This is a genomic window from Candidatus Ornithobacterium hominis (genome assembly GCF_900538215.1).
GTDB lineage: Bacteria > Bacteroidota > Bacteroidia > Flavobacteriales > Weeksellaceae > Ornithobacterium > Ornithobacterium hominis.
Genome location: NZ_UNSD01000002.1, coordinates 403,700 through 460,883 on the forward strand (window position 1 = coordinate 403,700; position 57,184 = coordinate 460,883).

Below are 57,184 nucleotides of genomic sequence, written 5' to 3' on the forward strand. Positions count from 1 at the left end.
CATGCCTAAATCTATTTTGAGCAAAGCAGCGGTAAGTCCACTGATGATGAGTAAAAAGCAAAGCCCAACATAGAAGGTGGCTAAATTTTGGATAGCGTTTGAATTCTTGTGAAAAAGGAAATAAAAAAAAGTCCCGAGGTAGTATAAAATTAGAATTCCAGCCCCGATGGATAGCAGATAGGAGCCAGTGAAGCGAAAAGCGGTTTGCGAAAGCCCTGCAGAGAAAAGCATTCCCAGAAAAATGAGAAAAACTCCAAACAAAGAAATGCTTAAGGCAACTTTGTTGATTTTTTGAGGTTTAGACATGAGCTAATTTATGAATCATATTTCGATTGGTAATTTTTAATTTTCGCCCGTGGACATCAATTAAGCCATCGTTTTTGAATTCAGAGATTAGGCGAATAGTGGATTCAGTAGCGGTTCCTATTAGGTTTGCTATTTCTTCTCGGGTCAGCATAACTTTGATGTAGCCTTCTTCATCTGTACCCAATTGATTTTCGAGTAATAAGAGAATTTCTGCCAAGCGTTCGCGAACGGTCTTCTGCGCAAGTGTAGTTATGGTATCAGCTGCATTGCCCAGTTGTCTTGATAGAATAGTCAACATTTCAAAGCTTAGTTCAGCATTATTTTTTAAAAGCTTTATAAAAAAACGTTCAGGGATGAAATCTACCTTTAAATCTTCAATGGCTGTGACTGATGAGCCAAAATTTTCACCGCTCAGGATGGAACGATACCCAATTAAATCACCTTCTTTGATGAATCGAATGATTTGCTCTTTCCCCGTAAAACCAACTTTAAAAAGTTTTGCGGTACCGCTAATGATGTAATAAACACCATTTGGCGCGTGATTTTCTTCCAAAAGCAAGTCACCTCTTCTCACATGGATTGTTTTTTTCTCTTGCTGAAAAGCTTGCAATTCCTCTTCAGATAAAATAGATGATACGGCCATATCTTTATCATCAAAATACTTCATAAGTCCAGAAAAATTTTCCATAAATTGTAGTGATTAATTTTGTTCAGCACACAAATATAAATATAAGTGATTAATTTTGTAATATGAAGGCTGAAAACTGCTATCATTGTGGCGACGAATGTGGTAAAGACCAAGTTGAGTTTGATCATAAGTCTTTTTGCTGCTTAGGGTGTAAAACGGTTTATGAAATTTTAAATCAAAATAGCCTAATGGAGTTTTATGAATTGAATAAAACACCAGGCATTAAGCCCAAAAGCGGGGGGGGGGTATCAATTTGATTTTCTCAATACCCCTCAAATTTTTGAAAAAATCATTGATTTTGATGATGACGGCACGACTTTAGTCACGTTTTTCATCCCCGTAATCCATTGCAGCTCTTGTGTTTGGGTCTTAGAAAGCTTACAAGACTTGCACCCCGCCATTCAGTTTTCTCACGTGAACTTCCCGCAAAGAAAAGTTCAGATTTCCTATCGTTCAGATGAGTTAAAATTGGCCGATTTAGCTCAGTTTTTAGCGAATTTAGGTTACAAACCATCTATTAATTTAGAAAATTTAGACAAAAAAGAACAAAAAAAAGATCGTTCTTTAGTTCTTCAGCTAGTGATTGCTGGTTTTTGCTTTGGGAACATCATGTTGCTCGCTTTCCCTGAGTACGTAAATCCGGAAGAAACTTGGTTGACAGAGAATCGATTATTTTTCCGTTGGCTAATGTTCGGGCTTTCGTTGCCAGTTGTTTTATATTCAGCATCCTCATATTTAAAGTCCGCTTATTTTGCGTTAAAAACAAGAAAAGTCAACATCGATATACCGATTGCCATTGGGATTTTAGTCCTCTTTTTTCGCTCTACTTACGAGGTTGTTGCAGACCTCAGCCCAGGCTATTTTGATAGTCTAGCAGGTCTAGTTTTTTTTATGTTGATAGGCAAGTGGTTTCAGCAGAGAACCTATCAATCTTTAGCCTTCGATCGAGATTATAAAAGCTTCTACCCCATTGCTGTCACAAAAATTGATGAGAATCAAAATCATGAAAATATTCTTTTATCTGAGCTGAAAAAAGGCGATCGAATTTTGTTGCGAGATGAAGAGATTTTGCCAGCAGACGCCATTTTGATAAAAGGCTCAGCCTATATTGACAATAGTTTCATCACAGGAGAATCTCGCTTGATTCATAAAAAAACGGGAGATAAAATCTATGCAGGAGGGAAACAGAGCGGAGCAGCCATCGAGCTAGAAATAATAGAAGAAGTCAACCAAAGTTACCTGACCTCCCTTTGGAATCACGACACTTTTCGCCAAAAAAACAGTTTTCTAGATAATTTAATCAATCAAGTTAGTCGATATTTCGTTTACATTATTCTAAGCATTGCGCTCATAAGCGGTATTTTTTGGTATTTCTATGATACCAGCCAAATGTTCCAAGTCATTACAGCAGTATTAATCATAGCTTGCCCGTGTGCACTCGCACTTGCCGCGCCGTTTACCTTAGGGAATTTAATGCGCATCATGGGGCGAAAAGCTTACTATGCCAAAGAAGCATTTACGCTAGAAAAGATGAATAAAATCGATACATTGGTTTTTGATAAAACAGGAACACTGACTCAGAACGATGCACAACAAGTTCGCTATGAGGGTGATAAGTTGAGCGGCAATGATAAAACTATGATTTACAGCATGGCAATGCAGTCCAATCACCCGCTGAGCCAGATGTTGCAAGAATTTTTTAAAGGCTTAGAAAAATTAGAAGTTAAAAACTACCAACAAATCAAAGGGAAAGGGCAAAAGGCAGAAATCAATGGCACAGAGGTGGCACTGGGTAGCCACCAATGGATAGCGCAAGAGAACGAAGTGGGACGCGAAACCGAGGTCTGGTATCGTTGCAATGGGAAGATAAAAGGGCGTTTTGTTTTTGAAAATCAATATCGGAAAAATTTGAGTGAAATTTTTAAAGGCTTAAAAAATTATGATATTCATGTGCTTTCTGGAGACAACGACCATGAGAGAGAAATTTTAGAAAAAATAATTCAGCAAAAACAGAATTTAAATTTCAACCAATCGCCGCAGGATAAATTAAATTACATCAAAAACTTGCAAGAAAAAGGGCGAAAAGTGATGATGATAGGCGATGGGCTGAATGATGCAGGAGCGTTGCAACAGAGCGATGTAGGAGTGGCCGTAGCGGAGGATATGAATAGTTTTTCGCCCTCGTGCGATGCCATTTTAGCAGGGAGCTCATTTCGTTTGCTACCTTATTTTTTAAAGCTTAGCCAAAAAGGTATTTTTTTAGTTAAAATAGCATTTGTCATTAGTTTTCTTTATAACATTATTGGTTTAAGTTTTGCTGTCACGGGGAATTTAGAGCCAGTGGTAGCCGCTATTCTTATGCCCGTGAGTTCGATTTCGGTGGTGATATTTGCTACGGTAGGTTCTTGGTTTTTGGCGTATCGTTTATTTAAAAAATGAAGAGGCTGCTTGGGAAATTTTGTTCAGTTGTTTTAGCAAAATAAATGCAAGCAGCGAAATCTAGCAGAAACCCCGCCAGCTAAGCCCTAAACGATGAAGAGCAATTGAGTGAGGCGTGATGTAATGAACGAATCAAATAAGAGAGTGATAAATAATATTTTCAAATTTTGAATGAGAAATTTTTAAAGGCTTAGAAAAATTTAAACAGAAGCTTCAAACGATACGTCAAAAAAGAAAGAACTTTATTAGATTTGTAATCACAACTCAATTTCTATGGAAATTTCTAAACGCTTACAAAGTTTAAAGCCTTCAGCCACAATTGGTATGGCGGCGAAAGCACGAGAATTGCGTGCCGCAGGGAAAGATATAATTAGTCTAAGCTTAGGTGAACCTGACTTTGAAACGCCTGATTTTATAAAGAGTGCAGCCATCGAAGCGATTCATCAAAATTATAATCATTACTCGCCCATTGGAGGTTTTGAGGATTTGAAAAAAGCGATTTCGAATAAATTCCGAAGAGATAATGGGTTAGATTATTCAACCTCGCAAATTGTGGTTTCGACAGGAGCCAAGCAAGCGATTTATAATGTCATTATGGCATTAGTGAACGAAGGTGATGAAGTGATTTTGCCAGTACCTTACTGGGTGAGTTATAGCGATATAGTAGGCTTGGCTGGCGGGAAAGTAGTTGAAATAGAAACTGGTGTGGAGCAGGATTTTAAAATAACGCCAGAGCAATTGGAAAAGTCTATTACCGAGAAAACAAAGGTTTTGATGTATAGCTCCCCATGCAATCCCAGTGGGAGTGTTTATTCTGCTGAGGAATTGGCAGCGTTGGCCGAAGTGTTGAAAAAACATCCGAAGATTACCGTAGTATCTGATGAAATTTATGAATTTATTACCTACGGAGAAAAAATGGCGAGTATGGCAAAAGTGCTAGGTATGTATGAGCAGACGGTAACCATCAACGGTTTAGCCAAAGGCTATGCAATGACTGGCTGGAGGATTGGCTACATCGGCGCTCCTGAAAAAATCGCAAAAGCTTGTGAGAAATTGCAAGGGCAAGTTACTAGCGGGACGAATTCTATCGCTCAGCGAGCAGCCATTACTGCGCTAGAAGCAGACCCTTCTCAGCTTCGATATATGGTTGATGCTTTTGAGAGAAGAAGAAGCTTGGTGATGGAAATGGCGACTGAAATTCCTGGATTTAAATTAACGAAACCCCAGGGAGCCTTCTACATTTTCCCTGATGTGAGTGCATATTTTGGGAAGGAATTAAAGGGAACTAAAATTAATTCTGCCAATGATTTGGCAATGTTCATTTTAGAAGAAGCAGAGGTAGCGTGCGTAGCAGGAGAAGCTTTTGGCTCGCCCAATTGTATCCGCATGTCTTATGCCAGCTCAGAAGAAACATTGAGAGAAGCCTTTGCAAGAATTAAAAAAGCTTTAAGTTAATATGAGATTTCCGCAGCAGCAAAGATTGGAAGATATTGCAAAAATCATTCAAGTGGAATACGTAGGTGATGCAGATTTTCCCGTTTTGGGAATGAATGAGATCCATCGCGTGAAAAGCGGTGATATTGTTTTTGTAGACCACCCTAAATATTATGATAAAGCTCTAAACAGTTCTGCTACAGTCGTTTTAATCAACAAAAAAGTAGAAGCCCCGACAGGCAAAGCTTTACTGATTTCAGAAGAACCATTCCAAGATTTTGTGAAAATAGGACAGCATTTTAACCCAGAATACCGTCAAAAAATTTTACAACATCCAGAAATTCAAATTCCAGCTTCTACCTATATTGCCCCTAACGTGTTCATTGGGAAAAATGTAAAAATAGGTGAGAATTGCGAAATTCACTCAGGCGTGTACCTAGGGAAAGATACTGTGATTGGCAACGAGGTGGTCATTCATCCTGGTACGGTTTTGGGCGGCGATGCTTTTTATTATAAAAAAACTTCTAAAGGCTTTATAAAATTAAAATCTATAGGCAACGTGGTGGTGGAAGATGGAGTGGAAATTGGAGCTAATTGTACTATTGACAGAGGCGTGACCTCAAGCACGGTGATTGGCAAAGGAAGTAAGTTAGATAATTTAATTCAAATCGGACATGACACCATCTTGGGTGAGCGTTGCCTGTTAGCATCCCAAGTTGGTATAGCAGGTTGCTGTGTGATTGGGAATGAAGTGACATTCTGGGGGCAATCGGGCACGACCAGTGGAATTTCCATAGGTGATGGCGCTGTAATTGGAGCGAAATCAGGTGTGGCTAAATCCATCGAAGGAGGGAAATTATACATGGGAATGCCCGCCGAGGAAGGAAAATCTGCATACAGAAAATATGCTCTGCTAAGTCGTTTGCCTCAAATAATCAAAAAAATAGAACAAATTAATCTAAAGTAACGTCGATGGTATTTCGCTCGGCATCGTAATTAAAATAAATATCGTACTGTGTAGACTTGACTCGTAAAGTATTTAATTGAAATGGAAGACCATATTTGCGAAACAACATCATATCGGTAGGCAAAAGATAAGGTTCTCTTTTCGGGTAAGAGATTTCTACTTTCTTTTTTTCGATAATTTCATTACTTACCCCAACTGGCATATAAGGATTAAAGCTTAAATGATAAAAAACCTTACCACCCTCATCAGCATAAAACAAATAATCTTTACCAAACGGGATATAACTTCTATTCTTGCTCTCCGTCAGTACATAGAGTTTATAAAGCTCACGTTCATTACCTTGAATTTTTTCTTTAAACGGAATGAAAATAATATTTTGATACTCACCATCCTCTAGTGGAGCAATCTCATAATTGGACTGTACGTCTTTGATGACAACATGCTTCATTGCCATCAGCCCTTTTTCAAAATCCGTCATAGCCCGAGGAGTATCATTAAACGACAAATAATCATCGGCATAGCGTAATTTAAACTGAGCAGCCACTACACCTTTCTTTTCAATGTTTTCTGCAATTACGACTAGAGAATCACCTTGCTTGTAGCGAATGATTTCCCCAGCTTTTTTTCGTAAATCCCTGTTTTTATCGATAGAATCAATCGCACGAATCATGCCCATTTCATAGAGATATAATTCATCCGCTTCAGCCATAATGGAATCAGAAATTTGCTGAAAAGTACGTGAATCTATTTTTTGCCCAAAAACTTGAAGACTTACTAAAAAAAGCAAAAATGCTAACTTCATAAAATTTTGTTTATCAATTACCCTACCACTTCTATATCACTCATTCCGTTGCCATTTTGTTTGATTTGAATCTGAGTAGAAATACGTTCTTTCAGCATTTCCACGTGCGATATAATCCCAATCATTCTCTGATTTTCTTGCTGAAGTCGCTCCAGCGTATCCATTGTTTTATCCAGTATTTCTGGGTCGAGCGTCCCAAAACCTTCGTCGATAAACAAGGTTTCAATACGAACATTATGTGCCGCTAAATCGCTTAACCCTAGAGCCAAAGCCAAACTCAGAATAAAAGTTTCACCCCCCGAAAGCGTCTTGACCGAACGCCGCTGATTTCCCATATCTTGGTCGATTGCCATTAGCCCATCATCTTCGTTGGCCTCTGGCTGAGTTAGCCAATAGCGAGATTTTAATTGGACGAGACGTTTATTGGCCAAATGCAACAGCTGGCTCAAAGTCAAATCCTGTGCAAAATCATTAAACCTTTTACCCCTTGCATCACCAATTAATTCATTGAGCATCCGCCAATAGCGAATTTTTTTATTCTCTACCGCAATTTTTTCGTTTAGCAATAAAATTTCAGTTTCATAAATCTGCTGTTGACGTTGCTGAGCAAAAAACTCTTTCAGAAGCACCTCATTAGATTCCAGATTCGCAGCAGTTTCTTTTCTTGCAAGCAGAGATTGCTCAAAGTCTAAATTTTTTAATTGAGAATCGAGAACATCAAAACTCTTTTTCAAAAGATTTTTTTCAAGCTTCAGATTTTCAAAAGATTGAATCATATTAGATTTTCTTTCATTTAAACTTTTCACTACCTCAGCGTTTAGCCGTTTGTCAAAAGCAGAAGAAATAGAATCAAAGCCCAAACGGCTAACTTGGTTTTCAAGTTTTTTTTCCAAGCCTTGAAAAATTTTCTCTTTTTCATCCCTTATTGCATTCAAATCCGCCAAATTTTGCTCAGCATTTCGCAAGTTACTTTTAGCTTCTTGCCATTTTTTTTGCAAAAATTGCGTCGTTTCATACAAATCAGCACCATGAGTTGCCTCATCAATTTTTTTCTTCAAATCCAGCCCCTCTTGTGTGATTTTATCTAAGCGCTCATAGAGAGGCAACACAGTCTCCAGCGCTTTTTTTTCCATTAAATTTTCATAGTAATTTTCCCAATTTTTTAAGGCTTTCTTTTTTTCTGAAATTAATGTTGAAAAATCTGAATTCCAATGAAATTCAGCCGATTCTTTTCGGAAAATTTGAATTAAAAGTTGTAATTCTCTTTCATTTTCTGAAACCTCTTTTTCAAGAGCAGTGATATTTTTTTCAAGGCTTGAAAAATCTGTTTCCAATTTAAATTTTTCTTCTTGTCGATTCTCCAGAAGCTTTTTTTCCTCCTTGAATTTCTTGTGCAGTTCATCCGTTTTTTCTACAGCTTTATTTGCCCAAGGATGATGAACGGAGCCACAAAGTGGGCAAGGTTTATTTTCCTCTAAATCAGCTCGGTAGTCAGCTAAAGTCTTTTGCAGCTCTCGGTTTTGAATCTCTAATTCTAATTTTTCTACATTTAATTTTTGAAGGCTTAAAAAATTCCTTAATTCTCTCAGTCGAGGAGATAAATCAAGTTTTTCTTCATTCCAGCGCCGAAGTTTATCCTTTTTTTCAGTATTATTTTGCTCAAACTGAATGATTTCCAGCGCTTTTTTTTCTACCGATTGTATTTTTTCAATCGCTTCTTGCAATCGCTCTCTTTGAGCCAAAAAATCTTTTTTAGAAATTTCTTGAATTTTTAAAGGCTTAAAAAATTGCTCAATTTCACTCCATTTTTGTTTCAAATGAGTTAATTTTGTCGACTCAAAAGGCAAATTCAAAACCCTCAATTCAGCGGAAACAGCAGCTTTCAGCTCTTTATAGAGCGAAAGTTTTTTATTACGTTCATCTTCCCACTTTTTAATTTTTTGATAGAAATCAGATAAAGCAAAATCAATTTCTTCTGATTCCAAATTTGGAATTTTCACCCAATTTTGCACCGCATATATCGTTTCATGAACTCGCTTCTCAGCAGAGATTTTCTCTTTAGTTTTTAAATCGATTTCAGATTGGTAGCCTTGCAAATCATTTTTTTTAGCATTCCAATCAAAGAGTTCATCGCCAAAGGCATTAGTTTTTTCATGCCAAATCAATTTTTCGCCCTCAGTTAGATGAAAATTTTCTAAATTTTGTTGAGCTTTTTCTTCCCGTTTAGTCAGTTCGGTAATTTGATTTTTTTGAATTTTCCATTGAGAAAAAGCCTCTAAATTCGATTCTAATTCTTTCAGCTCATTAGTTAAACTTTTTTGAATCTCCTTGAGTTCTTTTTCCTGAGTTTGAATTTTTTGAATTTCCTCTGGGGTTAAAAGTTTAGTTTTCAGGTCGGTAACTCTATGTTCCGATTCTTCCATTAGATTTTTAAGGCCTTTAAATTTTTCGTAAGCAGCTTGCCCCAATCTTCGGTAAATTGCCGTACCTGTGATTTGTTCTAGCAGTGCACTTCTTTCTTCTTTTTTAACTTTGAGAAATCGGCTGAACTCGCTCTGTGCCAGCATCACTGATTTGGTGAATTGTTCGTAATTTAAACCAATGAGTTCTTCATTTTTGGCTGGAACTTCTGATTTTTTTTGCGTAATGGGTTTTCCTTCAGCATCATACAAGAACATTTCATGGTCTTGTAAATTCCCATTATTGGCAACTCTCACGTGCCATTCCGTTGTGAAGATTCCCTTTTTGCAAGCATAAGTCACCCGAGCAAAGGCCTCTCTTTGCCCACGCGTGAGGATGGCGCCATTCTTCAGCATTAAATTTTTAGAAATAGCGGATTCCAGTCGAGGAATTTTGTTATACAAAGCTAAGGGAATCACATCAAGAATTGTGCTTTTCCCGCTACCAGTAGCACCTGTGATGGCAAATAAATGACTCTGTGCAAATGGTTTTTGAGTGAAATCAATCTTATGCTCGCCTTCTAGCGAATGGATGTTTTTGAAATGAATTTTTAAAATTTTCATGACTTATTCGCTTTGAATTTCTTCCAATAATTGATGAAAAACTTGGCGCAAATGATTTTTATCCTCTTCTTTTAATTCTTTTTGGCTTGCTATCATTTTATCTAAAATTTCTACTGGTTTTAAATCATTGAGGTGCTCGTGCTGGGCGAACAATTCATGTGCTCCCAAAACTCGATTCTCAAAAATCATTCGGCTTTTGACGATTTTAGCATGCGGGTGCTTAAAGGTATTGATAATTTGTAAAAATGTGTCCTCTGTTGCTGTATCATAATTTTTTTCTTCTAAAATAACTTCTAGCAAGCTGGGCAATGTACTGTCTACTTCAAGATTTTTCAATTTTTCTTGAATTTCATTCAAGCATCCGTTCAGCCTTATCAATTTTCTGAAGTTTGGAACTGGGATGCTTTTCGGCTCAAAACCTTTAGCCGTATCGAGCAATAAAATTCTTTTTTCATCTGTTCGTTCGCTGAAAGAAAGCGGTAAAGGCGAACCTGAATAATAAGCAGGAACTGCGGCATTGACTTTCTGTGGCTTGTGGATGTGCCCCAATGCAATATAATCGAATCCATTGCCCAGGCGTTGTGCTTCAAATTTAGCTTGATTGCCAATCTGAATTTCCCTTTCACTGTCTGAGGGTGAAACGCCTGCCGTGAATAGATGCCCCATGGCGATGTGTGGGAGATGCGGATAGTTTCTTTTTCCTAAATCGATGCTTTTTTTATAGATATTTTCAATGCCGTTTTGCATCACTTTTATTCGGTCTTCGTAGGAAATGCCATCGGTTGCTTTGCGCAAATCAACCTCACGCAGAAATGGAATTGCATGCACGACGAGTTCTATTTTATTTTGCTGATTCTGAACAGGTAAAATGGCCTCCGCTTCATCGTTGGGCATTCCGCCCAAAACGCTGATGTTGATTGTATTTAAAATCTCTTTCGGGGCGTTGAGCATTGCTGGAGAATCGTGGTTGCCTCCTGTGATAATGATTTTGCAATTCAACTGCTGCAAGCGAATCATTGTATTGTAAAACAGCTGACGGGAATGTGAAGAAGGATTAGAGAAATCAAAAACATCACCAGCAATTAAAATAAGCTCAACTTGCTCTTGCTGAATTATTTGAGTGAGCCAGTCAATGAAAAGTTGAAAGTCTTCATCGAGCTCAAAATTGTGAAGTCGTTTGCCAATATGCCAGTCGGCAGTATGAATAATTTTCATTCAAGCAAATTAAAATATTTTTTAAAGCTTTAGAAATTTTTAACCGATAAAATTTAAACAAGTGTTGTATTCAAAAAAATGCCTTCTTTTTGACGGAAGGCATTGATCTCAAAACTTATTAATAGAAAGTTTAGATGGGCTGGGTAATGTGTAAAAGCCACTCTTTTTCTTCGCCGTCTAGATGTGGAGCTAGCGCTTCCTGCACTTGCTGATGATAATTATTCAGCCACTGTTTTTCGGTGTCATTCAATAATTCAAGATTGGCTTGATGCTCTAAGAAAATGGGGAAAAGCGTTAAAGTTTCAAAGGCATAAAAAGTACCAAAAGAAGTGGTTTCCTTTTCTTTTACTGCAATCAAATTTTCAATACGAATGCCGTAGCGGTCTTCGATGTAAAGACCTGGTTCGTTGCTGAGCACCATCCCAGGCTGCAAAGCGACATCATTGAGGTCTTTTCTGATGTTTTGTGGCCCTTCATGCACATTCATGAAGCTTCCCACGCCATGCCCCGTTCCGTGCCCGTAATCTTTGCCTTGCTGCCAAAGTGGCAGCCGAGCCAAAGTATCTAAGTGCGTTCCTCTTGTTCCTTTTGGGAATTGAGCCAAAGAGAGCTGAATCATTCCCTTGAGTACCAATGTGTAATCATCCTTAAACGCTTGTGAAACCTCGCCCAAGGCAAAAGTCCGTGTAATGTCGGTAGTTCCCTCAGTATACTGTCCACCTGAATCTACTAAAATAGAGCTTTCGGCTTTTATTGTAGCGCTCTCTTCTTTTTTGGCAGAATAATGAACAATTGCGCCATTGCCACGATAGCCGATGATGCTACCAAAACTCTCCCCCTTGAAGTTTTTGCCAGTAGCACGAAACTCACGCAGTTTTTTGCCAAGGCTATACTCGGTTAAATTTTCTTCGGAAGCAGAATTTTTGAGCCAGTAGAAAAATTTAACTAAAGCAACGCCATCACGCACCATTACTTTTCGGAAGCCTTCTAACTCTTTTTCATTTTTGATGGCTTTTAGTAAATTCCCTGGGGTTGGTTTTATAATGCATTCATTGTTAGGTTGAATGGCTTCAAAAATTGCTTGATTGCTTTGCTCAGAAAGCAGGATTTTCTCGTCCTTTAAATTTTTTAAGGCTTTAAAGAAATCAGAATAATTTTCTACGCTTACGTTTGCTTCCTTTAAATGACTTTCAACTTCGGGTGTGATTTTTTCTTTGTCAATGAAGAGTTTTGTCTCTCGCTTATTTAGCAAAATATAGCCTAAAAAAACGGGATTAAAGGCGACGTCGTTGCCCCGTAAATTCAATGTCCAAGCGACATCGTCCAAAGCGGTAATGATGTGTGTTGTTGCTTCAGATTTTTGCATTTCGCTACGGATGGCAGAGAGTTTATCTCCGATGCTTTTCCCAGCGTATTCCAACGGGTGAACAAAAACGGGATCGCTATCGCCCTGAGGGCGATTGGTCCAAATTTCATCAAGTAAAGGTGCATCGACTAGAACGATATTTTTTGAACTCAGTTGATTTTTAATTTTTTCCCAATTCGCATGTGAAGTAGTGAGCGAATTGACGCCTACTTTTCCACCTTGGGGAACTTCATTTTTCAAGAATTCAATCTCATCGGGGAAACCGTCGACCCCTTGTTTATAAAGCTCTATACCCGAATCAGCTAATTCTTTAGGTGCCTGAACAAAGTAGCGAGAGTCAGTCCAAAGTCCAGCTTTGTTTGTGGTAACAATCACAAAACCAGCCGACCCTGTGAACCCAGAAAGCCAGCTGCGTTCTTGCCAATGCGAGGGTAGATATTCGCTCATATGTGGGTCTGCACTAAAGATGATAAAAGCATCAATGCCTTGCGTTTTCATTTTTTCACGGAGTGCAGTTATTTTTTCTGGTGTAGTCATAGATATAATTTTGTGAAATGCCGCAAAAACAAAGCCAGTTTGTTTTAGAGTTGGTTTAAATTTTTAGAAGGATACTTTTGAGAGACTTTTTTGTCAAAATTTTCTAAGCCTTGTAAATTTTTTGATTTTTGAATTATTAAAAAATAAATTAAACTAAAGACCAAAAGAATATGCAAATAATAGGCATTTGCCATTAAATCAACGTAATTTAAACTTTCTTGGCTGAGCGAAATCAATATTAAAATTTGAGCTCCATAAGGAATCAAACCTTGAACATAGCAAGCAAAGATGTCTAATATAGAAGCGGTGTATTCGGGTTTTATTTGGTTTTCTTGTGTGATTTTTTTAGCGATATTTCCTGAGATTAAAATAGCAATCGTATTGTTTGCTACACAAAAATTTACAATGCTGACTAGACTACCGATACCCAAAATTGCTGTCTTGGGTGAATGGATGAGGCGATTGACCTGCCGTATTATAAACTGAATGCCTCCTGCTTTTTCAGTCATATAGGCTAGTCCGCCAGTGAATAGTGAGAGTAGGAAAATTTCTTGCATTCCAGTGAAGCCCTCGTAGGTAATTTTTGCAGCGCTCAGCATTGTGAAGCTTTCATTCCAAAAGCCAATTAAAATAGTACTGAGTAGCCCGATGAAAAGAGAGATGAAAACGTGAATGCCTAGGATTGCTAAAAGTACAACTATAAAATAAGGAAGGATGACTAAAATGCTTTGATTTTGAGGGATTTCTTTGAGCGTGATTTCGCTTACTTCAGACTGAAATCCTAAGAAGCTTAATAAAATAATGCTAAAAAAAGCAGCTGGAATGGCGATATAGCTATTGGCTTTAAATTTATCTTTCATTGAGCAACCGACGCTCTGTGTAGAGGCGATTGTTGTGTCAGAAATCAAAGAAAGATTGTCGCCAAACATAGCTCCGGTGAGCAAACTTCCGCCCGTCAGCCCCAGTGGCATTGCTCCTTGTGCAGATAATCCCAAAACTAGTGGAGCTAAGGTGACAATCGCTCCGACTGAGGTGCCTGCAGAGAAAGATATAAACGATGCTACAATAAAAATACCGACAGGGAAAAAACTTGATGGAATATAAGTTAAGCTCAGCCCCACAATGGCATCAATGCTGCCCGTCGCTTTTGATGCCATGGCAAAGGCTCCTGCCAAGAGGTAAATAAAACACATCATGAGTATCTTATCGTTACCGCAGCCTTTTAGAAAATCAGCTAAATTGGATTTGAAGTCTTTTTTAAAAATCAAAAAGGCGACAACAATGCCCGCTATCGCAGCCAAAGGAGAAGGAAGCGCATAAAAGTCATTGTAGTAAATCCCGAATCCTAAAAATGTGAAAACAAAAATAAGTAACGGAATGATGGAGGTGATACTGCCACTTTCTTTCATAGAGGGGAACTTATTACTTATTATAACAAGCTTTTATCATTAAAAATAAAGTCAACGGGAGCATAGCCCACATCTTTATATATTTTCAACAATTCGCCGTTGGCATTTAATTTTACTACAATACCTTTAGAAGTTATAAAATCACTGAATCCTGCAATAAAGATTTCTCCTGTAAATGGATTTTCTTTTACTACCGTTGTGAGCTGAATCCCATAAGTATATCCGTTATCTAAAGATATGAATTGATTTTTTTCTGTATCATATTTCATTAATTCACCAGAAGAGGTTTCTTGCCAGTAGAAATTTCCTTTCACGGCTTGTATATTTCCATTTCTTTGTAATTTATAACTATCTGGCAATGTAATCGTTTCAATTTTTATAAATTGAGCATCATAATGAATGAATTGAGCATTTTCCTCATCTTTCTTTTGAGTAGCAATATAAAATCCCCCCTTTGTGTCAGGCAAAATGCCACTCACATAAGCTTTTGCAGAATAAAACAATGTGGCTTTATTATTTTTATATTGGTACACATGATTTCCGCTCACCAGCAATAGGGATTCACCTACCTGCAAAGAAGCTGATTGTATTGCAGGAACATCAGTTAAATCCTCTAATCCAGCCGATGTAATTTCATTTTGAGTGGGATTCCAGAAATAGAAACTTCTATCTTTTCTGCTTCCATTAGCCACAACCCCTTGCTCATTATAAAAATTTAAATAAGACGGATTTTTAGCAGTAGAAGTTGTAGTTAAACGCTTTACATTCAGGGTTTCTCTGTCTAAAACTGTGATGTAATTAGGGGATTTTTGAGCGACTAAATACACCTCTTTCTTTGCAGAATTAGCACTCACCCAACCCTCTGACGTCGCTTTAAAATCTTCAACCAAAGAAATTTCATCATTTTGATTGATAAAGAAAATTTCTCCGTTTGAATTATCTTTAGAGGAACTATTAATTAACAAAACACCCTCAGCAAATTTACCATAAACACGAACATGGTATACCAAACTGTCCGTTACATGATTGGTTTTTCTTACAGACGAAATCACATAATTCCCAGCTTTTTCTCCTTTGAATATATATTGAGCCGATTCAGCCACAAAAGAATCCCCGACATACCATTTTCTATTGAGTTTATCCTCAGATTCAAATGCTGTAGATGCATTAAAATCCAGGGTCAAGTGCTTTTCTGTAACATTTACTTTGGGGTGAATTTTATCATCATCTGAACACCCAACAAACAGCAAAGTAGAAAGAGCCCATAAACACCAATTTTTTTTAATCATTTTTGTTTTTTTTTAGTATTGAAAATTTAAACGTGCAAATATAAATTTTTATATTTTGAAAAAAGTAGAAAAAAGTTCCTTAAAACACATTATGAATATTGTCTATAATCATTACAAGGTAATGTATTGACCTAAAAAATAAAGTCGTCTGAAAAAAATAAAGACGACTTTTGTAATTTTTTTTAAGGCTTAAAAAAAAATCTAAACTTTTAGCTTAAAATCCATTCCCAGCAAATCCTGGTATTGGTCTAAAATCGGTTGAATCTCATTAGCCAAAAATTCTTCTGTCTGTTCAGGGGCAAAACCTATGAAATTTTTAGGGTCGAGCAAAGTCAACATTTTTTCCTTATCAATCGGGAAGTTTTCATCAGCCACAATTCTTTCTACCAAATCATTTTTCTCACCATTTAATTTCACTTGTTTCGCTGCTTCCATCGAGTGTTTACGGATGATTTCGTGCAAATCTTGTCGGTCGCCACCGTTTTTTACGCCCTCCATAATCATGTATTCCGTTGCCATAAAGGGCAATTCTTCTTCGATGTGTTTAGCAATCATTTTTTTATAAACCACCAGCCCGTCAAGAACATTCATCCAAATTCCCAAAATGGAATCCACCGCCAAAAACGCCTGCGGTATCGTCAATCTTTTATTAGCAGAATCGTCTAACGTACGCTCAAACCATTGTGTGGAAGCTACTAAATCAGAACCGCGAGCCACTGTCAATACAAATTTAGCCAAAGCGGCTATGCGTTCACAACGCATAGGGTTTCGTTTATAAGCCATTGCCGAGGAACCGATTTGATTTTTCTCAAAAGGTTCTTCAATTTCTTTCAAATTTTGAAGCAAACGAATATCATTTGAGAATTTATGAGCCGATTGTGCAATGTTAGAAAGCAAGGCCATGATTTCTGCATCAATTTTTCTATCATAAGTTTGCCCCGTTACGCCAAAAACATTGCTAAAGGCAAAACGTTCAGATAACTTTTGGTCCAAAGCCTTCACTTTGGCATAGTCGCCGTTAAAAAGCTCCTTGAAGCTAGCCGCTGTTCCCGTAGTTCCCTTCACCCCACGGAAGCGAAGCGTGCTCAATCGGAATTCTAATTCTTCAAAATCAAGCAAAACACTTTGCAGCCACAGTGTGGCACGCTTGCCCACGGTGGTGAGCTGTGCTGGCTGATAATGAGTAAAGCCCAAGCATGGTAAATCTTTGTATTCCCGGGCAAATTTGGCTAAACTGGCCATTACATTTAGTAATTTTTGCTTTACTATTTGCATCCCATCACGGAGCTGGATCAAATCTGTATTATCCCCCACAAAGGCTGAAGTAGCCCCCAAATGGATGATGGCTTTAGCCGCAGGAGCTAAATCACCAAAGGTATGAACGTGAGCCATTACATCGTGGCGAAATTTTTTTTCGTAAGTGGCAGCTTTCTCATAATCAATGTTTTCTGCATTATCTTTTAGTGCATCAATTTGCTCTTGTGAGATGTCTAAACCCAGTTCTTTTTGAATTTCAGCCAAAGCAATCCATAATTTCCTCCAGCTCCCGAATTTTTTATCGGGAGAGAAATTATAGAGCATTTCAGAAGATGCGTACCTGGTTTCTAAAGGATTTTGATATACGTTTGAATTCATTGATTTCTAAATTTGCTTTTTAAAATTAAGTGAAATAATTTGAATATAAAATTTTAAAAGGCTTAAAAAAATAGGAGGAAAATAATTTATTCTCTATTTATAAAGCCTTAAAAAAAAGTCTTTAAAAAAGTTCTTTACGAATAATATTTTGACTTCGGTCTGGGCCGACGGAAACCAAATAAACTTCGATGCCTAAATATTTCTCTATGAATTGAATATATTTTTGGGCGTTTTCTGGCAATTCGTCAAAACTATTGATTTTGGTAATATCTTCTTCCCAGCCATCTAATTCTTCATAAACGGGTTTGTACAAGGCAAGTTTGGTTGTAGAAGAAGTGAAATAGTCGATGGTTTCACCGTCTTCGGTTTTGTAGGCGGTACAAACTTTAATTTTACCCAACCCGCTGAGAACGTCTAATTTTGTGATAACTAAATGAGTGATTCCGTTAATCATACAAGCATGGCGAAGCGCAACTAAATCTAGCCAGCCACAACGTCTTGGCCGGCCAGTGGTAGCGCCAAATTCATGCCCCACTTCTCTGATTTTTCTGCCAGTTTCGTCAAATAATTCTGTAACGAATGGTCCGTTCCCCACACGTGTGCAATAGGCTTTGGCTACCCCGATGAGGTTTTGCAATTTAGTAGGAGGCACTCCTGCGCCGACACAGACTCCACCCGTCGTCGGAGATGATGAGGTAACGTAAGGATAAGTCCCAAAATCGATGTCGAGCATCAGTGCTTGGGCACCTTCAAATAATACATTTTTCCCATTATCGATGGCTTGGTTTAATTCCAATTCAGTATCAACGATGCGGTCTTTGAGTTGCTCGCCAATAGCTAAATATTCATCATAAATGCTTTGGAAATCAATGGGATTTTTGCCGTAGAGTTTCTCGAAGATAGCATTTTTTATCTCAACGTTTTTCTGAAGTTTTTGCTTTAAAACTTCAGGGTTAAGCAAGTCTATGGCACGAATGCCGGTGCGAGCAACCTTATCTTCGTAGCAAGGTCCAATGCCTCTCTTTGTCGTCCCGATAGAAAGGTTTCCGGCAGCCTCTTCACGATAAGTGTCGTACAAAATGTGGTAAGGCATAATGATGTGTGCACGGCGACTGATGAATACGTGGTTGGTAGAAAGACCTTTTTCCTCAATGGAAGAAATTTCTTGGATGAATGCTTTGGGGTCTACGACTACGCCATTGCCTATAATACACTTCCCAGGGCATTGTAAAACACCAGACGGTAGAAGATGTAAAACAAATTTATTTTCGCCCACGTACACTGTGTGCCCAGCATTGTTTCCGCCCTGAAAACGTACGACGTAATCGGATTTAGCAGATAAAACATCAGTGATTTTTCCTTTTCCTTCGTCGCCCCATTGGAGACCGACCACTACAAATGTTGCCATATTTTATATTATCTTAAATCAAGTATTGAATTGTAAAAATATGAAATGCTCAACAATTCACAGGAATAAAGACGTTAGTTTATTATCTTTGTTTAAAAAAATAATTGAGCATATTAGATTTAATTTTAAGCATTTTTTTATTTCTAGGCCTGTTCAATGGCTTTAGGAAAGGCTTAACATCTCAGCTAGCGGGCTTGATTTCTGTACTGATTTTGCTCATGTTTGGTGGGGCAATAGCGAAAATTTTAAAAAACTTTTTGCTAGAAAATCAAGTTGTAGCAGAAGCCTGGATCGGTATTGTAAGCTACGGGCTCACAGGAGTTTTAGTATTTCTATCTCTGAGTATTGTTGCCAAATTATTAAATGGAATTATAAAAAGTATTGGGCTGGGAATTTTAGAAAAAACAGGCGGAGCGGGATTGGGTTTCATCAAAGTGTTTTTCATCATGACTTTATTTTTTTATTTCTTCTTTCCAGTTAATTCTAAACTAGGGATAATCCCGCAGAATAGTTTGAATGAAAGCGTTATTTTAAATTTTGTAAAAATAAATATTGACAAAATTCATCAATTTTGGACGGATCAACTTTAATATCAAAGAGATTTGGAGACAGGAATTAATATAATTACAACAATTTTGATTTTTCCTTTTTTAAATTTAATTACAAATTTTGCCAATCAAAAAGCGCAAGGGCATAATGGGGAAAAATTGGAATCTCATAAAACAAATTTGGGCATAATGCGTGCGCTCTACTACCGTGAGTTGATTCAGAATTATGAAATCATAGGAGACCACATTTTTAAAGCAAATCAAGCTCTGAAACAATAATGAATTTAGCCATATTACAAATCAAGACAGAAAAGGAATTTTTAGCTCAGGCTTTAAAAACTTTTAATGAACAATACCAGAACAATAAAGTTTATCAAGAATTTGTAAATCGACTCAATATCAATCCGCAAAGCGTTGAAAAGATAGAAGAAATACCATTTTTACCCGTGGAATTTTTTAAAAGCTTTAAAATTTCTACCCAAAAGTCGCCGTTTGATAAAGTCTTTACCAGTTCTGGGACGACAGGTGGAACGCCGAGCAGACATTACGTGAAAAACATTCAAGATTATTACGATGAATTAGACGCTGGATTTGAATATTTTTTTGGTAATTTCACCGATTATGAGGTTTTACCATTACTTCCCGCTTATGCCGAACGAAACGGCTCTTCACTTATCGAAATGGTCAACTACTGGATGCAAAAAACGCAACAAAAAAACACAGAATTCTATTTGTACAACCATCAAGATTTAAGCAAGAGATTAGAACAATTGTCTAATTCCCCCAAAAAAATTATTCTGATAGGAGTTTCTTTTGCGTTATTAGATTTTGCTGAGAAATTTTCTAAACCTTTAAAAATTCAGCATTTAATAGAAACTGGGGGGATGAAGGGTAGAAAAAAAGAAATCACACGTGAGGAATTACATGAGAGGCTAAAGAACGCTTTTGATTTGCCGCACATCGTTTCAGAATACGGAATGACGGAGCTGCTCTCGCAGGCGTATGCTTTAAAAGACGGTGTTTTTGAAACTCCTCCTTGGATGAAGATTCTAATCCGAGACCCAGAAGACCCATTCAATTATTTGCCCAATACTGCCACTGGCGGAATCAATATAATTGATTTAGCAAACCAAGGCAGTTGCTCGTTTATCGCAGTACAAGATTTAGGCAGAAAGTCGAAAGATGGGAGAGGCTTTGAAGTTTTGGGAAGGTTTGATTTTAGTGATGTTCGTGGATGTAATTTAATGGCGTTATAAATTTTTTAAGCCTTAGAAAAATTCTTTAACTTTAAGCAGTGTTTTAGGGGGGGTATTTAAATAGAGAAATGAGACAAAAAAGATGAAAAATATACGGTTAAAATTTAAGTAGAATCTTACTTAAGACTTAATTTTTAACTTAAAAATAGGAGAAAAATGAAAGAAACAATGAAGCTCAAAGAAAAAGAAATGACAACTGAAATTGTATTTAAATCTTAAATTATATGTATAGCGAAAAGTTAAAAAACCATTTGCAGACTGAACTTAATCAACTGAAAGACCAAGGCTTGTATAAAAAAGAGAGAGTCATCTCTTCACCACAATCAGCGGAAATCACCTTAGAAAACGGGAAGAAATTACTGAATTTTTGTGCAAATAATTACTTAGGTTTATCAGACCACCCAGATGTAGTGGCGGCAAGTAAGGCCACTGCAGATTCGCATGGGTTTGGTATGTCTAGCGTTCGGTTTATTTGTGGAACGCAAGATATTCACAAGCAATTGGAGAAGAAGATAGCAGATTTTTTAGGTTTAGAAGACACCATTTTATACGCGGCAGCTTTTGATGCAAACGGAGGTGTTTTCGAGCCGCTATTAACGGCAGAAGATGCCATTATTTCAGATGAATTGAATCACGCCTCTATCATCGATGGTGTACGCCTATGCAAAGCAGCGCGGTACAGATACAAAAATAATGACATGGCAAGCCTAGAAGAGCAATTGAAAAAGGCGAGTGGAGAGAATCACCGTTTTAAAATCATTGTGACCGATGGCGTTTTTTCTATGGATGGGCTGGTAGCAAACTTGAAAGGAATCTGCGATTTGGCCGATAAATATGATGCATTGGTGATGGTAGATGATTGCCACGCAACAGGATTTATGGGTGAAAACGGCCGCGGAACGCACGAGTATAATGATGTAATGGGTCGAGTAGATATCATCACAGGAACTTTAGGGAAAGCTTTAGGCGGTGCAATGGGCGGATTTACTTGCTCTAAAAAAGAAATTATAGAGATGTTACGGCAAAAATCACGCCCGTATTTATTTTCTAACTCTTTGGCACCGAGCATTGTTGGAGCATCGCTGAAAGTCTTTGAAATGCTAGAGACTAATACTGACTTGAGAGATAAAGTGATGAACAATGCCAACTATTTCAGAAAATCGATGAAAGAAGCTGGTTTTGACATCATCGAAGGCGATGCAGCCATTGTCCCCGTGATGCTGTATGATGCTAAATTATCTCAAGAAATGGCAAATAAATTACTGAAAGAAGGTGTTTATGTGATAGGATTCTTCTACCCAGTAGTGCCAAAAGGGAAGGCAAGAATTCGAGTTCAGTTATCGGCAGCACACACCAGAGAGCAGCTTGACCATACGCTGGAAGCCTTCAAAAAAGTAGGGAAAGAATTGGGCGTTATTTAAAAAATTTTAAAGCCTTAGAAAGAAATAGAAAAATCTGTAGTATACTTCTAAATATTACAGATTTTTTTTAAAGCCTTCAAAAAATCATTTGATTCTCTTTGAGTTCTGTTTCACAAAAGCCTCCCAGCCCGAGTAAGATTTTTCTGAGGAATCTCTGCCGCTGTTGAAATGATGGCAAACCGCTGCAGCCAAACCATCAGTAGAATCTAGATTAGTTGGTAAAGTTTTAATATTAAATAGATTCTGTAACATACCAGCGACCTGTTCTTTGCTAGCATTTCCGTTGCCAGTAATCGCCATTTTTATTTTCTTGGGAGAATATTCTGTAATAGGAATTTCGCGATACAAACCAGCAGCCATAGCAACGCCTTGTGCGCGACCTAATTTAAGCATTGATTGAACGTTTTTACCATAGAATGGAGCTTCAATGGCAATTTCATCAGGGTGAAATTCATCAATTAGATTTAATGTTTTCTCAAAAATTTTTTTTAATTTCAATTCATGTCCAATTACTTTTTTGAGCAATAAATCATCTAGCATGATGAGTTTCATCTTTTGTTGACAAGTTACAATCAATCCAAACCCCATGATGTTAGTCCCAGGGTCGATCCCTAGAATAATTTTTTCTGAAGTGATTTTATTCATGAAATTTTTTAAGCCTTAAAAAAATGAATTTTAATTCCGTAGGATTTGCAGTAATTTAGCAAAAATTTTATTCATGAAAATTGCTGTACTCGTTTCCGGCGGAGGAACAAATTTACAAGAAATAATTGATGCGATAGAATCGGAACGCTTGTTTGATGTTGAAATTGCTTGTGTGATAGCGGATCGGTCTTGTTTTGCAATAGAAAGAGCTTTAAATCACGGCTTGAGCGTTTGGCAAGTGGAGAGAAATACTCAATTATCTGCAGAAATTGATGAAATTTGTATAGAGAATGAGGTGGACGTGATTGTAATGGCAGGATTTTTATCCATTATTTCAGCTGAATTATGCGAAAAATGGGAGAGAAGGATCATTAATTTGCATCCATCTTTGTTGCCTAAATATGGTGGGAAAGGGATGTTTGGGAATAAGGTTTTAGAAGCTGTTTTAGAAAATAAGGAAGAAAAAAGCGGGGCGACGGTGCATTATGTAACGGCTGGCGTTGATGAGGGAGATATAATCAGCCAAATGTCTTTTGAAATTCCAAAAAATGCAAATTTAGAATGGATGGCAAATAAATTGGGTGAAGTCGAAAAGCCACTTTTGATTGCCGCAATTGATAAACTTTCTAAAAAATTATTTGAGAAATTTTAAATATTCTCTTATTGGAATTTCTCGAGCGCCTAAACTAGCAAGGTGAGGAGTATATATTTGGCAGTCAATTACATCAAAAGAATTTTCTAAAATCCACCAGATAAAGCCAGCTTTGGATGCATTACTTTCTTTTGCAAACATGCTCTCACCACAAAAAACATTTTTGATTTGTACCCCATAGAGACCGCCGACTAATTGACTTTTTTTGTTCCAAACTTCAACGCTATGTGCAAGCCCAAGATGGTGTAAATGAGTATAATATTCAATGATTTCATTACCGATCCAAGAGCCCTTTTGATCTTTTCTTTGAATATCTCTGCAGTTTTTGATAATAGATTGAAATTCTTGATTATAACTGAAATGAAAGACTTCATCTCGCATAATCTTTCGCATAGATTTACTTATTTTCAATTCATTAGGGAATAAGACCATCCGTGGATTAGTCGCATACCAAAAGACGGGTTCCCCTGGATTGTACCATGGGAAGATACCGTTAGAATAAGCTTCAACTAGACGGGTAATACTCAAGTGTTCAGAAATGGCTAATAACCCAGATTCATCAGCTTGGTCAACAGGAGGGAAAAATTGATTTGAATTTAAAAAATACATAGATAAAAAAACTGCCCTAAAATTTAAATTAGAGCAGTTTTTAAGTTTATATGAAAAAAGTTATTTAATCACTACACTCATATCCACGCGTCTTGCGCCTTCTTCTGAAGTTGAGTGATCTTCTCCGTAAAAGGAAGCTTCTAGTCGATTTTCTGCAATTCCACTCTTGCGAAGTTCTTTCAATACACTTTCAGATCTTCTCATAGAAAGAGCCTTGTTATACTCAACATTTCCCCTTGGGCTTGCATAACCTTTTAATAAAACAGAAAGTTCTGGATTTTTTCTCAAAACGTCTGCTACATCTTTAATGTAAGCAATATCTTCGGCAGAAACAACGTCAGAGTCATTGGCAAAGAAAACCTGTCTTTTAAAGTGTCTATATTTGGCCAGCAAATCTTCTAGATAAGATCTTCGCTCTTTGCTTATTTGAGTAGGAGCTCCTGCTTCAGAACCTTCTGCTAGAGATTGATAGGGAGCTTGTCCTGCATCACTGATGATTGTACTATTATCTTTACCTTTAGCTAAATTTGAGTGATAAAAACCCATCATTAGCATGTCAATTCTTTGATTTAATCGATCAAATTCAGATTGATTAATACCACGAGAATTGCTATTGCAAGAATTTAATGTTAGGCTTGTACCATTTTTTGCTCTAAGATTTTCTAATTTCTTTTCTGCAATTAACTTTAAAAAAGATTCAAGTTCAGCTTTTGTCATTACAATTTCACTGTCGGAACGGTCTTGCCTGTTTTGGGCAAGGCCGTTAATTGACAGTAATAATGTAAGGACAAGTCCTGTTATTTTTAATTTAATCATTGTCCTTTTTTTTATTTTAATTAAAGTGAGAATTTATAACCCAAAGTTACCACGTTGATTTTAGCTAAATCAAGAGCGGTATAATCAAGGTATAAACGACCATCTAAAACATCGATAGAAGTTCCAACTAATAAGTTCGCACCGAAGTTACCATTATTACTAATGCTATTATAGCCTATACCTGCACCGATGTAAGGGTTTACAATAAATGATCTAGTGAAATCAAAGTTGTACAATAGGTTAGCATTAACCCCAAAAGCAGAGGCTCCGCCGACTCCTACAGTAAGGTTTGGTTGAAATTCAAAGTTTGAATTAGTGAAGCCATAGTGCCCACGGATACCCAAGTTGAATGAAGTTCCTTTACCGAAACCAACTCCTGTATTTAGAGACCAACCTTTATCTATGAACATAGATCTTGCAATTCCAGTTTCTCCATCTTCGTCAGTAACTGCTACAGGCTGCGTAACATTTACATTATCATTAGTATTTGCAGTAGGTTGGTTGTTACCTCCGCTTACTATAGTAGTTTTATCTTGATCTTGAGAAACAGCGTTGGTGTTCAAACGATACATCTCAATTTTATTATTCAAACGCTCTAATTCATTTAAAATTCTTTCGTTTGTTACATTTCCATTAGAAGATTTTACATTATCACTTCTTAATAAAAGACGCTCTAATCTATCAATTCTTTCTTCATCTGATAAGTTTTTTTCAACGTCGTTCAAAACCTTGTCAACTAAAGACTCTAACTCTTTTGGAGTTAATCTAACTCTTGACTCATCAAATTTATTAGAATATTTACCTCTGCCTTCTAGCTCTCGTTTTTCTCTGATGATGCGAGTTGCTTTTTCAGAATCATTGTCGTTGTAAGCTTTTTTTAATTCACGCTCCAATTCATCAATTCTATCTTCAAATTTAGAGTATCTCACTTCTCTTTCGCTTAGCTTTCTGCTAAGGACTTCGTCTTCATTAGCTGTAGCTCCTATTTTAATTCTCAACCCAGCATTATACATTGTATGTTGCATTAACTCATCAGGAGTTCTGATGTTGTTTAGATTGTTTGTATTTTTCTCAGTAGTATAAAGTAGATTAGCAGAACCAAAAGCCTCGAAGTTGCTTCCTAAAGGAACGCTAATACCCAAACCACCTTTAGCAAAATAGCTAGACTGGTTAGTTGCGGCTCTACTTCCTTTGTAGTTACCATAAACATTCAAGTAACCACCACCAAGAGTGATATACGGAGAAATTCCTCTAGCAACATTGAGTCTAGCAAGAATTTCACCACCGTACATAGACATATCATCCCAATCGGTTGAAATCTTCTCATCTTTTGTAGCTTGGTAGTAGAAACCTCTAACGCCGATATACTGATTTAAATCAAAACCAGCCGCACCACCTAACATATAAGTGTTTCGGTAGTTACTATTTTTATTGAAGTCAATATAATTTCCGCCTGGCTCCAAAACTAATTTAAATCCACTTAAACCACCAGAGAACTTACGCAAATAAGCTCGGTCAAGTTCAGTCAATTTACCAGGCTCTCGACCACCAAGATAAATTTGTAAACCAGCTAAAGCAGACCAGTTCATCATTCTTTCTTCTTTGGTATTATTAATTAGCCCACCAAAATTATTTTTGTCAGACTCTCTAAATAGAACATTTGTTCTATCAAGATTGAACATGGTGTTTTTTGCTTCAAGATTTAAAACAATTCGATCACCTAAATTAATTTTAGTTCCCAATCCTCCAGAAACAAAAACCTGCTCCATTTTAGGGATATGGTCTCCGTCAAGTTTCTGAACACCAGCACCTAAAGTTAAGTAAGGAGCAAAGCTTCCTCCCGTAGGGATATTTCCTTTGAATTCACCCCCGATTCTCTCAACGCCTACTTTTCTGCTTTGAAATTGGTTTTTAAACTGATCACTTAACCCGTCGATTCCATCTACAGTGTTTTTTAGATCTACAGATTTCTCGTAGGTTCCTCTCAATTCAAAATACTCTCCGAAGCCGAACCCAACGCGACCACCGACCATAAGACCGTCTTTTATCGCCGTATTGTTGTCAAACCAATTGTAGCTCGCCGTTGGTGAAAGTGTAACACTAATGTCTTCTACTTGAGCATTTGCCTGAATGCCTAAAAAGGCAAGTGCGGAACAAATAATTGTTCTTTTCATTTTTATGATTTTTTAAATAGTTTTATTTTCTTTGTACAATATCTATGCCTAAATATTTTTTTGTTGATGGTGAAAAATGTTAAATCTCTGAAATTAAAATGGCAAGTCGTCTTCCTCGCCACCATCTGCTGATAAGTCATTAAATTCTGAATTAAAATCAGCAGGTGGAGCTATGTTCTCGCTAGATTGGCCCAATCTTTCAATACGCCAACCAACGATGGAATTAAAATACTTCACAACTCCTTCAGGATTTGTCCATTCTCTACCACGCAAATTTACACTGATTTTCACATCATCACCCACATTAAACTTATCAAGCAAATCTGTGCGATCTTGGTGAAATTCTATCGCCAAAGTCTGCGGATATTGTTCTTGCGTCAGTAAAATTAATTCCTTTTTGGTGAACCCACTGCTAAAAGTTTGCAGATCAAAAATTTTTTTAATTTTTCCTGTTACCTCCATAAGGTTATTTTGTGCAAATGTAAAAAAAAATTTTAAGCCTTGAAAAAAATGTTTTGATTAAATCAATAATACTTTATATATTTGCAAACTCAATTCTAAATCTAATTGCGGGTGTGGTGGAATTGGTAGACACGCTAGACTTAGGATCTAGTGCCGCAAGGTGTGGGGGTTCGAGTCCCTTCACCCGCACTTTTTAACTGAAAGCCGTACCACATTAGGCTTTCAGTTATTTTTTATAAAATGCGTAAGGCTGTTGTTTTGTTAGACGTTTAATAAAAACTCTAATATAAAAATGGCAGATAAAATATTACTCCCTAATGGTTGTTCAATGTCAAAACCCTCCGTAAATCCTAAGAATTGGGAAACTGGCGGACGTGAACTTCTTAAAAAAAATTGGCAAATTCAATTTTATTTCTACGACCCTGAATTTGAAGAATCTCATCCGTGTGGCAAATTGATTGCCGTTCGTGGCATGAATGATTTTAAAACTCTTAAGGACAGGCGTACGATTACAAGAGGGTTGATTGAGCAGGAAATAAATGCTTGCCTTGATGGTTACAATCATTTTACAAAATCCTTTATTGGTGAAGATGAGTTTGATTATGAAATTGAACCAAATACAGGATTTATCAAAGCTCTATGGAAGGCCTTAACTTTACTGAACTGCTGCAAAGGCACAAAGTCTGGAGTGAAAACCACCATTAGACATATTGAAAAATCTGCCAAACAGCTGAGACTTCATGAACGACCAATTTCTGAAATTCAAAGGCGAAACGTAAAGGCTTGTTTGGATTTGGTTGAGAAAAAAAGCAAAAAAGAAAGTAACTATCGATATAACAAAAACAGGGCTCACCTGCACATGCTTTTCAAAATACTGGTAGAATATGAAACAATTGATACCAACATAATACGTGATATTTCTAAAAGAGTGGAAGAAAAGAAACAACGTGAAATCATTTCGGTTGAACAATTTAAAGAGGTGCAGGATTATCTTTTGGAAGAGAACTATAATTTCTACCGATATGCAATGATTTTTTTTCTCGCGGGTGTTCGTTCTACTGAACTTTTATCCGTGAAAAAAAAGCATGTTGATTTTGAAAATCGTGAATACAAAGTATTAATTAAGAAAGGCAAGCAATACGTATGGGAAACCAAAGCTATTATTTTACCTGCTATCAAGTTTTGGAAAGAGATTTTAAAAGAATGCGAAAGCGAAGAGTATTATTTATTTTCCGATAACTTTGAGCCTGGTATAAAAAAAGCCTACTCTAAAAAGCCGTCTCGCTGGTGGAAAGAAAACGTAAAAAACACGTTAGGTATTACGGCAGATTTCTACACGTTAAAGCATTTATTTCTTGATTTGGTTGATGAACAAAATACATCTGATTATGACCAAGCAAAAGGAATGGCAAGTCATAGAACCAGCAGTATGACTGATGTTTATAGAACAGGAAAAAAGAAAAGGGAGCTTGAAAAACTTAAGCAAATAAATATAAGTGTGTAAAAAAGCATTCAAAAATTAGAATGCTTTAATAAAGTAAGATTTAAAAAATGTTATTATTCCCTAAAATCACGATTCAGCTCAAATACTTTGAAGTACCAATAAAATGAGGCCCTTACGGATTTAGTCATTCCACGTTCGCCAGACAAGTACAAAGAAAGTTGAGATTTATCATAAGCTAAATGACTGATAATATCACTACGTTTTAATCCGAATTCATTCATTTTTTCTACTATCCAATTGGGTGTAATGTTTTCGACATCTAATGAATAGACAACAGGAATTACTTTTATCCTTAATCCCGTTGGTTCAAATATTTCTTTAGCTCGTCCTATTAGCTGCTTTTTGTTCAATACAAATCCATTAATAAGGCGACTTTGTTTTATTTTCGCGTGTATAAAATCTTGATTCATCTCAAGTATATCAACATCAATTCCCATACGTTTATAATTGGCTATTGATTTAGATACGGATTGGTTTACTATCGTTTTCTGTGCTATTTCTTTCATAATTTTAAATCTAAAAAGCAAGGGAGAGGGACTTTCGTCCCTTTTAGATTTTTATTTCTTTTAAATTAGTTAAGTCAAAGATTGCAAGTTGTTGATTTTCTTTTGCAAATTCAATGGCTTTTTTCAGTTCAGAATTTTTAAAAACTTTGACACTATCAAAGTAATAAAATCCGTTGTCATCGTTTAACCAGCCTCCGACAATTTTATCATGTTCTGAGGCGTGGTTAATTACGTTTTCAAGTCCATGCTTACCGAAACAATTTTGTGTGTCTATGTAAGCAACGCAAATTCCAAATTTAATTGGTCTAAAGGTTTCAATATTTAAAGTAAAACCGTAAGGGTTATTTATAGAGTGTTCCCAAACTCTTTCAATTAAATGCTTCATTTTTTTAACTTTTATTGTTTGTCTAAAATTTCAAAGAACTCCCTTGCTGTTTTGCTTTGCAAATATAAAATAAAAGTTTGCAATTCGCAAACTTTTTAAAGATTTATTTTTTTTTTCAAAAAAAAACTCCACCTGCACGAGGTGGAGTTTATTCAAGTACTAAAAAAAACAAACCTTGTAAGATTTGGGCTGGTTGTAGATTTTTATTCCAAATTTATTAGACTTATTTTTTTGCTAATATCTTTCAACGCAAAATTTAAGGTTTCTATTTCATCATCTGTGAATGAGGCTGTTTTTCCATTTACTTGGTTCCCATTTAGCCGCTGATAAAACCATTGCGGAGTTTTTTCAAAGTAATTTTCAGCAATGTATTTGGTGCTAATAAAATCAAGAATTGGAGTTAATTTTTCTCTCACATTTTCATTCATCTTCCAGCTCTTTTTTTAGTTCTTCTAAGCTGATGCGCTCACCGTCATCTTCCAACTGAAATTCACGTGCGGTAAGCGTATCTTTCAAATCTTCAACTTCTTCTAAACTCAAATCATTTACAATCTCATAAAATGATTGTAAAATGCTTTTTTTAACTAAAATCGTATCCATAATCTTTTATTTTTTATAAATATTTTTTCTGTGATCTATTTCTATAATTAAAATTATAAGCTCTGCATCTTTCATTTCATATACAATTCTGTATTCTGCAACTCTTAGACGATATACTTTATCTGTGCCTTTCATCGCTTTTACATTGTTATTTTCAAAAGGATTTTTAGCTAATTCATCAATTTTTGATAAAATCAAAGCTTGATAATTCTTTGCTATTTTTTTTATACTTTTTACTGCCTTTTTTGAAAATTCTACTTTGTACATCGCTTTATTTTGATGATACAAATATAATAACATTTTTGTTATTAGATAAATATTTTTAAACCTTTTAAAATAATTTAAAAGACTTTAAAAATTTATTACCTACCCATATAAGGACTAATACTAAACCTAAAAGAGAAAGAACTATAAAAAGGATTTTATTCGCCCCTTTATTGCTTGCTTCGGGAAAAGAATTGCTGGATAAATTAAGGTATGGCAAATTTGACCAAAGAGATTTATGGGCTACTTTAAATCCTTTTATCGTACTCAGGTGGTATAAAAAACAGATAGGAAAATGAAAGTAACAAAAGACTTCTACTGGAAAGAGTTTGAGAGTAGAGATGGTGCAACTATGCCTGCAACAGTAAAGAAAAACATAACTCTATTAGCTCAAAGTCTTCAAGCACTGAGAGATAAAATAGGAAAGCCTATTTTGATTAATTCAGGATACAGAAGCCCCAGCCATAACAAAAGAATCGGTGGCGTACCAAACTCTCAACATACCTTAGGAAAAGCTGCGGATATTAAAGTACACGGCTTAAGCCCAAAGCAAGTAGCCGAAGAAATAGAAAAGCTCATAAAGGCGGGCAAGATGAAAGAGGGAGCGATAGGGATTTATACAACATTCGTACACTATGATATACGGGGTCTACGTGTGAGATTTAAAGGGAAATACTAATGATTTTAGAACTATTAAAAGAGAATTACACGGGTATTTATTGGAGCTTATTAGTGGTATCCTCGAGTTGGTTGGCGGTAATGTTAGCCATCATTGTCGACTTTTTCTTTGGCGTAAAAAAGGCTAAACAGATAGGGGAGGCACGAACAAGTGAGGGTTACAGACGAACAATTAACAAGGCAACCTATTATTTTGCTTTAATGTTTTTTGCATTAATCTTTGACTTCTTTGATGTAATTAGCCCCAGTTTATTGGATTACCCACTTGCAACTATGCCCTTTATAAGTCTTTTTTGTGCTTTAGGGTTGGTTCTTACAGAAGCTAAGAGTGTAAGAGAAAATGCAGAAGATAAGCTGAGAAGAAAAACAGATGACACCTTTGTAGAAGCTATTAAAATCATAGGAGAAAGGCAGGATTTGATAAATAAAGCCATAGAGATTATAGAGAAAAATAAAGAGAATGAGCAAGATAATGTGGTCTAATTCGACCACTTTAGAAATTATAGAAAAACAAACAAACAAAATGAGGGCAATAATTTTGGCAATTAGTATTGCTTTGTTTTTCTCTTGCACTACCAGTAAAAAGGTGGTAGAAACAAAAATACATACCTCTGAGGTACAAATGCAAATAGATAGTTTGAACGTAAAGAAGTTTGATTTAACAGAAGTCAAAAGTTTAGACACCTTTAGTTCAAACTTTGAGATTGAGTGGAGTGAAACGGATTCGGGAGCAGTAGAATTTCAAACACCCACGGGGTTTATCAAGGCAAAGAAAAGCAAGGCAGGGAGGGTTAGGCTTTATGGTACTACAACAAATAAGGTAGAGCAGAAAGAAATTCAAGAGGCTCAATTTCAAAAGCAAGAGAAGATAGAGAAAAAGCAAGAAAACATCAAGACAGAGATAAAAAGTAAAGAAGTAAAAAAAAGAGGGAATACTATAAACCAAGTAAGACCTAAAAGATTAAATACCAAGGCAATAATCATTGTCGCGTAACTCCCTAACCCAACCGCACTGTGTGCTACTTTATCTATATCTTTCATCTGCTTGTGTAAATAATAATTTCCCAAAGCATTAAGGTAAGCCCAAAGACAATGAGTGCATCTAAGCCCTTATACTTCAACTTATGCTCCACAGTGCTGGTGATTACAGTAAACATAGGAGTAAGTACCCAAAAGGCTAACACAACATAAAGGGTTTGCCACAGGATATGTGCATTTGGGGCTTCTGAATATTCTCTGTAAACGAGTAAAGGAGTTAGCGTAAACGCCATGTGCCCTAAGTAAGTTAGATATTTATAAATTTTTGATTTCATTTTTTAATATTTTTTAAGGCTTAAAAAATTTCTCAAAATTCTCCTCTCGGTGTTTAATTCTTTTATTAATCCAGTGCAATACGCATCATCGTAGCTTCATCTCTTAAAATTTCCTTTGTTTTTTGTGTTAGTTCCATTCCTTTGTATTAATTTTGATACAAATCTGTGATGCAAATATATAACAAGTTATATAACTAACAAAATATTTATGTAATTATTTTAATAAAATACATAACTGATTATATGAGTAGAGAAAAATTATTAAATGAAACCTTAGATTTAATTAATGAATTTAATGTTACAGCATACGAAATAGAAAAGAATACTACCCTTTCTGCAGTTGGAGTTCAGAAGATTATAGACGGTAAAAGTAAACGTCCATTCGAAACAACACTATCAACAATAAAAAGTTATATAACTAACGCTTATGTGAATAAATCTGAACCTGAAGAAAAATCCATTTCACAGAAGTTTATAGAAGAAGAAGAAGCAAAAGCAAAGAAGCCAAACCTAATCCCGCTCTATAAAGACGTTGTAACTTACGGAAGTAATATAAATTCAGAACTTTCTGCAGTTTCACAAGCAACCGAGTACATAGATGCTGGCAGTTGGTTTGGTGATACAAAAATTACTGCAGGAATTAGGCATTATGGCGATAGTATGCAGGAATATCCTAACGGATGTATTTTGGTTATTCGTGAAATTAATGATTTAGAAAACGTTGTTTATGGTAGAAATTACGTGATAGAAACTAATGAAATAAGAGTAACAAAACGTATCCAGTCATCAGAAAACGAAAAATATTTCACAGCTTATAGCACAAATACAGAAACGTACCCAGACGGAAGACAGATCCACGAACCTTTTAAAATCAATAAATCAAAAATAAAAAGAATATTACTTGTCATTGGGCGAATTGTAAAAGAACACAGTTCAGGACCAGCGCAAATAGTTTAATTAAAAAATCTAATACATTTATAAATAGCATGAAAAATTTAATATTATTAATATTTCTGGTTATATCTGGTTTTTGCTTTAGCCAAATAAAAGTAACGGACATTACTACTAATTGTGAAAAAATCGGAAATTTTGGAAGCTTTGTTAAACTTGAAAAATGTGATGATGGAAATGCTGTATTTACTTATCAAGACACCAAATATGACAAAATCACGAATTACAAAAGTTTTTCATTTGAAGATGCCGATAATTCAGTTGATGAGCTTTACAATGTATTTTTAGAAGGATTGAATGGAAATGAAGATAAAGAAATTAAAATTGAGCTTCCAAATGATACTATTATTATAAAATTTGAAAAAGTTTTTAATAAAAAAATGATTGCCTATACATTCCATTCAGTAAACAATACAGGCGTAGTAGGTGAAGTTATTTTTTTGGATAAAAAAAGACTCAATAAGATATTCAACAAATGACCGAAATAGACAAAAGGTTGCTGAACTTCATAGAGACTTTAAAGCAAACTAAAAAAATCCGTTTTGACATGGATTTTTGCCGTGCTATTGGCATGCAAAAACAAAGGCTATACACAATAAAAAATTATAACGGACGCTTTACGATAGATGAGATAAAAACAATTTGCAAGGTTTATCATCTTGATGCAAATGCAGTGTTAGGCTTAGTTCCAAGTAGTTCACTAAAATTTCAAAACTCTAATATAAGCATTAACAAAAAGCTTGTAAGCAATCAAAACTAAAATTTTAAATAACTATAAATCAACGTTTTACAAAACAAAAAAATCAGCCAAAGCGACTTAGGATCTAGTGCCGCAAGGTGTGGGGGTTCGAGTCCCTTCACCCGCACAAAAGCAGCTTCACATAAAGTTGCTTTTATTTTTTTTACCTCTCTCCATTTTATTTTGATTGTTTGAAATTTTTTAAGGCTTTAGAAAATTCCTTTTATTTTTGCTATTTAGAAAAGCTTCATATAATGCAAATTGAAATCAATCAGTTGAGTAAATTTTACGGGAAACAGCAAGCGTTAAACAATATTAGTTTTAGTTTTTCTGAAAATGAAACGCTCGGTTTGCTCGGGCCTAATGGTGCTGGGAAATCAACGTTGATGAAGATTCTTACTGGGCTGCAGAGCCCTGATGAAGGGGGCTTTAAGGTTATAAGAAATGGTGAAGCTATTAATTTTAAAGCCTTTAAAAAAATTTTTGGTTATTTACCAGAGAATAATCCGTTGTATGAGAATATGTATGTTAAAGAATATCTACTATTCGTAGCAAATCTTAGAAAATTAAAACCCCAAAAAGTTGATGAAGTCATCGAGCGAGTCGGTTTAACACTCGAGAAGCATAAATTAATTAAATCCCTATCAAAAGGCTATCGGCAGCGTGTAGGCATTGCGCAAGCGATAATTCATGAGCCAGAATTGCTCATTTTAGATGAACCAACTAATGGTTTGGATCCGAATCAAATTATTGAAATCAGAAATGTAATCAAAGAAATTGGTAGGGCTAAGACGGTGATAATTTCTACGCATCTCATGCAAGAGGTCGAGGCTTTGTGTTCGCGAGTGGTTTTGCTTAAAAAGGGAAATTTAATGGCAGACGAGAATATTCAAAATTTTAAAGGGCAACATTCAAGTCTGGAAGAAGCTTTTCATCAAATGACGAATTTATGAAAAGAAGATATACCTTGCCAGGCAAAAGTTTTCCGCTAGGAGCAACGTTGTATGAGAATGGAGTTAATTTTTCGGTTTTTGCACCCGAAGCAGAATCAGTGGAGCTTTTACTTTTTGAAAATGATGCAGATACGAATCCTGAGAAAATTTTTTTAAAGCCTTTAGAAAATAAAACTTACTATTATTGGCACGTTTTTGTACCAGACATCAGAGAAAATCAACTTTACGGTTACCGTTTGCATGGCGAATATAATCCGACGAGAGGTTTGTATTTTGACGCTTCTAAAGTGATGCTAGATCCGTATGCAAAGATGATTTGTGGAAGCTATGACCGTGCAGCTACAGCAGAGTTTGGTGTTTCTAATTTGCATCATTGCCTTAAGTCGGCCGTCATTAATGATGACTTTGATTGGGAGAACGATATTCACCCCAGGCATGAATTTTCTAGTTCTATTGTTTATGAATTACATGTAGCAGGATTTACCAAGAATTTAAATTCAGGTTTAGAAGAAAACATTAGAGGAACGTATACGGGTTTAATTCACAAAATACCTTATTTGAAATCTCTAGGAATCACAGCCGTAGAACTTCTGCCGATTTTTGCTTTTGACCCGCAAGATGCTCCAGGTAAAAACTTGAACTACTGGGGCTATTCGCCGATTAATTTTTTTGCACTACATGCCCCATATGCTTCTGAAGAAGAGCCACAAGCCATTATTCATGAATTCAAGCGAATGACAAAAGCCTTCCATGCCAATAACATTGAAGTTTATTTGGATGTGGTTTATAATCATACGACAGAAAATGATGCTTACAATGGAGGACCTAATTTATGCTTTCGTGGATTTGCCAATAATTCCTATTATTTGATGGATGAAATGGGGAGATACAAAAATTTTTCAGGAACTGGAAATAGCATCAATGCGAACCATTCGGTGGTGAGACGGATGATTTTAGACTCCCTTAGATATTGGGTAAAAGAAATGCGAGTGGATGGATTTCGCTTTGATTTAGCTTCAGCCTTGTCTAGAGGCGAGAATGGGCAAGTGAAGGAGAATCCACCAGTGCTGTGGAGCATCGATTCAGATCCGATTCTTTCAGAAACCAAAATTATTGCTGAACCTTGGGATGCTGCTGGGTTGTACCAAGTTAATGACTTCTCTGGTGATCGCTGGGTAATTTGGAATGATGACTTTAGAGACACCGTGAAAGGCTTTGTCGCTGGGCGAGAAGGAATGGTGAAAAATTTGATGAGCAAATTCATGGGAAGTTTTGGCGATATGCGGATGCGACATCGAGTCTTTAAGCCAGAGCAGTCGCTTAACTTTGTTTCTTCGCATGATGGTTTTACGATGCGAGATTCAGTTTCGTACAACAAAAAAAATAATTGGGCGAATGGCGAAAAAAATAGAGATGGACACAACGATTTATACACATGGAACTCTGGCACAGAAGGCGAAACGGAGGATGAAAAAATTTTAGAATTAAGAGATCGTCAACAGAAGAATTTATTTAGCATTTTGCTTCTCTCACAGGGTACGCCTATGTTTTGGATGGGTGATGAAGTGGCGAGAAGTCAGTTGGGGAATAACAATGCGTATTGCCAAGACAATCCGCTGGGGTGGATGAATTGGGATTTGGTGAGAGAAAATACAAATTTTTTAAGCTTTGTAAAAAAATTAATTAATGTCAGCAAAAGCTATGAAGTTTTTTCTCATCAAAATTATTGGCAAACTGAACCAAGCGAAATATACCCATATGTGCAATTTCATGGCGTACGGTTAAATCAACCCGATACTTCCATAAAGTCTCATTCTTTAGCCTGCGAATTAATTTCACCAAAGCATGGGGAACATTTTTTCTTAATCATGAATATGTACTGGGAGTCATTGGATTTTGAATTGCCAGACGGAGAATGGAAATTGATTTTTGATACTAAATCGGGGTTTGGCAAAGTAGAAAATTTTAAAGAAACAATCAATTCACCATCGCGAAGTGTGATTTTATTATCTTTGAATAATTGATTGTCAATTGATTATTGGCGGCGCAGGGTGAGCGTAGAATGAGCGAATTATAAAATACCCGAAGAATATCAAAAAATTAGTAAACCCAACGGTAATTTTTTATATCGAAATTGATTTTTTCTCCTTTTTTTAAATAATCGGGGTGAAACGCATAAAAAAAATGATTTTTTGCTATGAATTCAATCTGATATTCTTTACCAAAAAATCTACTATGGATAACTTCACCTTGAAATTTCCCTTCTCGGTAAACTTTAATTTCATGTGGATAGGAAATAACATATTTATTTAAAAAATTCCTTGGGATACCGAATTTTGAAGCATCTTCAGCAGTTAAAATATTATAATTACCAAAAAGTGAAGCGACGTAGGCATTGGCTGGGCTTGCAAAAATTTTCTGAGGAGTTGAGTTTTGTATAGCTTTTCCTTTTCTTAGAATTAAAATTTGGTCAGAAAAACCTAAAGCATCCTCAGCTCGATGCGAAGTAAAAATACAAGCCACTCGATGCTCCTTCAGATATTCCATTAGTTGATGTCTTATTTTCAGATGTAAATTAGCATCCAACTGACTGAACGGCTCATCGAGAAGCAAGAGTTTAGGAAACTTGGCAATGGCTTTAGCGATAGCTACTCGCTGCTGTTGCCCGCCGCTTAATTCGTGCGATTGTTTCTGTAATAAATCCTGAATTTCTAAGATTTCAGCAACTTCTTTGATTCTTTTCTTTTTGTAGTCTAAATCAAGGTTACTCAAGTGCTCGCCAATGTTTTCTTCGATGCTGATAAAAGGAGATAAATTAAAATCTTGCTGCACAAATTTCACATCAGGGTGTCCAGCAATCAGTTGAAAAGCAGGACCTTTTAGTTTCTCGTCGTTAAATAATATTATCCCTTCATCGGGCTGTAAATTCCCATAAATTAATTTGAGCAAAGTAGATTTGCCACTTCCGCTTTCACCCAATAAACATAAAACCTCATCTGAATTTAATTTGATAGAAATACTTTCAACAGCATTTTGCTCTTGGTGGTAAGAATAGCTAAGGTTTTTGATGTTTAGCATAGAAATTTATTTGAACAAGATAGGGTATTTTAAATTTTTGTAGTTATGTAAATCCATCTTGAGAGAACCTACCGCAAGTTCAGCTTCGATGCGTAGAGGAATTAGATTATCATCATCACTCACCCAAATTTTCACACTTTCATTCTCTTTGAAGACACGCCCTTTCTGAACATAAGGTTTCATGCGAATAGCTTCAATTTTACCAAATTTGGTAGAAATTTTTTCTCGTCCCTCGACGACTAATTTAAACGGATAAATTTTTTCATCCATAAAGATATTAATATTGATGCTACTTCCGTTTTTGTAGTAAGAATTATCTTTCGTCCTCAAGAAATAAAAGGCAGAAAGCATATCCTGTACCTCTGTATTGAATTTGTAAGTCGTACTCTTACCTTTTTTGAAGTCTTTCACTTCTACCTGTTGAGAAGAGTGGTCAAAACTTAGCTGCTTGTTTTTAGTATAGCCTCCTTCCCTGATGTCTCGAATAAATAAACTAGGCTTTTTAGTCGCAGGGTCAATATAGGTTTCGTATCGGTCATCTACTTTGAAAAATACACGTACCGCACCCGAAGTAGAGCCTTCACCTTTTACGTGAAAATGAGAGCGACCATTCAGGCTCTCGTTGCTTACCTTTAGCGAAGCAAATCCAGCATTTAAAAATCCATAGTGTACGCGGTATTGTAAATATTCCCCAGATTGATAAGCTTGGGAATAGCTAAAATTTAAAAAAAAAAGTACTATGAAGAGGAATAAATATTTTTTCATGCTAAAATGTTTATTCATAGGGTTCAAATAATCTGCCAATTTTTTTTAAACTATTTAAGTAAGTCCATTACACGATCAAAAATTTCGTTTGCAGTGAAAGGAACTCCTTGTATTTTATTAAGTCCAATGGCATCAACCAAGAATTTCTCTCGGAGGATTTTAATTAATTGCCCATGGTTTAATTCTGGCACCAAAATATGCTTAAACTGATTTAAAATTTCACCAACACCATGCTGCAAAGGATTGATGTAATCTAAATGCAAATGAGCGATTTGAATTTGCTGAGCTTCCAACATACGGATTCCAGCCTTTACCGAACCGTAAGTACCGCCCCAGCTGACAATCAAAACTTCACTATTTAAACTTCCTGAGTTTAATTCTGCTGGCGGTAAAAAATCTGCGATTTTCTCAATCTTAGCTGCTCGTTCCTGCACCATAAACTGGTGATTCTCTGGGTTGTAGCTCACATTTCCCGTTAGGCGTTGTTTTTCTAATCCCCCTATGCGGTGCTCAAAGTCCTTCATGCCAGGGGTGGCCCATTTTCTTACACCTCTTTCATCTTTTTCATAAGGTAAAAATTGACCTTCATGATTTAGATGGATATTTTGATTTTGAATTTTAATTTTCTCCAAACTCTCTGCTCGAGGGAAAAGCCAAGGCTCTGAGCCATTCCCCAAATACCCGTCTGATAATAAAATGACAGGCGTCATATGCTCCAATGCTATTTTTGAGGCTTTGAAGGCCATCTCAAAACAATGACTAGGGGAATGAGCTGCGACAACAGCAACAGGAGCCTCTCCATTTCTACCATACAGTGCTTGTAATAAATCTGCTTGTTCAGTTTTGGTCGGTAAGCCTGTGGATGGGCCTCCACGTTGAACATTGATAATCACTGCGGGTAATTCTAGCATTAACGCCAGGCCCATTGCTTCAGCTTTTAGTGCGATTCCTGGACCTGATGAGGCAGTAACGGCAAGGTCTCCAGCAAAAGCTGCTCCGACAACGGCTGCCATTGCTGCTATTTCATCTTCTGCTTGGAAGGTTTTGATACCAAAATTTTTATACGCTGATAAAAAATGTAAAATATCTGAAGCTGGCGTAATGGGGTAGCCACCATAGAATAAATCCAAACCAGCCTTGTTGGCAGCAGCAATCAACCCTAGAGATAAAGCTTGATTACCCGTAATGTTTCGGTATTTCCCAGGGGCGACCTTAGCCGGTTTTACTACAAATCTTTCGGTAAATGTATCGGTGATTTCACCATAGTGATAACCTGCCTTTAGCACCTTTTCATTTGCTTCTAGAATTTCAGGTTTTTGAGCGAACTTGGTTTTAAGGAACTGAAGTGTGTAATCCAATGGGCGATTGTAGAGCCAGTAGACAAAACCTAGAGCAAACATATTTTTTGTTCGGTCTTTATCCTTCGTTCCTAGATCAAAATTTTTTAAGGCTTCAGAAGTTTGCCCAGAAATATCAATCGAATAAAGTTGAAATTTTTCTTTAGCTTTATCTAAAGGATTTTCGTCTAATTTTGCAAGTCTTAAATTTTTCCCATCAAAACCACTTTCGTTAACAATCAGAATGCCATTTTCTTTAAGCCTACTTATATTTTTGATGAGTGCTGCTGCGTTCATCGCAACCATCACGTCAAAGTAATCTCCAGGAGAAGTGATGTCCACACTTCCAAAATGTAGCTGAAAACCAGAAACTCCTGCCACTGTTCCCGCTGGAGCGCGAATTTCAGCAGGAAAATCAGGGAAGGTGCTAATGTCATTCCCCATATGAGCAGATGTGTTTGTGAATTGAGAGCCTGTCAGCTGCATCCCATCACCAGAATCTCCAGCAAATAAAATGACAACTTGATTTAATTCTTTATTCAAAATTTAATTCTTTATGTAATTTAAAACTTGTTTGATTTCAGGAGCGTGTTTTTTTACGGTCATTTCTACCCCAGATTTTAAAGTCATTTGATTTACGGTGCAGTCAATGCATGTCCCTAGCAATCTGATGGTTACAATTTGATTTTCAATAGAAATCAACTCTATGTCTCCGCCATCTTGGCGTAGATAAGGCCTTATTTCATCTAAGGCTCTCATGACTCTTTTCTCTAAATCTTCTTTCATAATTTATCAACTTGAGCACCCAGACATTGTTGTGATGCGAACAATTTCAGTTGGAGGCAAATTGGTATTTCTTTCAACTAAGCTTTTGACCATATTTTTTGTAATGGAACGGTAAATTTCGCTAGCTAAAGAATTAGCCTCAGCTGTGGCTGGTCGACCTTGGTCTCCGCCTTCTCGGATGCCTTGAATCAAGGGGACTTCACCTAAGAAAGGAACATTTAATTTATCCGCTAAATTTTTAGCCCCGTTTTTACCAAAGATATAGTATTTATTCTCAGGTAATTCTTCGGGAGTAAAATACGACATGTTTTCAACAATACCCAAAACAGGAACATTAATGCTTTCTAGTTGAAACATATTAACTCCTTTTCTTGCATCGGCTAAAGCCACATCTTGTGGTGTACTTACGATTACAGCTCCCGTCACTGGAACTTGCTGAACCAAAGATAACTGAATGTCTCCCGTGCCCGGAGGTAAATCAACAATCAAAAAATCTAATTTACCCCAATGTGCATCATGGATTAGCTGTTGTAGAGCCTTAGAAGCCATTGCTCCTCGCCATACGACAGCTTGATCTATTGCAGTGAAAAAACCGATGGATAAAATCTTAATGCCATAGCTCTCGATGGGTTCCATTTTGCTTTTCCCATTCACATTAACGGAGTGTGGTTTAGCTCCCTCAACATCAAACATGGTAGGAATGGATGGCCCGTGGATGTCAGCATCTAGCAAACCTACTTGAAAACCCATTTCTCTCAAACTCACAGCCAAATTAGAGGCAACGGTAGACTTGCCGACACCGCCCTTGCCCGAAGCTACAGCAATGATATTTTGAATCCCATCAATTTTTTTCCCTAAAATTTGAGGATTTTCTTTTGAAGGACTTGGCTTTGCAGTGCTTTTAACTTCTACGCGTACTTGCACATCAGCATCAGGGAAGTCTTGATGAATGCTTTCTGTCAATTTATCTTCCAGCTTCTTTTTGTCGTGCATAGCAGGTGATGGAGAAACAGCGTCAATCATCACTTTGTTGCCAAAAATTTGAATGTTTTTCACCCATTTTTCGGCATTTATTTCTTCTAGGATATTCTTTATTTTATTTTTATCTATGGACATAGTTCTATTCGTCTTCTTGCAAATATAGTAAAGAAAAATAAGTCATCTAAGAAAGCTAAAGGCTTGCTTGTTAAAATTACAGCACAAATTTGTTAAACTTTTTTTAAGCCTTAAAAAAAATAAAAGCCTTAAAAAAAAACAGTTAGTTTAATGTAGGAAAACCCTTATCATTCGCAAGAATTCTACTTAACATTATATTATCAGGTAGATGATTTTTCTACAATCCCTAAATAAAAATATTTTATGACTTGTGTCACAAATTAAAATTAATTATTTTTGTAAAAAATTTAGAATATGAAAAAATTAATACTAAGCATTGCTGTCGTTTCCTCTATTTCATTTATTTCTTGTGAGAAGAAAGAAGCCGTAGCAGTACAAGATGCACAAGAAACAGCTGTGGCTACAGAAGGGGCAGCGGCTTATACTGTTGATAACACAGTTTCCACCGTTACTTGGAGAGGGTACAAAATTTACGAAGGCGAAACCGAAGAACAAGGTCATTATGGTACGATGCCAGTGAAAAGTGGTGAAATTCATACAGAAAACGGACAAATCACAGCAGGAGATTTCATTATTGACCCAACTATGCTTGTGAGCCATGATTTAGACGGAGAACCTGAAGATAAGGCGAAGCTAGAGGGGCACTTGAAGTCAGAAGACTTCTTGGATGTAGAAAAATACCCAGAAGCAACTTTCAATATCACAAATGTAGCAGCTATTGAAGGTCCGTTCAATACAGAAATCAGTGGGAATTTCAAATTAAGAGAGGTAGAAAAAAACATCACCTTCAAAGCAAATGTAAAAGAAGATGCTGATAAAGTTACTCTAGACTCAGAAGAATTTACAATCAATCGCCAAGATTTTGGGATTACGTTCAAAGGAGGTAAAGGTTCTGTAATCAAAGATAACGTAACAATAAAAGTAAACGTTGTAGCAAATAAATAAACTTAATTTTTTTGAAATTTAAATAAAGCCACCCAAAAAAAAGGTGGCTTTATTCATTCGGTAGATGAAAATATTTTTTGATATTTGTACGCCAACGAATTTTTTATGATAGAAAAAATCCAAAAACTTCTAGAAGAAGTAGCACGTTTTAATCAGCAAGAAGAGAAACAGATTGAAGAATTTCGTTTAAAATTCTTGTCTAAAAAAGGAATTTTGAATGATTTATTTGCTGATTTTAAAAATGTACCTAACGAAGAAAAAAAGGACGTCGGGCAAGCGCTTAATCAGCTGAAACAAGCTGCTGCAGAAAAAATTGAAGCTTTAAAAAATCAAAGCAAAGAAAATGAAGTGCAACGGAATGTGCAAGATTATACCAAACCTGGCTTGCCAAGCCCAGTAGGTGCTCGCCACCCGATAAATATTGTGAAAAACAGAATCATAGAAATTTTCAAAAGAATAGGTTTTAGCCTATCAGATGGGCCCGAAATTGAAGACGATTGGCATAACTTCACAGCACTAAATCTGCCAGATTACCACCCAGCGAGAGACATGCAAGATACATTCTTTGTTCAGCAAAATCCAGATGTTTTGTTGCGTACCCATACATCTTCGGTACAAATTCGCTATATGGAAAATCATCAGCCGCCGTTCAGGATTCTCTCCCCTGGGAGGGTTTACCGTAACGAAGCAATTTCTGCGCGCTCGCATTGCATGTTCCACCAGATAGAAGGTTTATACATCGATAAAGAAGTTTCTTTTGCTGATTTGAAGCAAACTTTACAGTATTTCACCACTGAACTTTTTGGTAAATCCAAAATTCGACTTCGCCCGTCTTACTTCCCATTCACTGAGCCAAGTGCAGAAGTAGATGTATATTGGGGTTTGAACTCTGAGACAGACTATAGAATGACCAAAGGCACAGGCTGGCTAGAAATCATGGGCTGTGGTATGGTAGACCCTAATGTGTTGAAAAACGTCAGTATAAACCCAGAAGAATATAGCGGATTTGCTTTTGGGATGGGCATAGAAAGAATTGCTCTTTTGCTTTATCAAATTGATGATATTAGACTTTATTTTGAAAATGATTTACGTTTTCTCCAGCAGTTCCAAAGTGAAAGATAATGCGCATTTTATTTTTTCTTTTTCTAAGCTTGTTTTGTTGGGGATGTGCAGGGAATTCTCCCGATGAATCCCCTGGAGGAAATGCTGAGCAAAAACACATTTTGGCCTACCCAACATTTACAGAACAGCCGAAACTGGAAAATTTAAAAAATACTCAACCTAAAGATTCGATTGAGAGAACCTTGGAGGCTTTTTATCAGCAACTTTGGCTTAAAAACGGAGTGAGTGGTGGCCTGCTTGTTGCTAAAAACGGAGCTATTATTTTTGAAAAATACTTAGGCTATGAAAATTTTTTAAGCCTTAAAAAAATGAAAGAAAATTCTCCGTTACATTTAGCTTCCATTTCTAAAGTTTTGACATCTTTGGCTATTTTGAAATTAGCAGAGCATCAACTTCTGAGGTTGGATGAGCCAGTGATGGAGGTTTTGCCTGATTTTATTGATAAAAGCATCACCATCAGGAACTTGCTTTCGCATCGGAGTGGTTTACAGAATTACGCTTACTTTCAGCCTGATGAAAAGTTTTGGAGAGAAGGAGAGATGAAATCCAACCAAGATATTTTGGATTACATCAATCACGGGCTAGATGAAAGAACGGCTTCAGCCAATAAAAAATTCAATTATTGCAATACCAATTATGCGATTTTGGCACTCATTATAGAGAAAGTAACAGGAGCGTCTTATGCCGAAGCGATGCAAAATATTTTATTTAAGCCTTTAAAAATGGAAGATACTTTTGTGTTTCAGATTCAGGATTCGGCAAAAGTGAGCCAGTCTTACGGTTCGGGAGGGGAGCGCTGGGAATGGACTGATTTAGATCAAATTTATGGAGACAAAAATATCTATTCCACACCACGGGATTTGCTTCGGCTAGATATGGCAATGTATCAGAGAGATTTTCTTTCTCCAACACTTTTTGCTGAGATGAAAAAAGGCTATAGCTACGAGAACCCAGGAATTAAAAACTACGGCCTAGGCGTGCGCCTGATGGAATGGGAAGATGGGAAAACATTGTACTACCACAACGGCTGGTGGCATGGCAATTACACGGTGTATGTGAGAGATGAAAAAAATAAAACAACGCTCATCGCTTTGGGGAATAAACAAATACGCTCGGTTTATGATGTTTTCTCGTTAGCTGGTTATTTTGGTAATTACCCTGTTGGCTTTAAAAGGTTAAAATTAAATCTATGAATTCACTTTTTAAACATTGTCCGCAGTGCGGCTCAACACAACATTCTTTCGTCAATAATCACAAATTTACTTGCCAAGAATGCGAATTCGAATATTACCATAACATGGCAGCAGCTGTGATGTGCGTTATTAAAAAAGAAGATAAATATTTATTCACTATAAGAAATAACGAGCCGGCGAAGGGAATGCTGGATATGCCTGGCGGATTTGTAGACCCAGGAGAGTCGGCAAAAGAGGCTGCTATTCGAGAATTGAAAGAAGAGTTGGGCTTAGATTTAGAGGCATCAGATTTAGAAATGCTGGATACGTTTCCCAATAAATATGAGTTCAAAGGGATTCATTATCAAACACTTGATATTATTTTTAGAGTCATTTTGAATGATAATGTGGAATTAATCATTCAAGATGAAGAAATCAGTGATTTACTTTGGCTGGCAGCTGAGCAGGTGGAGGAAGAAAAAATGGGCTTTGAATCTTCTAAAAACGTGGTTAGAAAATATGTTAAATAAAAGTCAAATAAAAAGTGAATAAAATTTTTAAAGGCTTAGAAAATTTAAGCCTTTAAAAACCCCACTGATTTAATTCGCCAATAGCTTGATGATTGGTCAAGTCAAAATGCACAGGAACCACAGAAATATAACCATTTTCTAGCGCCCATTCATCGGTGTCTTCGCCTTGGTCTAGGTTCACAAATTTACCAGTCAGCCAATAGTAATCTCTTCCGCGAGGGTCTTTTCGTACTTCAAATTCCTCATCCCATTTGGCGTGTGCTTGTCGGCAAACTTTGATGCCTTTGATCTTAGATTTTTTAAGTTTTGGGATGTTTACGTTTAGCACCCAACTTTTTTGTATTTTATTTTTTAAGGCTTGCAAAATTATTTTTTCTATAAAATCCTCAGCTGCATCAAAATCAGCGTGATAGCTCAAGTCACAGAGAGAGAAACCAATGCTTGGGATTCCTTCTATCGCTGCTTCTACTGCAGCAGACATCGTACCAGAATAAATTACATTGATAGAGGAATTAGAGCCGTGGTTAATCCCAGAAATACATAAATCTGGGTGGCGGGGTAAAATTTTGTCACAAGCAATTTTCACGCAGTCAACAGGCGTGCCAGAGCAAGACCATTCAAACTCGGCACCGCCCTTCAATTTCATTTCTTCAATGTGTAGTGTGGAATTAATGGTAATGGCATGTCCCATAGCACTTTGTGGGCTATCAGGAGCCACAACATAGACTTCACCAATTTTTTTAGCAATACTAATGAGTTTTCGTATTCCTGGGGCAGTAATTCCGTCGTCGTTGGTAACTAAAATTAGTGGTTTTTCCATAAAAAAGTTATATTTGCGTATTGCAAAAATAATTAAATGATATTTTTATCATAAAATTGGCTTTAAAATTGACTGTCTTTTAACAAATAATTTAAAATGCACTACTTGAGAAAAACTTACGTTCTTCTTTCTTTCCTCTTTATGTCACTACTGGTGTTCTGTTATTGCACGCCATTTTCCTTTTCTGATGATGATGAAAAGGCGAAAGAAATCATCAAAAACGTGAGAAGAAGTTTGGGAATATTACATTATTCTGCACCTAAAATTGATGATGATTTTTCGGCGAAGGTTTATAAAACATACATGCAGAGTCTAGACCCGAATAAAACTTTTTTTAAGGCTTCTGATATGAAGTTTTTCAATCAGTTTGAAGATAAATTGGATGAGGCTTTTGAAAAAGAAGACATTACACTATATAAAGCAACGGTAGATACCCTCTACAAGAGATGGGATGAGCTGAATACACTGACTAAAGAAATTTTAAAATCAGATTTAAACTTCAATGAAAATGATTCTGTAATTTTAGATTTTGATGAAGCTACTTACCCCGCAACAGACCAAGGCTGGGCAAAAAGATGGGGAAAACGATTGAAAGTAAGTGTGTTGCAAGAAATTATTTTGCTACAAGAGTCAGCGAAAGACTCAGCGCTTTGGGCGAGAAGGGATAGTGTAGGTTTCGGTGAAGATGAGTTTGACCCCAGAAATAAGTCTTTGGCTGCACTAGAAACCGAAGCTAAAAAGCAGGTCGAGGAAATGACATCAGAGATGTTTCGCCGAAATATGGTGAAAAATAAATTCGATTATTTCTCTTTCTTCATGAATGCCTTTACAACCACATTTGACCCCCATACGAACTTTTTCTCACCAAAGCAGAATGAAGATTTTGAGTTGATGATGAGCGGACAACTGGAAGGAATTGGCGCAACATTGACGGATGAAAAAGGCTATCCTACTATTCGAAGTTTAGTCGTAGGCGGACCAGCATGGAAACAGGGAGAACTAGAAGTAGAAGATAAGATTACAAAAGTAATAGAACTAAACAAAGAACCTGTGAATGTTGTGGGTATGGCGCTAGAAGATGCAATCCGCCACATTAGAGGGCAAAAAGGAACAAAGGTTACTTTGGTCGTTAAGAAAAAAGATGGTTCCTTCAAAAACATTACGATAGAAAGAGATGTTGTAGAACTAGAAGAAACCTTTGCAAAAAGTAGTATTTTACAAACAAAAGAGGGGCGTCAGTACGGTATTATCAATCTACCTTCTTTTTACTTGAATTTTGATGGAAAAGGACACGACGCTTCTGATGATGTGAAACGTCAGATTGAAGCACTGAAAGAAAATAACGTAGAAGGAATCATTTTTGACCTGCGTGGTAATGGAGGAGGAGATTTGGAAGAGACTGTAGAAATCGTAGGTCACTTCATACCAAGTGGTCCTGTGGTGCAAGCTGTGAGAAGCGATGGCGATAAAAAAGTTTTTGCTGATAAAGATAAAAGCATTAGCTGGTCAGGTCCGTTGGTAGTTTTGGTCAATGAGTTATCCGCTTCAGCTTCAGAGATTATGGCAGCTGCACTGCAAGATTACGGTCGAGCCATCATTATAGGAAGCCCGCAAACTTATGGCAAAGGAACGGTACAAATCATGAGACCACTAAATTGGTTTAGTGGAGGCAGTGAAGACTTGGGCAGATTAAAGTTTACTTATCAAAAATTTTACCGTATCAACGGAGGCTCCACACAGCTGAGAGGAGTATCTTCTGATATTGTAATACCAGATAGATATAAATACATAGACATTACAGAATCTAGTAACGAAAGCGCTTTGCCATGGGATCAAATATCAGCACAGACCTTCACCCCGTGGAAAGAGAAGCAAAAGCTGAAAAAGCTAATCTCAAATTATAGAGTTGATAAAATAACAGGTGAAAATTTCAAATATTTGGATGAATATGCTCGTTGGATGAAGCAAATCAGTGACGACCATGTGATTTATTTAAATATCAATAAATTTAAGGCAGATTATGAGCAACGAGAAAAAATGGGGAAAAAATTTGATACCTTATCAAAGTATAAAAATGGATTTAACTTCAAACCAGTAAATTATGAAATTCCTTTAATCGAGAAAGATACCGTCTTGGCAGAACGAAGAAAAAAATGGCAAGAAGCAATGGGCAAAGATATTTATTTACAAGAAGCAGTCAGAGTTTTGAAAGACTGGAATAAATGAGATTAAAGGGAAATTCTCTTTTAAAAAAAGCCATCGTTAAATTATCAAAAGATTATTTAGCGATGGTTTCTTTGTTTATCGTTTTTTCTGCTGGTTTTATCAGTTTTTTTGCTTACGGTTTAGCGGTAGATAAAACCAAAGACGCCGCATTACAAAATTTGGTTTTGAAGTACAAGCCAATAGCTTATGAAACACAAATACTGAAGCTTCCGCTACAAAACTACTCTGAGCAGAAAGGATTTGCACCCTTTTTTTTTGGTAAAGAAATTGATTTTGAAGAGATTGCTGTAGAAGAAGTTCAACTCAAAAATGATAGTCTATACTACAAACCCTACATCGGAGAAGAATTAGAAGCAGAAGTCAAAAAAATTCCAATTTCAGTTTTTACAGAAAAGGGAATAGAAAAGGAGAATATTCTTAAAAATTTTCTAAGCCTTAAAAAATTTTTTTTAGGAACCGACAGCTTTGGTCGTGATTTTTACTCTCGGTTAGTCATAGGAACGCGCATTTCTTTTTTTGTAGGATTTGTAGCCGTAGCGATTTCAGTTACTATTGGAGTTATTGTAGGAGCTCTTGGTGGCTACTACCGCGGTAGAATTGATGCTATTGTGATGTGGGTAATCAATGTTGTGTGGTCGATTCCCACACTACTTCTAGTGATAGCAATTACACTAGCTATCGGGAAAGGCTATTGGCAAATTTTTCTTGCGGTGGGCTTAACGATGTGGGTTGAAGTCGCTAGAGTTGTGAGGGGGCAATTTCTAAGTTATCGAGAAAAAGAATTTGTAGAGGCAGCAAGGGCGCTAGGCTATTCTGATTTAAGAATCATTTTCAAAGAAATCTTACCCAATGTAGTAGCGCCAGTGATTGTAATTTCAGCAGCAAATTTTGCTGCAGCAATATTGGTGGAGAGTGGGTTGAGTTTTTTAGGGATAGGAGCGCAGCCGCCCACGCCTAGTTGGGGAAACATTATCAAAGAGCATTACTCCCACATTATTCTAGACCAGCAACACCTAGCTATTTTACCTGGGCTGTGTATTTTAGTGCTAGTTTTAGCGTTTAATATCTTCGGGAATAAATTGAGAGACGCATTGGATAATAAAAATTTTTAAAAAAAAATTTTAAAATTTGGCAGATTAAAAAAAACTTTATTATATTTGCATCCGATTTAGAGCATTCCTCTTTAGCTCAGTTGGTTAGAGCATCTGACTGTTAATCAGAGGGTCCTTGGTTCGAGCCCAAGAAGAGGAGCTTTTAAAGAAAAACCACCTGCAGGAATGTAAGTGGTTTTTTTGTTTCTAGAAATTTTAATTTAAAATTCGAAGTTTTGCGAATTTCAGCAAAAGATTTTTTTCGCCACTCGTTTCAAATAAAATGGTAGCCTTTTCATTGCTAGGCTCACCGCTAAGTGCTTTAACTTCTCCGCGGCCAAATCGGTCGTGAATCACTTTTTGCCCGACTTTTAACTCTTGGTGAGCAGAAACCCCTTGCTGAATTTTGGCTTTTTCTAAAGGCTTTAAATCCTTTTTTGAGGAAAGATTGAGTTTCTTTTTCTGAAAATCTTTTGGTCTTTTTCGTTCAAAATGAGAAATCGGTTGACCTCCAAAAATAGATTCGTCTAAACCACTATTATTAAAAGTAGAAATGGGTGCAGGATTGACCCAATCAAGGAATTTATCATCGATTTCCTCTAGAAATCGGCTAGGTTCGGCATCGATGATTTTCCCCCAGCGAGCTCTAGAAACCGAATAAGTCAAGAAAGCTTGCTGCTCAGCACGGGTAAGCGCAACATAAAACAGGCGACGCTCTTCTTCCAGCTCTTGGCGTGTATTGAGATTCATTTGTGAAGGGAAAAGATTCTCCTCCAAACCTGCTACAAAAACCACAGGAAACTCTAGACCTTTAGCTAAATGCACCGTCATCAGAGCTACTTTGTTGCTATCTTCATTCTCGTTATCAGCATCAGTTGCTAGCGCAATATTTTCTAAGAAACCTTGCAAACTAGGGTCGCCGTCTTCTAGCTGTTCTTGCTCTTCTGCATAGCCTTGCATACTGTTAAGCAACTCCTGCAAGTTCTCCATTCGGGTGATTCCTTCAGGCGTTTCGTCTTCTCTCAGCGTATTGAGCAAACCACTTTGTTTGGCTATCTGCAAACCTAGATCATAAATATTATTGTTCTTCAATAAAACACCAAAACTTTGAATCATGGTAGTAAAATCATGAAGTTTTTTGATGACTCCTGATGAAACACCTAAACGTGGGCCATGCTGATTGAGATTTTCCATCACTTCAAATAAACTCAAGTGATGCTCATCGGCATACACCAGCAATTTTTGTATTGTAGAGTCTCCAATACCACGCTTAGGGTAATTGATGATACGCAAAAGCGCTTCTTCATCTTTTTTATTCACCAATAAGCGCAAATAGGAAACCAAATCTTTAATTTCTTTTCGCTGAAAGAATGAAATGCCACCATAAATTCGGTACGGAATGTTTTTTTTCCTCAGCGCTTCTTCTAGCGCTCGAGATTGTGCATTGGTTCGGTACAAAATAGCAAAATCTTCTTCTTGAAAATTTTCATTCATTTTCAGTTCAAAAATTTTAGAAGTAATGTACCTCGCCTCATCAGCATCAGTCAATGCACGATAAACTGGAATTTTATTTCCCTTTTGATTGGCTGTCCACACATTTTTTTCTAGCTGATCGCGGTTGTTTTTGATGATGTTATTGGCAGCGTTGACGATATTTTGTGTAGACCTGTAGTTTTGTTCCAGTGCAAAAGATTGAGCATCATTATAATCTTTTTTAAAGTTTAAAATATTTCGAATATTTGCGCCACGAAATGCATAAATACTCTGCGCATCATCACCTACGACACAGATGTTCTCATAGCGAGAGGCTAAAGCCTTCACAATCAGATACTGAGAATGATTTGTGTCTTGATACTCATCAACAAGAATGTATTTAAAACGCTCTTGATATTTTGCCAAAACCTCTGGAAACCGAGTCAAAATCTCATTGGTACGCAATAATAAGTCATCAAAATCCATAGCACCAGATTTGAAACAACGTTCCACATAAGCTTGGTAAACTTCTCCCGTTTTGGGCTTCAGAGCAGCGGCATCAGCATCCATCAGCTCTGGATTGTTGTAATAAGCTCTAACGGTAATTAGATTATTTTTAAACTGAGAAATGCGATGCAGCAAGGTTTTAGGTTTATAAACATCGATGTCCAGTTGTAAATCTTTAATCACTTTTCGCATCACCGAAAGTGCATCCTGCTGATCATATATCGTGAAATTAGAAGGGTAGCCCAAGCGGGGCGCCTCGACACGCAAAATTCGAGCAAAAACTGAGTGAAAAGTCCCCATCCATATGCTTTTAGCTTCAGACTCGCCTACCACTTTAGCGATTCTTTCTTTCATTTCGCGGGCGGCCTTATTGGTAAACGTAAGAGCCAAGATATTAAAAGCATCAACTCCGTTATTTATAAGATGTGCGATGCGGTAAGTCAAAACACGTGTTTTCCCAGATCCCGCACCAGCAATCACCATCACAGGGCCTTGGGTGGCTTGTACCGCTAATTTCTGAACTTCATTTAACTCGTCTAGATAATTTGCCATGCCCCAAAGATACAATTTAAGTAAGTATGCCAAATAATTTTTAAATCCAGATTACGCGATAGGCAAATTTTTATTTAGGTCTATAGGATAATCCCAAAGTCCTGTTTGAGTTCTTTTATTCTATTTTCAGTATCTCCATGCATACGATAGGTTCTCCAGACATCTACCATAGAACATTCTTGATTGGTAAAGTAAGCGGAGTATCTATAATTTCTATGAATCTCATCAGTTTTTATGATCAAATTTTATGTTAAGAATAATGTTATTCATAGAAAATTAATCCTTATATCATGATTTGTTTTTATGTATTTATTTATCTGTATTTCAGTTTTTTATAAAAAAATACATATAAATCTTTTTTATCTCTAAATAATGATTAAATTTGTTTATTCATTATTAATAAATATTTATGAATATGAAACTGAAAAAAATATTATTAGGAGCTGTTATTAGCTTAACAGTCTTTTCATGTAATCAAGATGATTTACGTGAAAACGAAGAGAAAACTGTAGAGACAGAGGTCTCTCAGAATGAAACCCAAGAGTATCATGGTAAAGAATTAATTTTGGGGAAGCAAAAAGAAAATCCATATTCGCTAGCGAATATGCAAAAAACTGTAAATATCATAGCCACCACGAGGAGGGCTAATTTATTGAAACAAACCAAACTGAAGCCGACGCATCAATATGTAGTCTTCGTACCTGAAAACCAAGAGCATTTGGAAACTCTTCTTAAATTGGTAGATAGCAAAAAATATGTAACCCGCTCATATCCGATGGATTATGAAATAGAGCAATATGGGGAAGAGTATGTGGACAAAAGAGCAAAAAGCAAGGAGTTGCCAGTATTATATGCATCGATCCCAGTAACAGATAAACTCCCTGATGTTCCGTATGAAAAATTAGAAGATTTGTATTTGACGGATAATGAAAATGATCCCGATGATTTGGTAGAAGCTACCGCTATTTTTTTGACAGAAAAACCTGAAAATATAAAAATAACTGGCAGAGGCTTGCAAACAAAGGCTGATAGAATAACACAACTGAAAGAAGAACTTGACCTACCGGGCGGGATTCAGTCTATACGGCTTTTTGGTAGAAAGTATTATCCTGAAGGAAATGTTTTGGTGTATGATACCAATGTTGATAAAAACGTACCCGTGAGAAATACAGAAATAGAGATTTACAATTGGTTTTTTAACAGCTATTGCTATACTGATGACAACGGACATTTCAGAAGTAAAGAAAGATATAGCCGAGAAATGGGTGTTTATTTCACATGGAGGAGTTCATCGGCTACTATACGAACAAGTTGGAACGAGATCATAGGAATAAGAACCAGCGATAAGTTGGGCAATATCAGAAGAGGAAACAACGGGAAAACTTTTGTAGTAGATCGAGGTGATACGCACAAATGGAGCAAGGCAACAACACATAACGCTGTTCAGAAATTTAATGACTATTTGTCAAACATAGGTATTAACCAAAGAGTACAGGGACTCAATATATGGGTATTCAATGGCGGAAAAGGAAGGGGAGCGGCTCTCATGTTGAAAACATATCCTTGGGGGAGTTTGAATAGTGCTTTTGCAGGTTGGGTAAAGTGGTTATCACCTGTTGCTATACCGATTGCTTCTATATTGAATATTACATCCTCGCAAATTTATCCAGATTTATTTTTTAATTTTAATAATAAAAAACAAACTTTAGCTTATGAAAAATTAGTATTTCATGAAGCGGCACATGCTATTCATGCTAAACAAGCAGGAAAAGGTTTTTGGGAGACTTTCTCTCGAAGAACTATAGAAAACATTCTTAATTTAAATAATGATCCATATGGTAACGGAACACAACCAAGCGCTTGGAGTGGACAAAATATAGCACTTTGTGAGGGCTGGGCAAACTTTATGCAAAATAAAATCATCTATGATTTATACGGTCCAAATGAAGAGTATAATTTAGAAAATTTTAAAATGGTTCAGGCTCCTCAAAATAGTAGTCTTAGAGATCTCAATTGGAATACAGGCAAAGGTGGAAGAAACTGGTTTTTGCATGGATTAATGTGGGATTTAACGGATAATAACCAAGATAATATAATCCTAGTAGACGGACAAACTGATAAAAATATTTCTATGAACAATAATACAGACAGGGTAGTTTTGGGTAGCTCTCGCATACACCCTGTGAGAGCTTTGTTTGAGGCTATGGGCTCGGGCGAAAGCACAGGATATGAATTGAAAAATCGTTTGAAGAACGCTAACTACAGTCAGCGTAATCAAATCGAGGAATTGTTTAACGCTTATGGTTACTAAAAATGAAAAAGTTATTACTTATAATTCAGATTGCCGTTGTTATACCAGTATTACAGGGGTGTTTTCCTGACTGGGATCCTGATGATATGTCCTATAATTTTTATTTGGAAAATCCCAGGGATTTTATTAAAATTTCTCCGAAGAAAGATACTTATAAAGTAGGCGATACCATAAATATTACTTACAATATACCGTCTAAATTAGGAGCTCATGCAATAATAGAACAACCAACAAAAGGGGATATTATAAAATATTTGGGGATACCTGTAGAGGAATTTGATTTACATGCTTTGAGTTTCCCTAATTACAAAGATTCTATACGACATAGTACACCATCTTTTTTGTGTAAATACAAAAAAGAAGATTGGTGTGGAGATATCTCTAAAACGATTTCATGGGCTAGCATTAATGGAAAAGAAATGAAAGATTGGGCAAGTGCTTATTATATTTATGATGAAACTACCAAGAACTATACATTAAAAGTGCAAGTAGTATTTTCAAAACCTGATATAATCTATTTTGATGTAAAAGAAAGAGAAAAGAATCTTAGAATTATTCCTACTTGGATGACGCATCATTCGATAAAAGCACAGAAACTTCCAAAAACTGCTCACTATGTTAATATTTATTTTTATCCTCCGGTACATTATGCTAAAGACGATATAGCTTTCAAAGTTGTAGAATAAATAATGAGAGAAAGCCAAGCTGACGAAGGTCGGTTTGGCTTTTACTTAAAATCAATTTTTTCCTAATGCGGAATCAGGGTTGAAGGCCTAGAAAATAAAGTGTTTTCAATTAAACACTTACTTTATTGTTTGGTTAAAACGCTCACATTCAGTTAATTGAAAATTTATTTAAACTTTTTATAGAATATAATTTTTTAATGTACATAAATTTATTTAACTTTATTCTAGATAGAATTTTTTTCATAGGTTTAAGTTAATTAGTTGATAAAAACCCTCAGATTAATTTTTGAAGGGTTTTTCTTTTTTTTAAAGCTTTAAAAAAAGTTCGTAAACTTGCATTAAATAATAAGAAAATGAAAAAAGTACTTTTAATTATTTCTGTATTTGCAATTTTCTCAAGTTGTAAAGACACGGCAAATTCTGGAACTCAAAGCACAGACGCAGCATTGACTGCAGAAGGTAAAGATGCCTCTTACGCTTTTGGAATTAATTTAGGGCAACAAGTGGAGAGCTTGCAAAATAATCCTCAGATGAGTGATAGCTTAATTTTAAGCGATTTTGAAAAAGGGGTATATGCTTATTTAAAAAATCCAGAGAGAGAAAACTCTTTTGCCATTGGCGTTAGTTTCGGGCAGCAAGTCAAGGGAGCTTTAGAAAACGAAGTTTTGAAAGGAGGCTTGTCTAAAGATGAAATCATCAAAGGTTTGATGGATTATTTGAACAAAAAAGAAATGAGAGTTCCGATAGATTCTGTTCAAAGTAAAATGAACGCTTTTTACCAAAGTAGATTAACGGCTTCTGCAGAAGGGAAGAAAAAAGAAGGAGCAGAGTATTTGGCCAAAGTTAAACAAGAAAAAGATGTGAATACTACACCAAGCGGCTTGGCTTACAAAGTGATACAAGAAGGCGAGGGCGAGTCGCCGACTATTGGTGATTTGGTAAAAGTGAAGTACACAGGGAAAACCGTTGCAGGAAAGGTTTTTGACAGTACAGAAAAAAATAATGGTGGAGAAGCTGTAGAATTACCTTTGCAAGAAGGGGCTTTGATAGAAGGCTGGGTAGAGGCTTTGCAATTCATGAAAAAAGGCGGGAAGTATGAACTCTATATTCCCTCTGATTTAGGCTATGGAGACCGCCAAATGGGAGGAGATATTGCTCCTGGTGAAACTTTGATTTTTGATATGGAATTGGTGGATTTCAAAAAAGGTGAGGCTCAACAATAATTTAGAAATTTAGAGAGAAAGAGATAGAATAGATTCTAAAAAAATCCTACAAATTTTTGTAGGATTTTTTTTTAAGGCTTAAAAAAATACAAAAAAATCACAACCCGATTCCGTGGTAGGTAAAGCCTTTGGACTCAATGAGTTCTAGATCATAAATATTTCTTCCGTCAAAGATATGAGAGTCATTCATCATTTTTTTTAATTTACCCCAGTTGGGGAATCGAAATTGATTCCATTCTGTAACCAATGCGATGGCATCTGCACCTTGGGCAGAGGTGTAAACGTCTTCACAATATTCTACTTCAGCAGGCAGAATTTTTTTGGCTTCGTGTGCGGCAACGGGGTCTACGGCTCTTACGCGAACGCCACTTTTCACTAAATCATGAATTAAATCAATCGCAGGGGCTTCACGTAAATCATCAGTATTGGGTTTAAAAGAAAGTCCCCAGA

56 protein-coding genes, 2 tRNA genes and 1 pseudogene (2 of these 59 cut by a window edge) are annotated in these 57,184 nt (G+C 36.4%); 29 read left to right on the plus strand and 30 right to left on the minus strand.

Going from position 1 to position 57,184, the window contains the following annotated elements; all coding sequences use genetic code 11:
- Together D5J18_RS02100 and D5J18_RS02105 are read right to left on the minus strand one after the other, a co-directional pair.
- Window positions 1-306: the 5' portion of a hypothetical protein gene (locus D5J18_RS02100; protein WP_119057360.1), read on the minus strand. It extends 87 nt beyond the left edge of the window; 306 of the gene's 393 nt are visible here — the first part of the coding sequence; the start codon lies at window positions 304-306; the stop codon falls past the left edge of the window.
- On the minus strand, window positions 299-994 hold the full coding sequence (locus D5J18_RS02105; RefSeq protein WP_119057361.1) for a Crp/Fnr family transcriptional regulator: 696 nt from the start codon (window positions 992-994) through the stop codon (window positions 299-301). The genes D5J18_RS02100 and D5J18_RS02105 overlap by 8 nt, the downstream gene beginning before the upstream one ends.
- Before the next feature lie 62 nt (window positions 995-1,056).
- On the opposite strand from D5J18_RS02105, the gene D5J18_RS08950 reads away from it, so the two are divergent.
- The 4 genes from D5J18_RS08950 to D5J18_RS02120 all read left to right on the plus strand — a co-directional run bounded on the left by D5J18_RS08950 (window position 1,057) and on the right by D5J18_RS02120 (window position 5,834).
- Window positions 1,057-1,251, plus strand: coding sequence for a heavy metal translocating P-type ATPase metal-binding domain-containing protein (locus D5J18_RS08950; protein WP_311394701.1), 195 nt, complete (start codon window positions 1,057-1,059; stop codon window positions 1,249-1,251).
- A gap of 130 nt (window positions 1,252-1,381) precedes the next feature.
- A complete protein-coding gene (locus D5J18_RS02110; protein ID WP_311394702.1) occupies window positions 1,382-3,433 on the plus strand; it encodes a heavy metal translocating P-type ATPase in 2,052 nt (683 codons plus the stop codon).
- Window positions 3,434-3,706: 273 nt separating this feature from the next.
- On the plus strand, window positions 3,707-4,888 hold the full coding sequence (locus D5J18_RS02115; RefSeq protein ID WP_119057362.1) for a pyridoxal phosphate-dependent aminotransferase: 1,182 nt from the start codon (window positions 3,707-3,709) through the stop codon (window positions 4,886-4,888).
- Window position 4,889: 1 nt separating this feature from the next.
- Window positions 4,890-5,834: a UDP-3-O-(3-hydroxymyristoyl)glucosamine N-acyltransferase gene (locus D5J18_RS02120; protein ID WP_119057363.1), complete on the plus strand. Its 945-nt coding sequence runs from the start codon at window positions 4,890-4,892 to the stop codon at window positions 5,832-5,834.
- Here the strand turns inward: D5J18_RS02120 and D5J18_RS02125 are convergent.
- From D5J18_RS02125 to D5J18_RS02160, 8 genes are all read right to left on the minus strand, one after another.
- Window positions 5,821-6,636: a hypothetical protein gene (locus tag D5J18_RS02125; protein WP_119057364.1), complete on the minus strand. Its 816-nt coding sequence runs from the start codon at window positions 6,634-6,636 to the stop codon at window positions 5,821-5,823. The two genes, D5J18_RS02120 and D5J18_RS02125, sit on opposite strands and share 14 nt — an antisense overlap.
- A gap of 17 nt (window positions 6,637-6,653) precedes the next feature.
- On the minus strand, window positions 6,654-9,659 hold the full coding sequence (locus D5J18_RS02130; RefSeq protein WP_119057365.1) for an AAA family ATPase: 3,006 nt from the start codon (window positions 9,657-9,659) through the stop codon (window positions 6,654-6,656).
- 3 nt (window positions 9,660-9,662) lie between these two features.
- Complete coding sequence (locus D5J18_RS02135) at window positions 9,663-10,874, minus strand: exonuclease SbcCD subunit D C-terminal domain-containing protein (protein WP_119057366.1); 1,212 nt, start codon at window positions 10,872-10,874, stop codon at window positions 9,663-9,665.
- A 130-nt stretch (window positions 10,875-11,004) separates the two neighbouring features.
- Window positions 11,005-12,777 carry an aminopeptidase P family protein gene (locus tag D5J18_RS02140; RefSeq protein ID WP_119057367.1) on the minus strand — a complete coding sequence of 591 codons (1,773 nt, stop codon included), beginning with the start codon at window positions 12,775-12,777 and terminating at the stop codon, window positions 11,005-11,007.
- Window positions 12,778-12,821: 44 nt separating this feature from the next.
- Window positions 12,822-14,186, minus strand: a complete 1,365-nt coding sequence (locus D5J18_RS02145; protein ID WP_119057368.1) for a Na+/H+ antiporter NhaC family protein — start codon at window positions 14,184-14,186, stop codon at window positions 12,822-12,824.
- A gap of 20 nt (window positions 14,187-14,206) precedes the next feature.
- Window positions 14,207-15,475: a hypothetical protein gene (locus D5J18_RS02150; protein ID WP_119057369.1), complete on the minus strand. Its 1,269-nt coding sequence runs from the start codon at window positions 15,473-15,475 to the stop codon at window positions 14,207-14,209.
- A gap of 201 nt (window positions 15,476-15,676) precedes the next feature.
- Window positions 15,677-17,110 (minus strand): adenylosuccinate lyase, encoded by a 1,434-nt coding sequence (gene purB, locus D5J18_RS02155; protein WP_119057370.1) that lies wholly within the window; start codon window positions 17,108-17,110, stop codon window positions 15,677-15,679.
- 121 nt (window positions 17,111-17,231) lie between these two features.
- Complete coding sequence (locus D5J18_RS02160) at window positions 17,232-18,518, minus strand: adenylosuccinate synthase (protein ID WP_119057371.1); 1,287 nt, start codon at window positions 18,516-18,518, stop codon at window positions 17,232-17,234.
- Window positions 18,519-18,622: 104 nt separating this feature from the next.
- Between D5J18_RS02160 and D5J18_RS02165 the strand changes: the two genes are divergently transcribed.
- The 4 genes from D5J18_RS02165 (at window position 18,623) to kbl (ending at window position 21,743) form a co-directional block, all read left to right on the plus strand.
- Complete coding sequence (locus D5J18_RS02165; RefSeq protein WP_119057372.1) at window positions 18,623-19,108, plus strand: CvpA family protein; 486 nt, start codon at window positions 18,623-18,625, stop codon at window positions 19,106-19,108.
- 12 nt (window positions 19,109-19,120) lie between these two features.
- Window positions 19,121-19,345, plus strand: coding sequence for a hypothetical protein (locus D5J18_RS02170; RefSeq protein ID WP_119057373.1), 225 nt, complete (start codon window positions 19,121-19,123; stop codon window positions 19,343-19,345).
- Window positions 19,345-20,322 carry a LuxE/PaaK family acyltransferase gene (locus D5J18_RS02175; RefSeq protein ID WP_119057374.1) on the plus strand — a complete coding sequence of 326 codons (978 nt, stop codon included), beginning with the start codon at window positions 19,345-19,347 and terminating at the stop codon, window positions 20,320-20,322. Before D5J18_RS02170 ends, D5J18_RS02175 begins: the two co-directional genes overlap by 1 nt.
- A gap of 224 nt (window positions 20,323-20,546) precedes the next feature.
- Window positions 20,547-21,743, plus strand: a complete 1,197-nt coding sequence (kbl, locus tag D5J18_RS02180; RefSeq protein ID WP_119057375.1) for a glycine C-acetyltransferase — start codon at window positions 20,547-20,549, stop codon at window positions 21,741-21,743.
- 84 nt (window positions 21,744-21,827) lie between these two features.
- Here the strand turns inward: kbl and ruvC are convergent, their stop codons facing one another.
- Entirely contained in the window at window positions 21,828-22,379 is a 552-nt protein-coding gene (gene ruvC, locus D5J18_RS02185; RefSeq protein WP_119057608.1) for a crossover junction endodeoxyribonuclease RuvC, read from the minus strand.
- An 82-nt stretch (window positions 22,380-22,461) separates the two neighbouring features.
- On the opposite strand from ruvC, the gene D5J18_RS02190 reads away from it, so the two are divergent.
- Entirely contained in the window at window positions 22,462-23,040 is a 579-nt protein-coding gene (locus D5J18_RS02190) for a formyltransferase family protein (protein ID WP_119057376.1), read from the plus strand.
- On the opposite strand, the gene aat is transcribed toward D5J18_RS02190, so the two are convergent.
- The 4 genes from aat to D5J18_RS02210 all read right to left on the minus strand — a co-directional run bounded on the left by aat (window position 23,023) and on the right by D5J18_RS02210 (window position 27,101).
- Window positions 23,023-23,649, minus strand: coding sequence for a leucyl/phenylalanyl-tRNA--protein transferase (gene aat / locus D5J18_RS02195; RefSeq protein ID WP_119057377.1), 627 nt, complete (start codon window positions 23,647-23,649; stop codon window positions 23,023-23,025). The two genes, D5J18_RS02190 and aat, sit on opposite strands and share 18 nt — an antisense overlap.
- 60 nt (window positions 23,650-23,709) lie before the next feature.
- Window positions 23,710-24,465 (minus strand): OmpA family protein, encoded by a 756-nt coding sequence (locus tag D5J18_RS02200; RefSeq protein ID WP_119057378.1) that lies wholly within the window; start codon window positions 24,463-24,465, stop codon window positions 23,710-23,712.
- Window positions 24,466-24,485: 20 nt separating this feature from the next.
- Window positions 24,486-26,639 (minus strand): outer membrane beta-barrel protein, encoded by a 2,154-nt coding sequence (locus D5J18_RS02205; protein WP_119057379.1) that lies wholly within the window; start codon window positions 26,637-26,639, stop codon window positions 24,486-24,488.
- Window positions 26,640-26,732: 93 nt separating this feature from the next.
- A complete protein-coding gene (locus D5J18_RS02210; RefSeq protein WP_119057380.1) occupies window positions 26,733-27,101 on the minus strand; it encodes a DUF3127 domain-containing protein in 369 nt (122 codons plus the stop codon).
- 107 nt (window positions 27,102-27,208) lie between these two features.
- On the opposite strand from D5J18_RS02210, the gene D5J18_RS02215 reads away from it, so the two are divergent.
- Window positions 27,209-27,290: transfer RNA gene (locus D5J18_RS02215), tRNA-Leu, on the plus strand.
- 103 nt (window positions 27,291-27,393) lie between these two features.
- Window positions 27,394-28,605, plus strand: coding sequence for a tyrosine-type recombinase/integrase (locus D5J18_RS02220; RefSeq protein ID WP_119057381.1), 1,212 nt, complete (start codon window positions 27,394-27,396; stop codon window positions 28,603-28,605).
- A gap of 53 nt (window positions 28,606-28,658) precedes the next feature.
- Here the strand turns inward: D5J18_RS02220 and D5J18_RS02225 are convergent, their stop codons facing one another.
- From D5J18_RS02225 to D5J18_RS02245, 5 genes are all read right to left on the minus strand, one after another.
- Window positions 28,659-29,111, minus strand: coding sequence for a hypothetical protein (locus D5J18_RS02225; protein ID WP_119057382.1), 453 nt, complete (start codon window positions 29,109-29,111; stop codon window positions 28,659-28,661).
- Window positions 29,112-29,154: 43 nt separating this feature from the next.
- Complete coding sequence (locus D5J18_RS02230; protein WP_119057383.1) at window positions 29,155-29,496, minus strand: hypothetical protein; 342 nt, start codon at window positions 29,494-29,496, stop codon at window positions 29,155-29,157.
- Window positions 29,497-29,699: 203 nt separating this feature from the next.
- Window positions 29,700-29,924, minus strand: coding sequence for a DUF5053 domain-containing protein (locus tag D5J18_RS02235; RefSeq protein ID WP_119057384.1), 225 nt, complete (start codon window positions 29,922-29,924; stop codon window positions 29,700-29,702).
- Entirely contained in the window at window positions 29,917-30,096 is a 180-nt protein-coding gene (locus D5J18_RS02240) for a CopG family transcriptional regulator (RefSeq protein ID WP_119057385.1), read from the minus strand. The genes D5J18_RS02235 and D5J18_RS02240 overlap by 8 nt, the downstream gene beginning before the upstream one ends.
- Before the next feature lie 6 nt (window positions 30,097-30,102).
- Window positions 30,103-30,363 (minus strand): type II toxin-antitoxin system RelE family toxin, encoded by a 261-nt coding sequence (locus D5J18_RS02245; protein ID WP_165844941.1) that lies wholly within the window; start codon window positions 30,361-30,363, stop codon window positions 30,103-30,105.
- Between the two features lie 292 nt (window positions 30,364-30,655).
- On the opposite strand from D5J18_RS02245, the gene D5J18_RS02250 reads away from it, so the two are divergent.
- Genes D5J18_RS02250 through D5J18_RS02260 form a run of 3 tightly spaced genes read left to right on the plus strand, consistent with a single transcriptional unit; the run spans window position 30,656 to window position 32,032 of the window.
- A complete protein-coding gene (locus tag D5J18_RS02250) occupies window positions 30,656-31,039 on the plus strand; it encodes a YcbK family protein (protein ID WP_119057387.1) in 384 nt (127 codons plus the stop codon).
- A complete protein-coding gene (locus D5J18_RS02255; RefSeq protein ID WP_119057388.1) occupies window positions 31,039-31,521 on the plus strand; it encodes a phage holin family protein in 483 nt (160 codons plus the stop codon). Before D5J18_RS02250 ends, D5J18_RS02255 begins: the two co-directional genes overlap by 1 nt.
- On the plus strand, window positions 31,499-32,032 hold the full coding sequence (locus D5J18_RS02260) for a hypothetical protein (protein ID WP_133298087.1): 534 nt from the start codon (window positions 31,499-31,501) through the stop codon (window positions 32,030-32,032). Before D5J18_RS02255 ends, D5J18_RS02260 begins: the two co-directional genes overlap by 23 nt.
- Window positions 32,033-32,075: 43 nt before the next feature.
- Here D5J18_RS02260 and D5J18_RS02265 read toward each other — a convergent pair whose 3' ends face one another.
- The gene (locus tag D5J18_RS02265) at window positions 32,076-32,309 is read right to left on the minus strand and encodes a hypothetical protein (RefSeq protein WP_133298088.1); all 234 of its coding nucleotides are present in this window, start codon (window positions 32,307-32,309) and stop codon (window positions 32,076-32,078) included.
- A gap of 285 nt (window positions 32,310-32,594) precedes the next feature.
- Between D5J18_RS02265 and D5J18_RS02270 the strand changes: the two genes are divergently transcribed.
- From D5J18_RS02270 to glgX, 5 genes are all read left to right on the plus strand, one after another.
- On the plus strand, window positions 32,595-33,308 hold the full coding sequence (locus tag D5J18_RS02270) for a S24 family peptidase (RefSeq protein ID WP_119057391.1): 714 nt from the start codon (window positions 32,595-32,597) through the stop codon (window positions 33,306-33,308).
- Window positions 33,309-33,337: 29 nt separating this feature from the next.
- Complete coding sequence (locus D5J18_RS02275) at window positions 33,338-33,781, plus strand: hypothetical protein (RefSeq protein WP_119057392.1); 444 nt, start codon at window positions 33,338-33,340, stop codon at window positions 33,779-33,781.
- Complete coding sequence (locus D5J18_RS02280; RefSeq protein WP_119057393.1) at window positions 33,778-34,062, plus strand: hypothetical protein; 285 nt, start codon at window positions 33,778-33,780, stop codon at window positions 34,060-34,062. The genes D5J18_RS02275 and D5J18_RS02280 overlap by 4 nt, the downstream gene beginning before the upstream one ends.
- Window positions 34,063-34,295: 233 nt before the next feature.
- On the plus strand, window positions 34,296-34,994 hold the full coding sequence (locus D5J18_RS02285; protein WP_119057609.1) for an ABC transporter ATP-binding protein: 699 nt from the start codon (window positions 34,296-34,298) through the stop codon (window positions 34,992-34,994).
- Window positions 34,991-37,018: a glycogen debranching protein GlgX gene (glgX, locus tag D5J18_RS02290; protein WP_119057394.1), complete on the plus strand. Its 2,028-nt coding sequence runs from the start codon at window positions 34,991-34,993 to the stop codon at window positions 37,016-37,018. Before D5J18_RS02285 ends, glgX begins: the two co-directional genes overlap by 4 nt.
- A gap of 76 nt (window positions 37,019-37,094) precedes the next feature.
- On the opposite strand, the gene D5J18_RS02295 is transcribed toward glgX, so the two are convergent.
- The 5 genes from D5J18_RS02295 to D5J18_RS02315 are packed head-to-tail and all read right to left on the minus strand — an operon-like array spanning window position 37,095 to window position 42,076.
- Window positions 37,095-38,072 (minus strand): ABC transporter ATP-binding protein, encoded by a 978-nt coding sequence (locus D5J18_RS02295; RefSeq protein ID WP_119057395.1) that lies wholly within the window; start codon window positions 38,070-38,072, stop codon window positions 37,095-37,097.
- 6 nt (window positions 38,073-38,078) lie between these two features.
- Window positions 38,079-38,837 carry a DUF3108 domain-containing protein gene (locus D5J18_RS02300; protein WP_119057396.1) on the minus strand — a complete coding sequence of 253 codons (759 nt, stop codon included), beginning with the start codon at window positions 38,835-38,837 and terminating at the stop codon, window positions 38,079-38,081.
- A 50-nt stretch (window positions 38,838-38,887) separates the two neighbouring features.
- Entirely contained in the window at window positions 38,888-40,717 is a 1,830-nt protein-coding gene (locus D5J18_RS02305) for a 2-oxoacid:acceptor oxidoreductase subunit alpha (RefSeq protein WP_119057397.1), read from the minus strand.
- 3 nt (window positions 40,718-40,720) lie between these two features.
- The gene (locus D5J18_RS02310; RefSeq protein ID WP_119057398.1) at window positions 40,721-40,960 is read right to left on the minus strand and encodes a NifU family protein; all 240 of its coding nucleotides are present in this window, start codon (window positions 40,958-40,960) and stop codon (window positions 40,721-40,723) included.
- Window positions 40,961-40,966: 6 nt separating this feature from the next.
- Window positions 40,967-42,076: an Mrp/NBP35 family ATP-binding protein gene (locus D5J18_RS02315; RefSeq protein ID WP_119057399.1), complete on the minus strand. Its 1,110-nt coding sequence runs from the start codon at window positions 42,074-42,076 to the stop codon at window positions 40,967-40,969.
- A gap of 294 nt (window positions 42,077-42,370) precedes the next feature.
- Here D5J18_RS02315 and D5J18_RS02320 point away from each other — a divergent pair, with 294 nt between their 5' ends.
- The 4 genes from D5J18_RS02320 (at window position 42,371) to D5J18_RS02335 (ending at window position 45,845) form a co-directional block, all read left to right on the plus strand.
- On the plus strand, window positions 42,371-43,021 hold the full coding sequence (locus D5J18_RS02320) for a YceI family protein (protein ID WP_119057400.1): 651 nt from the start codon (window positions 42,371-42,373) through the stop codon (window positions 43,019-43,021).
- 105 nt (window positions 43,022-43,126) lie between these two features.
- Complete coding sequence (gene pheS, locus D5J18_RS02325; RefSeq protein WP_119057401.1) at window positions 43,127-44,143, plus strand: phenylalanine--tRNA ligase subunit alpha; 1,017 nt, start codon at window positions 43,127-43,129, stop codon at window positions 44,141-44,143.
- Window positions 44,143-45,336 carry a serine hydrolase domain-containing protein gene (locus tag D5J18_RS02330; RefSeq protein ID WP_119057402.1) on the plus strand — a complete coding sequence of 398 codons (1,194 nt, stop codon included), beginning with the start codon at window positions 44,143-44,145 and terminating at the stop codon, window positions 45,334-45,336. Before pheS ends, D5J18_RS02330 begins: the two co-directional genes overlap by 1 nt.
- Complete coding sequence (locus tag D5J18_RS02335) at window positions 45,333-45,845, plus strand: NUDIX hydrolase (RefSeq protein WP_119057403.1); 513 nt, start codon at window positions 45,333-45,335, stop codon at window positions 45,843-45,845. Before D5J18_RS02330 ends, D5J18_RS02335 begins: the two co-directional genes overlap by 4 nt.
- A 52-nt stretch (window positions 45,846-45,897) precedes the next feature.
- On the opposite strand, the gene surE is transcribed toward D5J18_RS02335, so the two are convergent.
- Entirely contained in the window at window positions 45,898-46,665 is a 768-nt protein-coding gene (surE, locus tag D5J18_RS02340; RefSeq protein ID WP_119057404.1) for a 5'/3'-nucleotidase SurE, read from the minus strand.
- Window positions 46,666-46,761: 96 nt separating this feature from the next.
- Here surE and D5J18_RS02345 point away from each other — a divergent pair, with 96 nt between their 5' ends.
- The 3 genes from D5J18_RS02345 to D5J18_RS02355 all read left to right on the plus strand — a co-directional run bounded on the left by D5J18_RS02345 (window position 46,762) and on the right by D5J18_RS02355 (window position 50,142).
- Window positions 46,762-48,891 carry a carboxy terminal-processing peptidase gene (locus D5J18_RS02345; protein ID WP_119057405.1) on the plus strand — a complete coding sequence of 710 codons (2,130 nt, stop codon included), beginning with the start codon at window positions 46,762-46,764 and terminating at the stop codon, window positions 48,889-48,891.
- On the plus strand, window positions 48,888-50,003 hold the full coding sequence (locus D5J18_RS02350) for an ABC transporter permease (protein ID WP_119057406.1): 1,116 nt from the start codon (window positions 48,888-48,890) through the stop codon (window positions 50,001-50,003). Before D5J18_RS02345 ends, D5J18_RS02350 begins: the two co-directional genes overlap by 4 nt.
- A 65-nt stretch (window positions 50,004-50,068) precedes the next feature.
- Window positions 50,069-50,142: transfer RNA gene (locus tag D5J18_RS02355), tRNA-Asn, on the plus strand.
- A gap of 56 nt (window positions 50,143-50,198) precedes the next feature.
- Here D5J18_RS02355 and D5J18_RS02360 read toward each other — a convergent pair.
- Window positions 50,199-52,514: an ATP-dependent helicase gene (locus D5J18_RS02360; protein ID WP_119057407.1), complete on the minus strand. Its 2,316-nt coding sequence runs from the start codon at window positions 52,512-52,514 to the stop codon at window positions 50,199-50,201.
- A 92-nt stretch (window positions 52,515-52,606) separates the two neighbouring features.
- Window positions 52,607-52,741, minus strand: a pseudogene (locus D5J18_RS08970) (IS1380 family transposase); the annotation flags it as partial.
- A 188-nt stretch (window positions 52,742-52,929) separates the two neighbouring features.
- Here D5J18_RS08970 and D5J18_RS02370 point away from each other — a divergent pair.
- The 3 genes from D5J18_RS02370 (at window position 52,930) to bamJ (ending at window position 56,734) form a co-directional block, all read left to right on the plus strand.
- Window positions 52,930-54,825, plus strand: a complete 1,896-nt coding sequence (locus tag D5J18_RS02370) for a hypothetical protein (RefSeq protein ID WP_133298089.1) — start codon at window positions 52,930-52,932, stop codon at window positions 54,823-54,825.
- A gap of 2 nt (window positions 54,826-54,827) precedes the next feature.
- Entirely contained in the window at window positions 54,828-55,511 is a 684-nt protein-coding gene (locus tag D5J18_RS02375) for a hypothetical protein (RefSeq protein WP_119057409.1), read from the plus strand.
- Between the two features lie 353 nt (window positions 55,512-55,864).
- Window positions 55,865-56,734, plus strand: coding sequence for a BamJ family beta-barrel-assembly machinery protein (gene bamJ / locus D5J18_RS02380; RefSeq protein WP_119057410.1), 870 nt, complete (start codon window positions 55,865-55,867; stop codon window positions 56,732-56,734).
- Between the two features lie 97 nt (window positions 56,735-56,831).
- On the opposite strand, the gene D5J18_RS02385 is transcribed toward bamJ, so the two are convergent.
- A protein-coding gene (locus D5J18_RS02385) for a UDP-glucose dehydrogenase family protein (protein WP_119057411.1) crosses the window boundary here: on the minus strand, window positions 56,832-57,184 show its 3' portion. It continues 958 nt past the right edge of the window; 353 of the gene's 1,311 nt are visible here — the last part of the coding sequence; its start codon lies off the right edge, out of view — the gene reads right to left on this strand; it ends in the stop codon at window positions 56,832-56,834.

What these genes read in the sequence shown, in the direction of transcription:
- D5J18_RS02105 (WP_119057361.1), bottom strand. Translation starts at nt 994, where the DNA reads ATGGAAAATTTTTCTGGACTTATGAAGTATTTTGATGATAAAGATATG.
- D5J18_RS08950 (WP_311394701.1), top strand. Translation starts at nt 1,057, where the DNA reads ATGAAGGCTGAAAACTGCTATCATTGTGGCGACGAATGTGGTAAAGAC.
- D5J18_RS02115 (WP_119057362.1), top strand. Translation starts at nt 3,707, where the DNA reads ATGGAAATTTCTAAACGCTTACAAAGTTTAAAGCCTTCAGCCACAATT.
- D5J18_RS02120 (WP_119057363.1), top strand. Translation starts at nt 4,890, where the DNA reads ATGAGATTTCCGCAGCAGCAAAGATTGGAAGATATTGCAAAAATCATT.
- D5J18_RS02125 (WP_119057364.1), bottom strand. Translation starts at nt 6,636, where the DNA reads ATGAAGTTAGCATTTTTGCTTTTTTTAGTAAGTCTTCAAGTTTTTGGG.
- D5J18_RS02130 (WP_119057365.1), bottom strand. Translation starts at nt 9,659, where the DNA reads ATGAAAATTTTAAAAATTCATTTCAAAAACATCCATTCGCTAGAAGGC.
- D5J18_RS02135 (WP_119057366.1), bottom strand. Translation starts at nt 10,874, where the DNA reads ATGAAAATTATTCATACTGCCGACTGGCATATTGGCAAACGACTTCAC.
- D5J18_RS02140 (WP_119057367.1), bottom strand. Translation starts at nt 12,777, where the DNA reads ATGACTACACCAGAAAAAATAACTGCACTCCGTGAAAAAATGAAAACG.
- D5J18_RS02145 (WP_119057368.1), bottom strand. Translation starts at nt 14,186, where the DNA reads ATGAAAGAAAGTGGCAGTATCACCTCCATCATTCCGTTACTTATTTTT.
- D5J18_RS02150 (WP_119057369.1), bottom strand. Translation starts at nt 15,475, where the DNA reads ATGATTAAAAAAAATTGGTGTTTATGGGCTCTTTCTACTTTGCTGTTT.
- purB (WP_119057370.1), bottom strand. Translation starts at nt 17,110, where the DNA reads ATGAATTCAAACGTATATCAAAATCCTTTAGAAACCAGGTACGCATCT.
- D5J18_RS02160 (WP_119057371.1), bottom strand. Translation starts at nt 18,518, where the DNA reads ATGGCAACATTTGTAGTGGTCGGTCTCCAATGGGGCGACGAAGGAAAA.
- D5J18_RS02175 (WP_119057374.1), top strand. Translation starts at nt 19,345, where the DNA reads ATGAATTTAGCCATATTACAAATCAAGACAGAAAAGGAATTTTTAGCT.
- kbl (WP_119057375.1), top strand. Translation starts at nt 20,547, where the DNA reads ATGTATAGCGAAAAGTTAAAAAACCATTTGCAGACTGAACTTAATCAA.
- D5J18_RS02190 (WP_119057376.1), top strand. Translation starts at nt 22,462, where the DNA reads ATGAAAATTGCTGTACTCGTTTCCGGCGGAGGAACAAATTTACAAGAA.
- aat (WP_119057377.1), bottom strand. Translation starts at nt 23,649, where the DNA reads ATGTATTTTTTAAATTCAAATCAATTTTTCCCTCCTGTTGACCAAGCT.
- D5J18_RS02200 (WP_119057378.1), bottom strand. Translation starts at nt 24,465, where the DNA reads ATGATTAAATTAAAAATAACAGGACTTGTCCTTACATTATTACTGTCA.
- D5J18_RS02205 (WP_119057379.1), bottom strand. Translation starts at nt 26,639, where the DNA reads ATGAAAAGAACAATTATTTGTTCCGCACTTGCCTTTTTAGGCATTCAG.
- D5J18_RS02210 (WP_119057380.1), bottom strand. Translation starts at nt 27,101, where the DNA reads ATGGAGGTAACAGGAAAAATTAAAAAAATTTTTGATCTGCAAACTTTT.
- D5J18_RS02220 (WP_119057381.1), top strand. Translation starts at nt 27,394, where the DNA reads ATGGCAGATAAAATATTACTCCCTAATGGTTGTTCAATGTCAAAACCC.
- D5J18_RS02225 (WP_119057382.1), bottom strand. Translation starts at nt 29,111, where the DNA reads ATGAAAGAAATAGCACAGAAAACGATAGTAAACCAATCCGTATCTAAA.
- D5J18_RS02230 (WP_119057383.1), bottom strand. Translation starts at nt 29,496, where the DNA reads ATGAAGCATTTAATTGAAAGAGTTTGGGAACACTCTATAAATAACCCT.
- D5J18_RS02235 (WP_119057384.1), bottom strand. Translation starts at nt 29,924, where the DNA reads ATGAATGAAAATGTGAGAGAAAAATTAACTCCAATTCTTGATTTTATT.
- D5J18_RS02240 (WP_119057385.1), bottom strand. Translation starts at nt 30,096, where the DNA reads ATGGATACGATTTTAGTTAAAAAAAGCATTTTACAATCATTTTATGAG.
- D5J18_RS02245 (WP_165844941.1), bottom strand. Translation starts at nt 30,363, where the DNA reads ATGTACAAAGTAGAATTTTCAAAAAAGGCAGTAAAAAGTATAAAAAAA.
- D5J18_RS02250 (WP_119057387.1), top strand. Translation starts at nt 30,656, where the DNA reads ATGAAAGTAACAAAAGACTTCTACTGGAAAGAGTTTGAGAGTAGAGAT.
- D5J18_RS02255 (WP_119057388.1), top strand. Translation starts at nt 31,039, where the DNA reads ATGATTTTAGAACTATTAAAAGAGAATTACACGGGTATTTATTGGAGC.
- D5J18_RS02260 (WP_133298087.1), top strand. Translation starts at nt 31,499, where the DNA reads ATGAGCAAGATAATGTGGTCTAATTCGACCACTTTAGAAATTATAGAA.
- D5J18_RS02265 (WP_133298088.1), bottom strand. Translation starts at nt 32,309, where the DNA reads ATGGCGTTTACGCTAACTCCTTTACTCGTTTACAGAGAATATTCAGAA.
- D5J18_RS02270 (WP_119057391.1), top strand. Translation starts at nt 32,595, where the DNA reads ATGAGTAGAGAAAAATTATTAAATGAAACCTTAGATTTAATTAATGAA.
- D5J18_RS02275 (WP_119057392.1), top strand. Translation starts at nt 33,338, where the DNA reads ATGAAAAATTTAATATTATTAATATTTCTGGTTATATCTGGTTTTTGC.
- D5J18_RS02280 (WP_119057393.1), top strand. Translation starts at nt 33,778, where the DNA reads ATGACCGAAATAGACAAAAGGTTGCTGAACTTCATAGAGACTTTAAAG.
- D5J18_RS02285 (WP_119057609.1), top strand. Translation starts at nt 34,296, where the DNA reads ATGCAAATTGAAATCAATCAGTTGAGTAAATTTTACGGGAAACAGCAA.
- glgX (WP_119057394.1), top strand. Translation starts at nt 34,991, where the DNA reads ATGAAAAGAAGATATACCTTGCCAGGCAAAAGTTTTCCGCTAGGAGCA.
- D5J18_RS02295 (WP_119057395.1), bottom strand. Translation starts at nt 38,072, where the DNA reads ATGCTAAACATCAAAAACCTTAGCTATTCTTACCACCAAGAGCAAAAT.
- D5J18_RS02300 (WP_119057396.1), bottom strand. Translation starts at nt 38,837, where the DNA reads ATGAAAAAATATTTATTCCTCTTCATAGTACTTTTTTTTTTAAATTTT.
- D5J18_RS02310 (WP_119057398.1), bottom strand. Translation starts at nt 40,960, where the DNA reads ATGAAAGAAGATTTAGAGAAAAGAGTCATGAGAGCCTTAGATGAAATA.
- D5J18_RS02315 (WP_119057399.1), bottom strand. Translation starts at nt 42,076, where the DNA reads ATGTCCATAGATAAAAATAAAATAAAGAATATCCTAGAAGAAATAAAT.
- D5J18_RS02320 (WP_119057400.1), top strand. Translation starts at nt 42,371, where the DNA reads ATGAAAAAATTAATACTAAGCATTGCTGTCGTTTCCTCTATTTCATTT.
- pheS (WP_119057401.1), top strand. Translation starts at nt 43,127, where the DNA reads ATGATAGAAAAAATCCAAAAACTTCTAGAAGAAGTAGCACGTTTTAAT.
- D5J18_RS02330 (WP_119057402.1), top strand. Translation starts at nt 44,143, where the DNA reads ATGCGCATTTTATTTTTTCTTTTTCTAAGCTTGTTTTGTTGGGGATGT.
- D5J18_RS02335 (WP_119057403.1), top strand. Translation starts at nt 45,333, where the DNA reads ATGAATTCACTTTTTAAACATTGTCCGCAGTGCGGCTCAACACAACAT.
- surE (WP_119057404.1), bottom strand. Translation starts at nt 46,665, where the DNA reads ATGGAAAAACCACTAATTTTAGTTACCAACGACGACGGAATTACTGCC.
- D5J18_RS02345 (WP_119057405.1), top strand. Translation starts at nt 46,762, where the DNA reads ATGCACTACTTGAGAAAAACTTACGTTCTTCTTTCTTTCCTCTTTATG.
- D5J18_RS02350 (WP_119057406.1), top strand. Translation starts at nt 48,888, where the DNA reads ATGAGATTAAAGGGAAATTCTCTTTTAAAAAAAGCCATCGTTAAATTA.
- D5J18_RS02360 (WP_119057407.1), bottom strand. Translation starts at nt 52,514, where the DNA reads ATGGCAAATTATCTAGACGAGTTAAATGAAGTTCAGAAATTAGCGGTA.
- D5J18_RS02370 (WP_133298089.1), top strand. Translation starts at nt 52,930, where the DNA reads ATGAAACTGAAAAAAATATTATTAGGAGCTGTTATTAGCTTAACAGTC.
- D5J18_RS02375 (WP_119057409.1), top strand. Translation starts at nt 54,828, where the DNA reads ATGAAAAAGTTATTACTTATAATTCAGATTGCCGTTGTTATACCAGTA.
- bamJ (WP_119057410.1), top strand. Translation starts at nt 55,865, where the DNA reads ATGAAAAAAGTACTTTTAATTATTTCTGTATTTGCAATTTTCTCAAGT.